Genomic DNA, 57,671 nt, shown 5'->3' with positions numbered 1-57,671 from the left:
CGCACCGCACACCGCGGAGTGCCTCGTCGACGCCGAGTGGTCGCACCCGTACAGCCGCGAGGAGGCCGTGTACCCGGTCCGCTCGCTGGTGCGCGGCAAGTACTGGCCGCCGGTCCGCCGCGTCGACCAGGCCTACGGCGACCGCAACCTGGTCTGCGCCTGCCCGCCGATCGAGGCCTTCGCCTGATCCGCGCCTGACGCCCGCCGACGATCCGTCGCGAACCGTCGTGTCCGCTCCCTCGACACGACCGCTCGCGACGGATCGTCCGCTCGGCGTCGGCGTCGGCGTCGGCGGGGAGTCAGGGCGTCGGAGCGACCGTCGGCGTCGCGGCCGGCGTCGGCGCCGCGAAGAGCTCCGGCCAGAGGGCCACCGCCAGCGGGTAGCCCACGAACGACACGATGTCGATGATCGAGTGGGCGATCACCAGCGGCAGCGTGCGCCCGAAGCGCTGGTAGAAGAGCCCGAAGACCACGCCCATGATCACGTTGCCGATGAACGGCCCGATGCCCTGGTACAGGTGGTAGCTGCCCCGCAGCAGCGCGCTCGCGAACAGGATCTTCCAGCGACCCCAGCCGAGGTCGCCCAGGCGCGCGAAGAGGTAGCCGATCATGATGACCTCCTCCTGCACCCCCGCCCGGATCGCCGAGAGCACCAGCACGGGCACCGTCCACCAGTAGGCGTCCAGCGGCGAGGCGACCACCGCGACCGTGATCCCGAGCGCCCGGCCGAGCGCGTAGAGCCCGATCCCGGGAGCGCCGATCGCCACCGCGAGCACGACTCCCGTGCCGAGGTCCGGGAGCGGCCGGCGCCGGTCGAGCCCGAGCCGCCCGAGCGGACGCGGACCGCCCTGCCAGAGCAGGAAGACGCAGAGCAGCACCGGCACCAGGTCGAAGAACAGCGCGAGCAGCTGGTAGATCAGGTCGAAGGCGGGCCGGTCGCTGAGTGCCCCGTTGATCGTCGTCGACTGCTGTCCGAGCGCGACCGACCGGGTGAGCTTGTTGGTGATCGACACCACGGAGTAGACCGCCGACGCGCCGAGCGAGAGCCCGAGCACCAGGAGGACCTCGGCCCCGATCCGCCGCCGGGACTGGGTGGACGCTGGGGGAGCGGTGGACACGCGGGAGCTCCTTCCTGGATTCGCTACCGTGCGTGGAACGACACGCAGACGCACGTTTCGTGCACATCCGCGCAAGGATTCCACCTCCCGGTTACCGCTGTGTAACGGTTTCCCCATCGTTTTGTGGCGATAGGCAGTCGATACATAGTCTCGTCGGAGGCACTCGCGCGGTGGCCACCAGTCTCGCGCGCCGACGTCGTCGCCACGCGCACGGCACTCCACGCGTCAGGGAAACCACTTCTCGCGCGCCCCCACACCACTGGAGGAATTGTGAAAATCAGACGTTTCGGCCTCGGAGCTCTGGCGCTCGTCGCCGCGAGCACCCTGGTCCTGGCCGGCTGCAGCAGCTCGGGCGACACCGGCGGGGGTGACGCGGGAGGCGACTCCGGCGCGATCATCACCACCAACGGCTCCGAGCCGCAGAACCCGCTGATCCCGACCAACACCAACGAGGTGGGCGGCGGCAAGATCCTCGACGAGATCTTCGCCGGCCTCGTCTACTACGACGCCGAGGGTGCGCCGCAGAACGACGTCGCCGAGTCGATCGAGTCGGACGACGCGCAGAACTACACCATCACGATCAAGCCGGACCTCACCTTCACGAACGGCGACCCGGTCACGGCGAGCTCGTTCGTCGACGCCTGGAACTACGGCGCGAAGCTCTCGAACAACCAGCTGAACAGCTACTTCTTCGAGGACATCCAGGGCTTCAGCTACGACGAGGACTCCGAGCTCACCGGCCTCGCCGTCGTCGATGACACGACGTTCACCGTCGCGCTCAGCGAGCCCAAGTCGGACTTCCCGCTGCGCCTGGGCTACTCGGCCTACTACCCGCTGCCCGCCGCCGCGTTCGAGGACATGGACGCCTTCGGTCAGAACCCGATCGGCAACGGCCCGTACATGCTCGCGGGCGATGACGCGTGGCAGCACAACGTGCAGATCGACCTCGTCGTGAACCCCGACTACACCGGCGGCCGCACCCCGGTCAACGGCGGCCTCACGGTCACCTTCTACGCCACGCAGGACGCGGCGTACTCCGACCTCCAGGGCGGCAACCTCGACGTCCTCGACGCCATCCCGGACTCGGCCTACGGCACCTACGAGAGCGACCTGGGCGACCGTGCGGTCAACCAGCCCGCCGCCGTGTTCCAGTCCTTCACCATCCCGGACCGCCTCGCGCACTTCGGCGGTGAGGAGGGCCAGCTGCGACGCCAGGCCATCTCGATGTCGATCGACCGCGCGCAGATCACCGACGTCATCTTCGAGGGCACCCGCACCCCCGCCTCCGACTTCACCTCCCCGGTGATCGACGGCTGGAGCGACTCCCTCGAGGGCGCCGAGGTGCTCGAGTTCAACGCCGACGAGGCGAAGGCGCTCTGGGCTCAGGCCGACGCCATCAGCCCCTGGGACGGCACATTCAAGATCGCCTACAACGCCGACGGCGGCCACCAGGGCTGGGTCGACGCCGTGTCGAACTCGATCAAGAACACGCTCGGGATCGACGCCGAGGGCGAGGCCTACCCGACCTTCGCCGAGGCGCGCACCAAGATCACGGACCGCACCATCGAGACCGCGTTCCGCACCGGATGGCAGGCCGACTACCCGGGTCTGTACAACTTCCTGGGCCCGCTGTACGCGACCAACGCCTCGTCGAACGACGGCGACTACTCGAGCGCCGAGTTCGACCAGCTCCTCGCGGAGGGCGCTGTCGACACCGACCTCGACTCGGCCAACGAGAAGTTCCAGCAGGCGCAGGAGGTCCTCCTGAAGGACCTGCCCGCCATCCCGCTGTGGTACTCCAACGTGACCGGCGGCTACGGCGAGACCGTGTCGAACGTCCAGTTCGGCTGGAACTCGGTGCCGCTCTACTACGAGATCACCAAGAACTAAGCTGCTAGAAACCGGGGCGCTTCGCCCGTGCGGTCGACTTCGGTCTTCGGTACGGGCGAAGCGCCCTGTTTCGGTCCGAATCGAATGAGGTCTCCCACCATGCGACACCGGAATCGGCAGGGCTGAGATGCTCGCCTACATCGTCCGACGCATTCTCCAAGCCGTCCCCGTGCTCATCGGCACGACGTTCCTCATCTACTTCATGGTCTTCGCCATGCCGGGGAACCCGCTCCTCTCGCTCTTCGGCGACAAGACGCCGAACCCGGCGCTCCTGGCCCGCCTCGAGGAGCAGTACCACCTGAACGACCCGTTCTTCGTCCAGTACCTCTACTACCTGGGCGGCGTCGTCCGCGGCGACTTCGGGATCTCGTTCTCGGGTCAGTCCGTCAACGACATCCTCGCCCGCACCTTCCCGGTGACGCTGACCCTCGCGATGATGGCGATCATCATCGAGATCGTGCTCGCGCTGACCATCGGCCTCATCAGCGGCCTGCGCAAGGGCTCGTTCTTCGACGCCAGCGCGCTGGTCGTCAGCCTGCTGCTGGTCTCGGTGCCGATCTTCGTGCTCTGCTTCATCGCGCAGACGTTCTTCGCCGTGCAGCTCGGCTGGTTCCCGCCCACGGTCGGCGGCCAGGCGACGTTCGAGCGGCTGCTGCTGCCGGCCATCGTGCTCGCGCTGTTCGTGGTGGCCTCGGCGATCCGCCTCACCCGCGGCTCCGTCATCGAGACCGCCGGCTCCGATTTCGTGCGCACCGCCTACGGCAAGGGGCTCTCGCGACGACGCGTCATCCCCGTGCACATCCTGCGCAACTCGCTGATCCCCGTCACGACCCAGTTCGGCGCCGACTTCGGCCTGCTGATCGTCGGCGCGACGGTGACCGAGGGCATCTTCAACGTTCCCGGCGTCGGGAACACGCTCTACCAGGCGATCATCCGCGGCGAGCGACCGACCGTCGTCTCCTTCGTCACGGTCATGGTGCTGTTCTACCTCGTGGTGAACATCCTGGTCGACCTGCTCTACGCCGTACTCGACCCGAGGATCCGCTATGCCAAATGAGTTCTCCGGCGGCGCGCAGAAGGCCCGCCGCATCGACCACTTCGTCGCCCCGCTCGAGGAGACGCCGATCGCCACGATCGACGCCGTCTCGCTCGACGACAAGCCCAGCAACCTCTGGACCGACGCCTGGCAGGACCTGCGCAAGCGCCCGATGTTCTGGATCTCGGGGGCGCTGATCCTGCTGATCATCGCCGTCGCGCTGATCCCGTCGCTGTTCACCTCCGTCGACCCCCGCGCCTGCGACCTCGGTCTCAGCAACCAGGGTCCCGGCGACGGCAGCGTCCTGGGCTACACGAAGCAGGGCTGCGACGTGTACTCCCGGATCATCCACGGCACGTCGACCTCGCTCTCCGTCGGCCTCATCGTGATCCTGATCACGACGCTCACCGGCGTCGTCGGCGGTGCGCTGGCCGGCTTCTTCGGCGGCTGGGTCGACACCGTGATCATGCGCGCGGGCGACATCTTCTTCTCGATCCCCTACATCCTCGCCGCGGTCGTCATCATGTCGGTCTTCTCGGCGCACCGGAACGTGTTCGTCATCGCCCTGGCGATCGGCGCGTTCGCGTGGCCCACCACCGCCCGCGTCCTGCGGTCGGAGGTCCTCCGGGTGAAGCAGTCCGACTTCGTCGGCGCCGCGACGGCCACCGGCCTGTCGAGGATGGCGATCCTGTTCCGCCACGTGCTGCCCAACTCCATCGCCCCCGTGATCGTCGTCACGACGATCTCGCTCGGCGCGGCCATCACCGCGGAGGCGACGCTGTCGTTCCTCGGCGTCGGCCTGCCGGGCTCGGTGATGTCGTGGGGCAACGACATCAGCCAGGCGCAGCGCGACCTGCGGACCAACCCGCAGACGCTGATCTACCCGTCCGCCGCGCTGACCATCACCGTGCTGAGCTTCATCCTGATGGGTGAGGCTCTGCGCGACGCGCTCGACCCGAAGGCGAGGGCCCTCCGATGACGAACACGACTCCCACCACGCCGAGGGGCCCGCTGCTCGAGGTCACCGACCTCGAGGTGGGCTTCCAGACCGGCAGCGGACTGGTCAAGGCCCTGCGCGGCGTCAGCCTGACGATCGAGCACGGCCAGACCGTCGCGATCGTCGGCGAGTCCGGATCGGGCAAGTCGACGACCGCCGCGGCGATCATCGGCCTGCTCCCCGGCAGCGGCAAGGTCACCGCGGGCTCCGTGCTGTTCGACGGCAAGGACCTGGCGAAGGCGACCAGGACCGAGCTCGAGGACATCCGCGGCCGGCGCATCGGCTACGTGCCGCAGGACCCGATGTCCAACCTGAACCCGGTCTGGTCGATCGGCTTCCAGGTCGAGGAGACGATCAAGGCCAACGGCCTCGCCTCCGGCCGCAAGGAGGTCCGCGCGAAGGCGATCGAGGTCCTGCAGAACGCCGGACTCGCCGATGCCGAGAAGCGGCTCAAGCAGTTCCCGCACCAGTTCTCGGGCGGCATGCGCCAGCGCGTGCTGATCGGCATCGGCCTGGCCGCGTCGCCGCAGCTGCTCATCGCGGACGAGCCGACCTCGGCGCTCGACGTGACCGTGCAGCGGCGCATCCTCGACCACCTCGAGACCCTGACGAAGACCGACGGCACCGCGCTGCTCTTCATCACGCACGACCTGGGCCTCGCCGCCGAGCGCGCCGAGAAGCTCATCGTCATGTACAAGGGCCGCATCGTCGAGTCCGGCGCCTCGGTGGAGGTGCTGCAGAACCCGCAGCACCCCTACACGCAGCGCCTGATCGCGGCGGCACCGAGCCTCGCCTCGCGGCGCATCCAGTCGACGGCCGGCAGCGCCACGGAGTCGGTGCCCGGCGAGTCCGCGGCCGTCCGCGAGGTCGACCTGGTCGGCGCGGCCGGCGCCCACCACAGCGGCGCGACCACCACCGCGCGGCCGATGATCGAGCTCGACGGCCTCACCAAGGTCTTCAAGATCCGCCGCGGCGGGCTGAAGGCCGAGGACTTCACCGCCGTCGACGACGTGTCGTTCGCGATCCCCAAGGGCACCACCACGGCGCTCGTGGGGGAGTCGGGCTCGGGCAAGTCGACGATCGCCCGCCTCGTGCTGGGGCTCGAGACGGCGACCAGCGGTGCGATCACGATCGACGGCCGTCGCACCGAGAAGCTCAAGGGCAAGGAGATGCTGGCACTGCGCCGCTCGATGCAGCCGGTGTTCCAGGACCCGTACGGCTCGCTCGATCCGCTGCACAACATCGGCAACACCATCTCGGAGCCGCTGCGCGTGCACAAGGTCGGCGACCGCACCTCGCAGCGCGAGCGGGTCTTCGAGCTGCTCGACCAGGTGTCGCTGCCGCGCGTGATCGCGGGACGCTACCCGAACGAGCTCTCCGGTGGCCAGCGCCAGCGCGTGGCGATCGCCCGCGCACTCGCGCTCAAGCCCGAGATCGTGGTGCTCGACGAGGCGGTGTCGGCCCTGGACGTGCTCGTCCAGGCGCAGATCCTCCGCCTCCTCGCCGATCTGCAGGCCGAGCTCGGGCTCACCTACCTGTTCATCACGCACGACCTGGCGGTGGTCCGCGTGATCGCCGACGACGTCTGCGTGATGCAGAAGGGCCGGATCGTCGAGCACGCCTCGACCGACACCGTGTTCGAGTCGCCGGAGCAGGAGTACACCCGCGAGCTGCTCGCCGCCATCCCGGGCGCCGGCATCGAGTTCGCGGTCTGATCCGCTGAGGACACCCCGCTGAGGGCCCCGTTCCGGAGCCGGCGACACCCGATGTTCATCGGGCCGCCGACCGGAAACGGGGCCCTCCGTCGTCGCGGCGCGCGCCTGCGGTACGATGGAGGGTCCCCCTTACTGCACGAGAACACGAGACGAGTCCGTTCACATGGCAAGTGCCACCCGCTCCGACCTGCGCAACGTCGCGATCGTCGCCCACGTCGACCATGGCAAGACCACCCTGGTGGACGCCATGCTCAAGCAGACGAACTCCTTCGACGCGCACGCCCACGTGGACGAGCGCGCGATGGACTCGAACGAGCTCGAGCGCGAGAAGGGCATCACGATCCTCGCGAAGAACACCGCTGTGTCCTACAGCGGCAAGCACGCGGTCGACGGTCCCATCACCATCAACGTGATCGACACCCCCGGCCACGCCGACTTCGGCGGCGAGGTCGAGCGCGGCCTGTCCATGGTCGACGGCGTCTGCCTCCTCGTCGACGCGTCCGAGGGCCCGCTCCCGCAGACCCGCTTCGTGCTCCGCAAGGCGCTCGAGGCGAAGCTCCCCGTCATCCTCCTGGTCAACAAGACCGACCGTCCCGATGCCCGCATCGACGAGGTCGTCGCCGAGAGCCAGGACCTCCTCCTCGGCCTCGCCTCCGACATGGCGGACGACGTCCCGGACCTCGACCTCGACGCGATCCTCGACGTCCCCGTCGTCTACGCCTCCGGCAAGGCCGGCCGCGCCTCCGCGAACAAGCCGGAGGACGGCACGCTCCCCGACGCCGAGGACCTCGAGCCGCTGTTCGAGGCGATCCTCAAGCACATCCCGGCGCCGACCTTCGACGACGAGGCGCCCCTCCAGGCCCACGTCACCAACCTCGACGCGTCGCCGTTCCTCGGCCGCCTCGCCCTCCTCCGCGTCTTCAACGGCACGATCAAGAAGGGCCAGACCGTCGCCTGGGTCCACCACGACGGCTCGCACACCAACGCGCGCATCACCGAGCTGCTGATCACCAAGGCACTCGACCGCTACCCGGCCGAGACCGCCGGCCCCGGCGACATCGTCGCGATCGCGGGCTTCCCCGAGATCACCATCGGCGAGACCATCGCCGACCCGGAGGACATCCGCCCGCTGCCGGCCATCACGGTCGACGACCCGGCGATCTCGATGACCATCGGCACCAACACCTCGCCGCTGGTCGGCAAGGTCAAGGGTCACAAGCTCACCGCGCGCATGGTGAAGGACCGCCTCGACCGCGAGCTCATCGGAAACGTGTCGCTCAAGGTCCTCGACATCGGCCGTCCCGACTCGTGGGAGGTCCAGGGCCGCGGCGAGCTTGCGCTGGCCATCCTCGTCGAGCAGATGCGCCGCGAGGGCTTCGAGCTCACGGTCGGCAAGCCCCAGGTGGTCACCCGCCAGGTCGACGGCAAGGTGCACGAGCCCTTCGAGCACCTCACCATCGATGCTCCGGAGGAGTACCTCGGCGCGATCACGCAGCTCCTCGCCGCCCGCAAGGGCCGCATGGAGAACATGGCGAACCACGGCACCGGCTGGGTCCGCATGGAGTTCATCGTCCCCTCGCGCGGCCTGATCGGCTTCCGCACCGAGTTCCTCACCACCACCCGCGGCACCGGCATCGCGAACGCGATCCTGCACGGCTACGAGCAGTGGGCGGGCGCCATCGTCACCCGCAACAACGGCTCGATCGTCGCCGACCGCACCGGCGTCGTGACGCCGTTCGCGATCATCGCGCTCCAGGAGCGGATGACCTTCTTCGTGAACCCCACCGAGGAGGTCTACGAGGGCATGGTCATCGGCGAGAACTCGCGCAACGACGACATGGACGTGAACATCACCAAGGAGAAGAAGCTGACCAACATGCGTCAGTCCACCTCCGACACGTTCGAGTCGATGACGCCCTCGCGCCAGCTGACGCTCGAGGAGTGCCTCGAGTTCGCCCGCGAGGACGAGTGCGTCGAGGTCACCCCCGAGATCGTGCGCATCCGCAAGGTCGAGCTGGACGCGAACGCCCGCGCCCGCGCGACCAGCCGCCTCAAGAAGCAGGCCTGATCCCCGGGCGCCAGTGAGGCGCCCGCCACGACGCACGACCGGCCGGAGCCCCGCTCCGCCGGTCGTTCGTCGTTCCGGCCCTTCATGCTGGTTGAGCAGCCGCGGAACGCGGCGTATCGAGACCGAGGTCCTGCAGAGCGTTGGTCTCGATACGCCCTCTCCGAGGGCTACTCGACCAGCATGAAGCGCAGCGCCGTCGCAGACGGCTCGGCCGGCGTGGAGTGCAGCGCCCTCGCATGCTGGTCGGTCGGCCCAGCGCGGGGCCCGCTTCATGCTGATCGAGCAGCCGCGGAGCGGCGCATCGAGACCCGTCGTCAGCCCGCCGGCGTCGGCGTGGGCGTCGCGCCCTCCGCCTCCAGCGTCGCGGTGATGAACGCGACGAACGCGTCGGCGTCGTCCGGCTTGCCGGTGTACTGCTCGCCGTTGACGAGCACGGTCGGCGTCGAGCTCAGCTTCGCGACCGAGGAGTTCGCCAGCGCTCCGCTCGTCGCCCGCTTCGTGGCCGCCGCCACCCAGGGCCGGAACTCGCCGCTCGTGATGCACGCCAGCACGTCGTCGTCGGTCACTCCGGCCTCGGTCACCAGCGCCCGCAGCTCGTCGTCGCTCAGCCCGGTCGTCCCCTCGGCCGGCTGCTTCGCGAACAGCGCCTCGTGCACCGCGAGGAACCGGTCCGGATCCTCGTCCGCGACGCAGGCCGCGGCGTTCGCCGCGCGGCTCGAGTACTCCGATCCCGCCGAGGAGGAGTCCAGGATCGCGACCGGATGGATCTCGAGCGTGATCGCCCCCTGCGTCAGCCACGACTGCAGGTTCGCCGCGTTCGCCGTCTCGAACTGCCCGCAGTACGGGCACAGGTAGTCGACGTACAGGTCGACCGTGACGACGCCGCCGGCACGCGTCGCCGCCTCGTCGGTCGGGACCGGCTCCTCGCCCGCCTCGAGGGGAGCGGTCGTCACCGGCGTGACCGCCGACTCCGCCCCCGCGAGCACGATCCCGTCGCTCAGCATGTTCGCCGGCCCGGTGCTCGCGATCTCCTGCTGCGACCACATGTTCCACGCCACGAGCGCCACGACGGCGAGCACGCCGACCGCCGCACCGCTCTGGCCGAGCACCCGGTTCCGCCGCTTCCGACGCCGCTCCTGCTCGCGCCGCTCCCGCGCCTCGAGGCGGGCGAGCTCCTGTCGCTCGCGCTTGGTCGGCTGGTTCTTCGCACTGTTCCCGGACATCGCCGTCGAGGCTAGGGAGCCGACCTTGCCGCGCTCGGAGAGGCAGCCGCCGACGAGCTGTGCCGGTATGGAGATCCCCTCAGGAACGCCGAGGGCTCAGGCGAACAGCCCCGAGCCGACGAAGTCGCCCTCGTCGCGCACCCCCGGCGGGACCGCGAAGACCGCCGAGCCGACGTGCTTGATGTACTCGTTCAGCGCGTCGCCGGCGAGGTTCTTCTGGATCGCGATGAACTGCTCCGGCGACCGCTGGAACGAGAGGAAGAACAGCCCCGCGTTCAGCCGCCCGAGCTCGTCGTTGCCGTCGACGAAGTTGTAGCCGCGGCGCAGCAGCCGGACCCCGTTGTTCACGGTCGGGTGCGCGAGCCGCACGTGCGACTGCTCGTCGACGAGGGGAGCGCCGGTCGCGCCGGCCGCCGCGAAGTCGGGCTCGGTGAACTCGCCGCCGCCCGAGAGCGGCGCACCGGAGCCCTTGCTCCGGCCGATCACGCGCTCCTGCTCGCCGAGCTGGCTGCGGTCCCAGGTCTCGATGATCATCCGGATCTTGCGCGCCACGAGGTAGCTGCCGCCCGCGAGCCAGGCCGGCCCGTCGGCGTCCTGCACCCAGACGTGCTCCTGCACGGCGTCCGGCTCCTCCGACTTGACGTTGGCCGTGCCGTCCTTGAAGCCGAAGAGGTTCCGCGGAGTCGCCTGCGCCGTCGAGGTGGAGGAGGTGCGGCCGAAGCCGAGCTGCGACCAGCGCAGCGAGGCGCGCCCGAAGGCGATCCGGCTGAGGTTCCGGATGGCGTGCACCGCGACCTGCGGGTCGTCCGCGCAGGCCTGGATGCAGAGGTCGCCGCCGCCCGCGGACGGCACCAGCGCGTCGCCTCGGAAGCGGGGGAGCGCCGCGAGCTCGGCCGGTCGCCGGTCGGCGAGGCCGAAGCGGTCGGCGCCCGACTCGTCGGTGAAGAGCGTCGGTCCGAAGCCGAAGGTGAGCGTCAGCGAGGACGCGTCGAGACCGAGCGCCTCGCCCGTGTCGTCGGGCGGAGCCGTGTCCGGTCCGCCGACCGCACCCTCCTCGCTGACGTCGAGCCCCTGGGTGAGGCGAGCGGCCGCGAGCGTCCAGTCCTGCAGCAGCTCGATCAGGTCGTCGCGCGTGACGCTGGAGGCCAGGTCGAACGCCGCGAAGTGCAGCCGGTCCTGCGCGGCCGTCGTGATGCCGGCCTGATTCGCGCCGAAGAACGGCACGACGCGGGTCGCCGCGGAGGAGGCGGTCGCGCTGGTCGCCGAGGTGACGGCGACCGTCCCGCCGATGCCCGCGGCCAGTCCTGCGGTGCCCGCCGAGACGAGCCCGAGCAGCCCGCGCCGCGAGAGGCGGCGGGGCTGCTCGTCGGGCCGGCCCGACTCGTCGGCGGCGCCGACGGTGTTCTGCTCGGGCTCCACTACTCCGCGGGCTCCTCGACGCCGAGCACCGTGTGCGTGAGCTGGGAGAGCGGCTCGGACAGAGCGTTCACCTGGTCGGAGAGCTCCTTCTTCTGCTCGGCGGTGACGCTCGAGTAGGCGACGAAGCCGGAGTCGATCGAGCCGTACTGCGCGAGCATCGCGTCGAGCTCGGCGAAGCGCCGGCCGATGTCCGCGGTCAGCGCCGCGCCGTCCTCGCCGGTGGCGGTCGCGATCGGCTCGACGTTGCCGAAGGCCACCTCCGCGCCCTGCACGTTGGCGGCGAAGTCGGTCAGGTCGGTGCCCGACCACCAGTCCTCCTCACCGGTGATCTTGCCGGCGGCGACCTCGTCGAGCAGGCCGATCGCGCCGTTCGAGATGTCGCCGACCGAGACGGTGAAGTCGGGCGCGGCGACGAGGTCGTAGAGGTCCTGCACGTCGGAGACGAGACCGTCGGCGAACGCGGTCCGCTGCTCCGGGGTGGACGGCGCCCAGTCGAGCCAGGCGCTCGTGCCGTCGGAGTTCAGCGCGTCGGCGGCGGGGACCCAGAGGTCCTTCTCGATGCGGTGGAAGCCGGTCCAGTCCAGGCCCTCGGCGACGGCGTCGACCTCGCGGTAGTCGATCTTCGGGTCGAGGTCGCCGAAGGCCTCGGCGGTCGGCTCGATGCGCTCGTAGAAGACGCGGGTCGCGGCGAAGAGGCTGCGGGCCTTCTCGTCGTCACCGGCCGCGTAGGCGTCGGCGAAGGCCGTCACGGCGGGCAGCAGCTCGCCGGACTGCGACTGCACGTAGGAGACGTAGTTGGTGACGGCGGCCTCGGTCGCGGCCTGCTCGTCGGCCGACTGCTCGGTCGCCTCGCCGGTCACGGTGAACTCGGCGAGCCCGACGGGCGCGCCGACCTGCTGGAACTTGCAGGCCGTGTAGTAGGTGCCGGGCTCGAGCTGGGCGACGTAGGAGACGCTCTGCCCGGGGGTCACGTTCTCCTTCTCGCCGACGATGCGCAGCTTGTCCTCGGCGAGGATCTCGAACTCGTTGACGTCCGAGCCGGTGTTCTCGAGCGCGAAGGTCACCGCACCCGCCTCGGCCGTCGCGGCGGACACCGCGCAGGCGCCGTCGTCGATCGCGACCTCGAGGGCCGCGGCGGAGGAGGCGGCCGGGGTGTTCGGCACGCAGCCGGCGAGGAGCAGGGCGAGAGCGCCGGCACCGGCGAGGCCGGTGGCGACGCGGGGGAGGCGGGGTCGAGTGCGCGAGGGCATGGTTCTCCTGGTGGTGGGAGGTCGTTCCGGCGGCGCCGGAGCGGGATCAGACGGAGGTGGCGACGGGCGCGGCGACCGGGGCCGCGCTGCCCCGTCGCGGCCGGCGGGAGCGGACCTGGCGGACGAACAGGGACCCGACCACGACGAGGTAGAGCAGCCAGGCGGAGAACTGCAGCGCCGTCGGCTCGGGGGTGTAGTTGAAGAGGCCGCCGAGGATCGCGGCGACCGTGGCGGGCAGGATCGGGCCCAGATCGAACAGCGGGGTGCCCCAGCCGGGCAGCAGCGCCGCCTCCTGCAGGTCGCCGACGCCGTAGAGCAGCACGCCGGCCGCGACCACGATGAGGAACCCGCCCGTCCACGTGAAGAAGCGGCCGAGGTCGATCCGGACGAAGCCGCGGAAGATCAGGTAGGAGGCGACGACCGCGCTGAGGATGCCGAGGAAGGCGCCGATCGTGCCGACCCAGGCGTCCGAGCCGGAGGAGGCGCTGCTCGAGGACACGCTCGCCCAGACGAACAGCGCGGTCTCGATCCCCTCGCGCCCGACGCTGACGAAGCCGAGCACGACGATCCCGAGGGCGGAGCCGCTGACCGCGTCGTCGAGCTTGGACTCCAGCTCGCCCTTCAGGCTGCGAGCGTTCGCGCCCATCCAGAAGATCATCCAGGTGACGAGTCCGACGGCCAGCAGCGAGAGGCCGCCGCCGAGCAGCTCCTGCGCGGTGAAGCTGAGCCCGTAGGGGCCCCAGGTCAGGATCGCGCCGGTGACGAGGGAGAGGACGACCGCGGCGGCGATGCCGGTCCAGAGCCGGGGGAGGACGTCGCGCCGCTGCAGCTTCGTCAGGTAGGCGACGAGGATGCCGACGACGAGTCCGGCTTCGAGGCCTTCGCGGAGGCCGATGAGGTAGTTTGCGAGCACGTGTGTTCTCTTCGTCGTCAGCGCGGGAGGACGGGGCGGTTCCCGCCCCCGGACCGCATCCTCAGGTAAGCCTTGCCTAACCCGAGGACGACTGTAGTGGCCGTCCGCTCGGCTGTCCAGACATGACGCCGCGCGCCCGATGTGCGGGCGCCGGGCGGCCGGTCCGGGGCGCTCCGGGCGAGGTCCCGCGGCGCACGAGAGCACACGACGGACGAGAGGCGGAGAGTGGACGCGAGTCGAGACGGCGCAGGCGAGCGGGTCGTGGCGGTGCACGCCCATCCCGACGACGAGACGATCACGATGGGCGGAACGCTCGCGAGACTCGTCGCGGACGGTGCCGCGGTCACCGTCGTCACCGCGACCCGCGGCGAGTGCGGCGAGGTCATCCCGACCGATCTCGCGCACCTCGAGGGCTCGGACGAGCTCGCCGCGCACCGCACCACCGAGCTGGTCGTCGCCCTCACCGCGCTCGGAGTCGCCGACCACCGCTTCCTCGGCGACCCCGCCGCCCGCGCGGCCGGCCTCGCCCCGCGGATCTACCGCGACTCCGGCATGCAGTGGGGCCCCGGACGCGTCCCGGTCCCGCTCGAGCCGGCGGACCCGCGCTCCTTCACCTCCGCACCCGAGGAGGAGGCGATCGCCGACCTCGTCGCCGTGCTCCTGCAGACCGGTGCGACCCTCGTCCTCTCCTACGACGCCGGCGGCGGCTACGGGCACCCCGACCACATCCGCGCCGCCCTGATCGCCTCGACGGCGGCCGAGCGACTCGGACTGCGCTGCCTCGCCGTGCTGCCCGAGTCCGCCCCGGCGGAGCCCGGCGACGTCGCGATCGAGCTGGACGAGGACGACTACGCCCGCAAGCGCGCCGCCCTCGAGGCGCACCGCACCCAGCTCGTGGTCGACGGCGACGAGCTCCGTCTCTCCAGCGGGCCGCCGTTCGCGATCGGCCGCTTCGAGCGCTTCCGCCCCGAGGGGGCGCCGGTCCCGCCCGAGCCGGTCGCCGAGGAGCGGCCCGACCCGGTCACCCGCATCGTCTCGGGCGTGCTCTCCGTCGTCACCGGGGCGGTGGTCGGCGCGATCACGACCGTCGCGCACCAGAGCACGGTGAGCGTCGGCGAGGCGGTGATCCCGGTCGGCCTGGCCGTCTCGCTCGCGGCGGTGCTGCTGCTCCTGCTCGGTCTGCGTCTCGTGATGGTCGACCGCTTCGTCGCCTTCTGCACCGCGATGGGCCTGCTCGGCGCGATCGGGCTGCTCGCGCTGCGCAGCACCGGCGGCTCGGTCCTCGTGCCCGCCAACGGGCTCGGCGTCGTCTGGACCTTCGCGCCCGCGCTGATCGCCCTCGTGGTGATCGCCTGGCCCCGGGTCCGCACGCCGGCCGCTCCTGCTCCGGTGGAGCCCGCGGCCGACAGCACCGCCCCGCCGCTCCCCGTACGATAGAGACCACTGTTCGAAGGGACGTCCACGACCGTGACCTACGTGATCGCACTTCCGTGCGTCGATGTCAAAGACCGCGCCTGCATCGACGAATGCCCGGTCGACTGCATCTACGAAGGCGAGCGCTCGCTCTACATCCACCCCGACGAGTGCGTCGACTGCGGGGCGTGCGAGCCGGTGTGCCCCGTCGAGGCCATCTACTACGAGGACGACCTCCCCGAGGAGTGGTCCGACTACTACAAGGCCAACGTCGAGTTCTTCGACGAGATCGGCTCCCCGGGCGGAGCCGCGAAGGTCGGAGTGATCGCGAAGGACCACCCGGTCATCGCCGTCCTCCCGCCGCAGAGCCACTGAGCGCGCGTCCGTGGCACTCGGACCGCTGCCGGACTACCCCTGGGACCTGATGGGTCCCGCCACCCGGGTGGCCTCGGCCCACCCCGGCGGCATCGTCGACCTCTCGATCGGCTCGCCGGTCGACCCGACGCCCGCGCCGATCCGCCAGGCGCTCGCGCGGGCGACGGATGCGCACGCGTACCCGACCACGGTCGGCACCCCGGCGCTGCGCGAGGCGATCGCCGCCTGGTACGCCCGTCGGCGCGGCGTCCCGGGTCTGGGCCTCGACGAGGTCCTGCCCACGATCGGCTCGAAGGAGCTCGTCGCCTGGCTGCCGTTCCTGCTCGGCCTGGGCGAGGGCGACGTCGTCGTCCATCCGCGTGCCGCCTACCCGACCTACGCGATGGGCGCCGCGATCGCCGGCGCCTCGGTGCTCGCCTCCGACGACCCCGGCGAGTGGCCGGCCGAGACGCGGCTGGTGTGGCTGAACTCGCCGGGCAACCCCGACGGCGCCGTGCTCGACGTGGACGCGCTGCGGCGCGCGGTCGAGCGGGCGCGCGAGCTGGGCGCTGTCGTGGCGGGAGACGAGTGCTACGCCGAGCTCGGCTGGGACGGCCGCTGGGCCGCCGAGCCGATCCCGAGCGTCCTCGACCCCCGGGTGGCCGGCGAGGACCGCCGGGGCGTGCTCGGCGTCTACTCCCTCAGCAAGCAGTCCAACCTGGCCGGCTACCGCGCCGCCTTCATCGCGGGCGACCGCGAGCTGATCGCGCGGCTCGTGACCGTGCGCAAGCACGCCGGGATGATCGTCCCCGCGCCGCTCCAGGAGGCGATGGTCGTCGCGCTCGGCGACGACGGCCACGTGGCGGAGCAGAAGGAGCGCTACCGCGCCCGCCGCGACCTCTTGCGCCCGGCGCTCGAGGCCGCCGGCTTCCGGGTCGACCGCAGCGAGGCGGGCCTCTACCTCTGGGCGACGGAGGGCCGGCCGGCCTGGGAGTCGATCGACCGCCTCGCCCGCCGGGGGATCCTCGCGGGCCCCGGCGTCTTCTACGGCGACCACTTCACCGAGCACGTCCGGCTCTCGCTGACCGCGACCGACGAGCGCATCGCGGCGGCCGCCGAGCGGCTCGCGTACGGGCTCTGACCCGCCGCGCGCCCCGATCCTGAAGCATCTCCACAACGGACGGGGACGAGCACTGGGCGATGTCACAGTGCCCCCGCTTTGCCCATAGGCTGTATGCGGTTCGGTCAGCGTCGCCACAAACGGCCCTGGGTCCGGCCAGTTCCAGCCCCCGGCGCCGCCCGCTCCGCGCGAGCGCACCCGGGTGCGACCGATGACCTGGGAGGCGTTGTGACCGAATCCGGCACGCAGAGCGACGGAACCGCGACGGTGGAGACACCCGAGCCCGCCACGGAGAGTGCGCCGGCCGCGGCCGAGGTCCTGCCCGAGAAGGTGACGCTCACGTTCGGCGAGCGCACTGCGGAGTTCCCGGTGCTGCGCAGCGTCGACGGCTCCTCGAGCATCGACTTCTCCACGCTCTCCAAGCAGACCGGTCTGATGTCGCTCGACTACGGCTTCGTCAACACGGCCGCCACCAAGTCGAGCATCACCTACATCGACGGCGACCAGGGGATCCTGCGCTACCGCGGGTACCCGATCGAGGAGGTCGCGACCAATGCGACGTACCTCGAGGTGGCCTGGCTGCTGATCTACGGCGAGCTGCCCACCGCGGACGAGCTCGCCGGCTTCGACGAGCGCATCCGCCGGCACACGCTGCTGCACGAGGACCTCAAGCGCTTCTTCGACGCCCTGCCGCACAGCGCGCACCCGATGTCGGTGCTCGCCGCCGGCGTGTCGGCCCTGTCGACCTACTACGAGGACAGCTCGAACCCGAAGGACCCGGAGGCGGTCGAGCTCACCACCATCCGCCTCCTGGCGAAGCTGCCGGTGATGGCGGCGTACGCCCACAAGAAGGCGATCGGCCAGGCGTTCCTCTACCCGGACAACTCGCTGAGCTTCGTCGACAACTTCCTCCGGCTGAACTTCGGCACCATGGCCGAGCCGTTCGAGGTCGACCCGGTGCTCTCCAAGGCGCTCGACCGGCTGCTGATCCTGCACGAGGACCACGAGCAGAACGCGTCGACCTCCACGGTCCGCCTGGTCGGCTCGACCGAGGCCAACCTCTACGCGTCCGTCTCGGCCGGCATCAACGCCCTCTTCGGCCCGCTGCACGGCGGCGCGAACGAGGCCGTGCTCACGATGCTCGGCCGGATCCGCGAGTCCGGCGAGAGCGTCCAGACCTTCGTCGAGCGGGTGAAGAACAAGGAGGAGGGCGTCCGCCTGATGGGCTTCGGCCACCGGGTGTACAAGAACTACGATCCGCGCGCCAAGCTGGTCAAGGAGAGCGCGTCCGAGGTGCTGCAGGCGCTGGGCGTCAAGGACCCGCTGCTCGACATCGCGATGGAGCTCGAGGCGCTCGCGCTGGAGGACGACTACTTCAAGGAGCGCCGCCTCTACCCGAACGTCGACTTCTACACCGGCGTCATCTACAAGGCCATGGGCTTCCCGACGCGGATGTTCACCGTCCTCTTCGCCATCGGCCGCCTGCCCGGCTGGATCGCGCACTGGCGCGAGATGAACACCGACAAGCAGACCAAGATCGGCCGCCCCCAGCAGCTCTACACGGGCGCCCCCGAGCGCCACTGGCCGACCGACCGCTGACCCGGCCCGAGGAGCCCGTACCGCGGGCCCGCACTGCCCCGCTGTGCGGGCTCTCCGCTGGTCGAGCAGCCCGCTTGCGGGCGCATCGAGACCCGGCGTCCGTCGGCGGGTGGGTCTCGATACGCCGCGTCCCGCGGCTACTCGAGCGGCATGTGCGTCGCCCGCGCGTCAGGCGTGCAGCGCCGTGTTCAGCTCGATGCCGGCGCCGGTGCGGGGGAGCACCTCGACCGCGCCGGTGAGCGAGTTGCGGCGGAAGAGCAGGTTCGGCACCCCCGACAGCTCGACGGCCTTGACCGTCTGCGGCTGCCCGTCGGCGCGCGGGGCGCCGCCGACCACGACGACCTTCGTCCCCGCCGTGACGTAGAGCCCGGCCTCGACGACGGTGTCGTCGCCGATCGAGATGCCGATGCCCGAGTTCGCGCCGAGCAGAGCGCGAGCTCCGATCGACACGCGCTGCACGCCGCCGCCCGAGAGCGTACCCATGATGGAGGCGCCGCCGCCGATGTCCGAGCCGTCGCCGACGACGACGCCCTGAGAGATCCGGCCCTCGACCATCGAGCTGCCGAGCGTCCCCGCGTTGAAGTTGACGAAGCCCTCGTGCATGACCGTCGTCCCCGGAGCGAGGTGCGCACCCAGGCGCACTCGCGAGGTGTCCGCGATGCGCACCTTCGCCGGGGTGACGTAGTCGGTCAGCCGCGGGAACTTGTCGATCCCCGCCGCCTGGATCCCGTGGCGCCGCAGCGACGGCCGCAGCCGCGTGAACGAGTCCGGAGCGACCGGCCCCGCGTTCGTCCACACGACGTTCGGCAGGTGCGCGAAGATCCCGTCGAGGTTCACCGTGTTCGGCTGCACCAGCAGGTGCGAGAGCAGGTGCAGCCGCAGGTACGCGTCCGACGTCGACGCCGGCGCGGTCCGCAGGTCGATCTGCAGCGTCACCACGTCGATCCGCACCTCGCGCCGCGCGTCCTCGCCCGCGAGCGCCTCGAACTCGGCCGGCACGATCCACGGATCGCGACCCGCAGGGATCGAGCCGAGGCGCGGCTCGGGGAACCAGGTGTCGAGGACGGTGCCGTCCGAGGCGATCGTCGCCAGCCCGTAGCCCCAGGCGGAGGCGGGCGCGGGCACGGCGGAGTCAGCGGTGTTCTGGAGGCTCATGTCGCCCAGGGTAGCGCGCACGATCCGGCCGGTACCCTGGGCGCATGGCCGTTCCGACCTCCGCCCCGGCGCCCGTCGCGCCCCTCGATCTGCGCTCCGATCCGATCGCCCTGACGCGGGTGATCTGCGACGTCCCCTCCGTCTCCGGAGACGAGCTGGCGCTGGCCGACGCGGTGCAGCTGGCCCTCGAGCAGTACCCACACCTGGAGGTCCTGCGCGACGGCCACACCGTCGTCGCCCGGACGAATCTCGGCCGCGAGCAGCGCGTCGTCATCGCCGGCCACCTCGACACGGTCCCGATCAACGAGAACCTGCCCGTGCGCGAGGAGACGATCGACGGCGTCGAGCACCTCGTCGGCCGCGGCACCACCGACATGAAGGCGGGCGTCGCGGTGCAGCTCGTCCTCGCCGCCGAGCTCGTCGATCCGGTCGTCGACATCACCTGGATCTGGTACGACAACGAGGAGGTCGCCTCCGACCTCAACGGACTCGGCCGTCTCTCCCGCCACCGCCCGGACGTCTTCGCCGCCGACTTCGCCGTGCTCGGCGAGCCGACCCGGGGCGAGGTCGAGGGCGGCTGCAACGGCACCCTCCGCGTCGACGTGATCACCCGCGGCCTCCGCGCGCACTCCGCCCGCAGCTGGGTCGGCGAGAACGCGATCCACGCCGCCGCGCCGATCCTGGACCGGCTGGCCGCCTACGAGCCGCGCGAGGTGGAGGTCGAGGGTCTCGTCTACCGCGAGGGCGTCAACGCGGTCCGCATCAGCGGGGGAGTGGCGGGCAACGTGATCCCCGATCTCTGCACCGTGCACGTCAACTACCGCTTCGCGCCGAGCCGCACCGGCGAGGAGGCGGTCGCGCACCTGCGCGAGCTGTTCGAGGGCTTCGAGGTCGAGGTCGTCGACCTGGCCGAGGGCGCGCGCCCCGGGCTGGACGCCCCGCTCGCGCAGGCCTTCATCGCCGCCGTCGGCGCGGAGGCGAAGCCCAAGTACGGCTGGACCGACGTCGCCCGATTCTCGGCCATGGGCATCCCGGCGGTGAACTACGGCCCCGGTGATCCGCTGAAGGCCCACGCCGACGACGAGCACGTCGCCGTGCACGAGATCACCGCGTGCACCGACGGCCTCCGCCGCTGGCTGAGCGCCTCCGCGTGAGCGCCGTCCTGAGCGGCCGGCTGCCGGTCCGCCGCCGCGCGCAGCTGCGCCTCGTCCCCTGGTGGGCCCGCGTCCTCGCGGTCTTCGTCCTCACCCGCATCGTGACGACCGTGATCATGCTCCAGTTCGCCGCGAACCAGCAGGCGAACTCCTGGACCGGCCCGTCGCCCGCCTACGTCGACTTCGCGACGATGTGGGACGGCCGCTGGTACGAGATCATCGCGACCGCCGGCTATCCGACGGAGCTGCCCGTCACCGACGCAGGCGAGATCGGCGAGAACGCCTGGGCGTTCATGCCGCTCTACCCCGTCGTCGTGCGCCTGCTGATGGTGCTCACCGGCCTCGGCTGGGCCACCGCCGGCGTCGTCGTCTCGGTGATCTGCGCGGCGGTCGCCTGCCTCGTGCTCTACCGGTTGATGCGGCACTCGCTGAGCGAGTCGCAGTCCCTCGTCGCCGTCCTCTTCTTCTGCGTGGCGCCGACCTCGCCGATGCTGCAGATCGCCTACGCCGAGTCGATGGCGATGATGCTCACCGCGATCGTCCTGCTCCTGCTGGTCCGGCGCCGGTTCGCCTGGGTCTTCCCGGTGGTGCTCGTGCTCGGTCTGACGCGGCCGAGCGGGCTGGCGTTCGCCGCGGCGATGGGCCTCTACGTCGTCTACCGGTTCGTCCGGCGCGCGAAGGAGCCGTTCCCGCGGACCGACGCCGTGCCCGCCGTCGCGCTCACGGTCTGGGGCCTGGTCGTCGGCTTCCTCTGGCCCGCGGTGGCGTGGGCGGTCACCGGCTCGCCGACGGCCTACACCGACACCGAGCTGGCCTGGCGCTCCTCCTACATCGGCTACCAGGAGCTCTTCCCCTTCACCTCGTGGTTCCAGGGCGGCGCGTGGTGGGGCGGCTGGTGGTTCGGCGCGCCGATGCTCGGCATCGCGCTGGTCGTCGTCCTGGTGCTGCTGTTCGTCGGCATCCTGGCCTCGCCGTGGACGCGGCGGCTCGACCTGTTCAGCCGCGCGTGGGTCGCCGGCTACGGCGTCTACCTCTTCGCCTTCTTCTTCCCGCAGTCGAGCACGTTCCGCCTGCTGGGCCCGATGTTCCCCCTCGTCGGGGCGCTCGCGGTGCCGCGCTCGCCCCTCTTCCGGAGCGCGCTGGTCGTCGTCTCGATCGCCGGTCAGATCGGCTGGATCACCATCGGCTGGGCCGTCGACGGCTACGACTGGACGCCGCCGTGATCGACGCCGCGTTTCCGAGGAAGGCGTCCGATTTCGTCCCTGGCGCGGATGCACGATAATAGACGGATACGTCACGAAAGGGGAACTCTATGGCGGCCATGAAGCCGAGGACCGGAGACGGACCGATGGAGGCTGTTAAGGAGGGGCGACTCATCGTCGTGCGCGTTCCGCTCGAAGGCGGCGGACGCCTCGTCGTCTCGGTCAACGATGCAGAGGCGAAAGAACTCCACGACGCACTCGCGTCGGTGGTGACTCCAGCCTGACCCACCAGCACCGTCGAGAACGCCCGCCGCATCCGATGCGGCGGGCGTTCCCTCGTTCCCGGGGCCGGTGCCACGCGGCCGGCGGTGCGGCTAGGCGCGGCGCTTGTTCGCCTGGAGCAGCCCGTCGCCGATCGGCGACAGCACGCTGACCACGGCCGGCGAGCCGCAGACTTCGGCGACCAGCGTCCGGAAGGCGGAGGCGATCTCGTCGCGCTGAGCGGGATTGGAGACGCGGCCGCGCCAGAGGGCGTGCGGCACGAGCACGGTGCCGCCGGGGCGCACCAGGCGCAACGCGTGCTCGACGTTCTCGATGACCTGCAGCGGATCGCCGTCGACGAAGACGATGTCGTAGGAGTTCTCGTTCATCCGGGGGAGCACCTCGAGGGCGCGGCCGGGGATGAGGCGCAGGCGGTTGGGCGAGATGCCGGCCTCGTGGAACTGGGCCCGGGCGTGCTGCTGGTGCACCGCCTCCGAGTCGATCGAGGTGAGCATGGCCTCGGGGGCGCCGTCGAGGAGCCAGAGTCCGCTGACGCCGGTGCCGGTGCCGATCTCGATGATCGACGTGGCCCGGGCGGCGGCCGCGACGAGGGCGGATTGCGCGCCGATCGAGGGCGCGATCGCGTCGATGCCCAGCTCGACGGCGAGCCGGCGGGCGGAGGCGATGGCCTCGGGCTCGACGACCGCGTCCTCGGCGTACTTCCAGTTGGCATCCTTGTCGGACACGGGCGGGCTCCTCTGGTGGTGGTCGCGGCGGGCGGATCGCGCCTGCGCATCGCCAGGGTACGGGGGTGCGCGGGGTCGTCGGCGCAGGCGCGGCGGGTTAGTGTTGTCCCGTGTTCGGTTTGACGTTCGACAAGCTCCTCATCATCGGAGTCATCGCCGTCTTCGTGCTGGGCCCTGACCGCCTCCCCTACTACGCCTCGCAGCTCGCTGCGCTGGTGCGGAAGGTCCGCGGATTCGCCACGCAGGCGCGCGAGCGCGTGAAGGACGAGATGGGCGACGAGTTCGACGAGGTCGACTGGCGCAAGCTCGATCCGCGGCAGTACGACCCGCGGCGCATCATCCGCGACGCCCTGCTCGAGGACGAGCCGGCCCCCACGGTGAAGCCGCCCTCCGCGGTCTCCGCTCCGGTCACGGCCGGCGGCGGCGCCTCCACCGCGGACAGCTACTACACGACGATGAAGCGCTCGGCGGGCGCCGGCGAGCTCTCGACGGTGGCGCCCCCGCCCATCGACCTCGAAGCCACCTGACCCGCCCCCGAACCGGGCAGCGCGCGGAGCGGTCGCTGCATGCTGGTCGAGGATGCCGCGGAGCGGGCGTATCGAGACCCACCACCGCCCGAGCATGCGGCGGAAGGCTCAGCCGACCGACATCGGCAGCCGGCGGCCCGTCAGCCCGCGCGGGCGCGACGCGAGCGTCCGTGCCAGCTCCGTGATCGCGACGGCGGCCGGATCCTCCGGGTCGCCGATGACGACCGGCAGCCCGTCGTCGCCGCCCGAGCGCAGCGCCACGCTGATCGGCAGCGTGGCGAGCAGTGGCACGTCGTCGCCGCTCGCGCTGAGCCGGCGGGCCACCTCGGCGCCGCCACCGCTGCCGAAGAGCTCGAGCACGGACCCGTCGGACTGCGGCAGCCCGGACATGTTCTCGACGACGCCGATGATGCGCTGGCCGGACTGACGGGCGAGCGCACCGCTGCGCTCCGCCACATCGGCGGCGGCCGGCTGCGGCGTCGTCACGATCAGCACCTCCGCGTGCGGCAGGAGCTGGCCGATCGAGATCGCGACGTCGCCCGTGCCCGGCGGCAGGTCGAGCAGCAGCACGTCCAGGTCGCCGAAGTACACGTCGGTGAGGAACTGCGAGATCGTGCGGTGCAGCATCGGACCGCGCCAGGAGACGGCTGCGCCCCGGGTGTCGCCCTCGAGGAACATCCCGATCGAGATCACCTTCACGCCGTGCGCCACCGGCGGCAGCATGAGCTCGCCGACCCGAGTGGGCCCCGCGACCCGGCCGTCGTGCATCAGGCCGAGCAGTCCCGGGATCGAGAAGCCGTGCACGTCCGCGTCGACCAGCCCGACCGCGAGCCCGCGCCGAGCGAGGGCCACCGCCAGGTTCGCGGTCACGGTCGACTTGCCGACGCCGCCCTTGCCGCTGGTCACTGCATAGACCTGGGTCAGCGAGTCCGGACCGAACGGCATCTCGCGCCGCCCGCCCCTCAGCCGCTCCGTCAGCGCCGTGCGCTGAGCCGGCGTCATCACGCCGACGTCGACCTGCACGGAGCCGACACCCGCCGCCGACTCCGCGGCCGCGCGCACATCGCGCTCGATCGCGGACGCCGCAGGGCAGCCGACGATCGTCAGGCGGATGGCCACGGTCACCGCGCCGTTCTCGCCGACGGTCACCGAGTCGACCATGTCGAGCTCGGTGATGGGCTTCCGGATCTCGGGGTCGATGACGCGAGCGAGCGCCGCGAGCACGGCGCTCTCGAGGGCGGCGGGATCGACCGGGCCGGTCGTCCCGGCGTCAGGCATCGCGCCGCTCGCTCGCGATCGACTCCGCCCGGTCCTTCTCGAGCTCCTCGACGAGGCTGCGCAGCTCGGAGCGGATGAAGTCCTTGCTCGCCATGTCCCGGATCGCCAGGCGGAGCGCGACGACCTCACGGGCCAGGTACTCGGTGTCCGCGAGGTTGCGCTCGGCGCGCTGACGGTCCTGCTCTATCTGCACGCGGTCGCGGTCGTCCTGGCGGTTCTGCGCGAGCAGCAGGAGCGGTGCCGCGTAGGAGGCCTGCAGCGAGAGGATCAGCGTGAGCACGGTGAAGCCGAGGGCCTGGGAGTCGAAGCGCGACTCCTCCGGGCCGTAGGTGTTGAACAGCAGCCAGAAGACGCAGAAGATCGTCATGCCGACGAGGAACCACGGCGTGCCCATGCCGCGGGCGAACGACTCGGTCAGGCGGCCGAAGCGGTCGCTGCTCTGCCGGTTGCGCCGGGGGAGCACCCGCGTGCGCAGGCCCTTGGGGGCGTCGAGCCGTCGATCCTGCTTGGTGTCCCTAGCCACGCGCACCCCTCCGTCCTCGTCGTCCTGCCTTGAACCTGCCCGCCGCCGCCACCGGCGCGGCGATCGGTATGCCCTGGGTCGTCGTGCTCAGCGGCACGCGCGGTTCGTCGTCGCCGTCGTGGCTGCGCCAGTCGTCGGGGAGGAGGTAGTCGAGCACGTCGTCGATCGTCACGACGCCGACCAGGCGGTGCGACTCGTCGACGACCGGCACCGAGACGAGGTTGTAGCTCGCGAGGATGCGGGCGACCTCGGCCGCTGAGGTGTCGGGCGTGATCGGGTCGAGGCTCTGATCGAGCAGGGTGCCGAGGCGCTCGTGCGGCGGGTAGCGGAGCATCCGCTGGAAGTGCACCATGCCGAGGAAGCGGCCGGTCGGCGGCTCGTACGGCGGCAGGGTCACGCAGACCGCGGCGCCGAGTGCGGGGGCCAGCTCGTGCCGGCGGATCATCGCGAGGCCCTCGGCCACGGTCGCCTCGGACGAGACGATGATCGGCTCGGTGGTCATCAGTCCACCGGCCGACTCGGGCGCGTAGGAGAGGAGCATGCGGACGTCGTCCGCCTCCTCCGGCTCCATCAGACCGAGCAGCGCCTCGCCGCGCTCGTCGGAGAGCTGCGCGATCAGGTCGGCCGCGTCGTCGGGCTGCATCTGGTCGAGGACGTCGGCGGCACGGTCGTCGTCGAGGCGGCCGAGGATCTCGACCTGCTCGCTCTCGGGCATCTCCTCGAGGACGTCGGCGAGCCGGTCGTCGGAGAGCTCGCCCGCGACCTCGAGCATCCGCTGCTGCGGCAGGTCGAGGAGGGTGCTGGCGAGGTCGGCGGGCTTGAGCTCGGCGAGGCTCGCCACGTACTGCTCGGCGGACTGCGCCTCGGTGGACACGCTCTCGCGCACCTCGCGCCAGCCGGCGAACGTCGTCGCGCCCTTGGCGAAGGGGGAGGGGCTGGTCTTCGGGCGCCGGACGAAGAGCTGCGCGAGCTCCCACTCGCCCGGGCCGACCTCCTCGATCGCGACGTCCTCGACGATCGCGTCGCCGGAGCAGTCGACGAAGGTCATCCTCCGGCCGAGCAGCTCGGCGATCACGCGGACCTCGCCGCCGCGCTGCTCGAAGCGGCGCACGTTGATCAGACCGGTCGTGATGATCTGCCCGCTGCCGATGCTGGTGACCCGCCCGATCGACACGAACACCCGGCGCCGGCCGGGGATCTCGACCACCAGGCCGACGACGCGCGGAGCGTCGTTCTGACGGGGGACGAGGAGGACGTCGCGGACCTTGCCGACGCGATCGCCCGCCGGGTCGAAGACGCTGCAACCGGCCAAGCGCGCTACGAAGACTCTGGCGGAACTCACGGCTACCAACCTAGACCCGGCCGCCCTCGCGGAAGCCGAGCGCGGAGCCTCCGTGCTCTCGGCCCGCGCACGGGAAGCTCTCGATCCGCACCCAGAAGGCTCCAAGTCGGCTGTGACAGCCTGAACGGGTGACTCAGCAGATGCCCATGAACAACCGCCGGGGCGCCGCCTCCCCGACGATCCCGCGCGGCGAGATCCTCGCCACCTTCGACACCTACGAGAAAGCGCAGAAGGCCGTCGACGTCCTCGCGCGGGCCGACTTCCCGGTCAAGCAGCTGGCCATCCTCGGCAACGATCTGAAGAGCGTCGAGCGCGTCACCGGCAAGCTCACCTGGGGCCGGGTCGCCCTGGCCGGCGCCGCGTCCGGCGCCTGGCTCGGTGTCTTCCTCGGTCTGCTGCTCATCATCTTCTCGCCGACGACCGAGTTCTCCTTCCTGATCGCAGCCGTCCTGCTCGGCGCCGGCTTCGGCATGCTCTTCGGTCTGGCCTCCTACGCGGTCAACCGCCGCCGACGCGACTTCACCTCGACGATGCAGGTCATCGCGACGAGCTACTCGGTCCTCGTCGATCCGGAGGTGGTCAACCGCGCGCGCAACCTCCTCGACGGCACCCCCGCGGAGTCCGAGGCGCCGGTCTGGTCGCCGCCGCCCGCGAACGCCGAGCCCGTGCCGATCCGTCCCGAGGACGAGCGGCGCTGATCTCCTCGAAGGCCCCCGGAGCAGTCCGGGGGCCTTCGTCGCGCCGGGGGGAGTGCGACGCGGTGTCAGCGGGCCGCGGAGCCGACCGGCGGCAGGACGATGTCGACGGCGAGCCCGTGCGGCTCCCGATTGGACAGCGCGACGGTGCCGCCGCCGGAGAGCACCGTCGTGTGCACCAGGGCGAGGCCGAGTCCGCTGCCGCCCGAGGCGATGGTGCGCGAGTCGTCCGGGCGGGAGAACCGGTCGAAGGCGACGGGGATGAACTCCGCCGGCATGCCGGGGCCGTCGTCGGACACGGTCAGCAGCAGCCGGCCGTCCTTCTGCGCGAGCGCCGCGACGATCGTCCCGCCGCGGCCGATCGCCTGGATCGCGTTGCGGACGAGGTTGTCGATCACCCGGCCGAAGTCCTGGGTGGCGACCGCGTAGAGCCGAGCGGGCTCGCGCTCGTCGATCTCGTAGTCGATCTCGACGTCCGACTCGGCCGCGAGCAGCCGGGTGCGGTCGACCGCGCCGACCAGCTCGTCGACCAGCTCGGCGAAGGGCGACGCGGGACGGGCCGACCGGCTCTCGATCCGGGAGATGTCCAGCAGTGCGGAGGCGAGGCGGACCAGGCGGTCGACGCTCTTCTGCGCGTCGAGGATCACGCGGTCGACGGCGACCGGGTCCTCCACGCGGTGGTGCGCGATCTCGAGCTGGGCCGAGAGCGCCGCGAGCGGCGTCCGCAGCTCGTGGCTGGCGTCCGAGACCATCTGCTTCTCCCGCGCCAGGGAGGCCGTCTGCTTGGCGAGGAACGCGTTGAGCGTCTCGGCGAGCTCGTCGATCTCGTCGCGGGTGCCGACGACCGGCAGCTGATCGCCGGGAGTGGGGTCGGCGGCGATCTGGTCGGCGCGCGCGCGCATCCGCCGGACGGGAGCGAGGGCCGCTCCGGTGAGGATCCAGGAGGCGAGTCCGAAGGTGACGACGAGGAAGATCGCGGCGTAGACGAGCACGTGCGCGAAGTCGTCGAGCACGAGCTGCGAGGCCGCCTGATCGCGTGCGGTGGCGACGCTCCAGGTGCCGTCCTCGCCGTCCACGGCGGCGATGCGAACCAGGTAGCGCGTGGTCGCGGTGGCGACCTCGGTGTAGCGGGGAACCGCGTCGGCCGCGCGATCGCGCAGCTCCGCCTGCACGGAGCGGCGCACCTCCGTCGGCATGGTCGTCGCGTCGACCGCGCCGTCCGGGGTGATCGCGAGGTAGAGCTGCCCGGTGGACGAGTCACGGACGCGCGGGACGTCGCCGGCCGCGATGTCGCGGCGGATCTCGTCCTCGATCGAGACCAGGATCGTCCGCTCGCTGCGCTCGACGATGCCGGTGACGACCTGGTAGAAGAGCATCGCGGCGAGGGCGAAGAGCACGGTCGCCACAGCGACCGAGCCGATCGTGATTCTGGCGCGGATCGACAGAGCACCCGAGCGCCGCCTCGCGGCGCGCGCCGCGGCGAGCGGGCTCGAGGCGGCCACGCGGCTACTCGACCGGGCGGAGGAAGTAGCCCTTGCCGCGCACCGTCACGATGCTGACGCCGGTGTCCTCGGCGGGCAGCTTCTTGCGGAGGTAGCTCACGTACTGGTCGACGATGTTGTTGTCGACGATCTCGCCGCCGCCCCAGATCTCGGAGAGGATGCGCTGGCGGGTGACCACCGAGCCGACCGGGGAGATCAGCAGCTTGAGGAGCTCGAGCTCCTTCGGGCTCACGTGGATGCGCGTGTTGTCGGCGGTGCGGCGGATGCTCGACCCGTCCACGGTGATGCGCCCGACCTCGATCGACGTCGACATCAGCGAGGGGCTGCGCCGCAGCAGCGCCCGCAGCCGCGCGTTGAGCTCGGTGAACGCGAACGGCTTCGTCAGGTAGTCGTCGGCGCCGGCGTCCAGGCCGAACACCCGGTCCTCGACGGAGTCGCGCGCGGTCAGCAGCAGGATCGGCGTGGAGCGGCCGAGCTCGCGGATGCGCCGGCAGATCTCGAAGCCCGACATCGCGGGGAGCATCACATCGACGATGGCGGCCGAGAACTCGGCGTTGCTGAACGCGACGAGTGCGTCGATGCCGTTCGTCGTCAGCTCGGCTTCGTAGCCGGCGTCTTCTAGGCCGCCCACGAGCGCTTCGCCCATGGCTGGATCGTCTTCGACGACAAGGATCTTCACGCGCTCACCCTACGACGCCGCTCTCAGGAACGCCGTGTGCGCCGAGCGCGTTTCGGCTCGGGAACCCCTGTCGATCGGAGTCCGCCTCTGCGGACGTGGCGCCCCTGGAACGGGACAGCGTGTCCCCAGAGACTCCGAACCGGAACGGAATTGGGTGATAGTGCCTGTTTCACGGCCCATCCGGTACCAATCCGAGCTGCACGGGGGTACGAATAGGACACGACGTCTCCCGGCGAGCGTCCGCGCACCCGAAGCGCGGTCTGGATTCCTGCCCGGTTGCTCGCGACGTCAACGAAAAGGCGGTTCTCGTGACCCCGAAACGCTTGGCTGAACGTCTTCGATCGTTCGTGCCCCGACGTCGTCGACCCCTCTGCGCAGCATGCGGACTCGTCCCCCGGCGCGCACTCGACCCCTACTGCTCCGAGCGCTGCGCTCAGGACGACGACTGAGTCGCTCGGCTGCTCGTCCTCCGGTCGTGTTCTGGACCGCGGATGCAGCCGAGCACGACGGGCGATCCCCGCCCGCGGAACGACGATTCCCGACACGCGAGGCGGTGCCCGACGACCCGGTAGCCCGGGTCGGCGGGTCCCGAGACGTCCGTGAGGACTCGCCACACCTTCGGCGGCTCTGCTCCGGGCGCGCTCCTCGGTTAGCCTCTCGCTCAGTCGACCGGGGGGATCAACGTGAGGCGTCTCGAAGTGCTGTCATCGGCCTGGCGGAGCACGACGGTGCGGGTCGTGACCGTCGTCGCCGCGCTCGCCGTCACCGGGACGCTGCTCGTGTTCCTCCTGCCGGACGACCGGGCGGCCGTCGAGATCCCGGCGAGTGCGACGTTCTCGCCGACCACGGCGACACCGGTGCCCACGCCGGATCCGATCGCGCTGCCGGCGCAGCCCCGCGTGCTCGTCTTCGGCGACTCCTACACCGCGGGCTTCGGTGCAACCAAACCGGAGACGGACGGCTTCGCGCGCGTCCTGCCCCGCTACCTCCCCGGCTGGGACATCGCGGTCGAGGGAGTCGGGTCGACGGGCTACCTCAAGGCGGGCAACGACGGCCAGGGCACCTTCCTGCAGCGCATCGAGAGGCTGAGCTACGGGGACGAGTTCCAGCTGGTGATCCTCCAGGGCGGGTCGAACGACCAGAACGTCGAGAACGCCGGGCTGCCCGATGCGGTCGACGCCACCGTGACGGCGCTGCGGGACCGGTTCCCGTCGGCGCAGCTCGTCATGCTCGGCCCCGTGTCGGTCTCGACGAACTCGAACGCCAACAAGCGCTACGTCAACGCCGTGCTCCAGGAGTACGCGCGCGACCACCGCATCGCATTCATCAGCCCGCTCTACGAGCGCTGGTTCCCCACGACGTCGCAGGCCGAGTGGGTCAACATCGAGGTCGGCCACCCGAACACGGCGGGCTACGACCACATGGCACAGGAGCTGGCTGCCGATCTGGGGGAGATCGTCGTCGCCCGGTGAGTCGGCTCGGAGCGCCGGTAGCGCGGAGGTGCGGAGCGGCCGGGAGCCTTGGCGGGTCTCTTGATCGAGGCGGGGACGGACCATAGGATCCGTCGAGACACCTCCCGAGCGACCTGTGGAACCCGAATCCCGCAGCCTCACGGCGGTCGCGGTGTCGTACCCGAAGGCTCACCATGACGACCCTGATCCGCTCCTTCCTGCGCGCCCGCCGCTGCGACGCCTGCCGCCGTCGCCCGTCGCGCGTCGCCGATCCGTACTGCTCGCGGGACTGCGCGAACGACGACGACTGACCCACCGCTCTCGCGCGCGGGCGACGCCCTCGGATCCCGCGGTACCGGACCGCGGTACCGCTCCGAGGGCGTCGGTCGGCGTGCGTGCAGCTCCGGTGCGGCGCTCGAGGCCGTCGCCGAGCGCAGGAGCTCTGCTCGAGCGTTGGTGCCGGAGTCGATAGCGCCGTGCCGGAGCTCGCGCCACGCGTCGGTCTGCTCGATGCAGCCGGATCGGCGTGATTGAGGCAGCCGGATCGCCGTGAAGAGTGCCCCCAGAAGGATTCGAACCTTCGCCCCTGCCTCCGGAGGGCAGTGCTCTATCCCCTGAGCTATGGGGGCCAGGAGTGCCTGTCAACATTAGCACCCGGGGTGAGCGTCGCCGGACGCCCTGACGGGTCACTCGGCCGTGCCACGATGGGGGCATGCTGCGCACCGTCTCCGCCTCGCTGGGCCTGCGACTGAACGGGCCGACCGACCTGATCTTCCTCGTGGCGGCGACGCCGACGGGGGATGCGTTCGAGGACTCCTTCACCGTCACTCTCGACGGCGAGCCCGTCCCGGTCCGCGAGTTCCCGGCGCGGCACGGTGCTCGCGTGCACCGGGTGGCGGCGAACGCCGGCGCGATGCAGGTGGAGTACCGCGCCCGCGTCTCGGGACGCGGTGCACCGGACGAGCCGAGCGAGCTGGAGCTGGTCGAATACCTGCGGCCGAGCCGCTACGCGGAGACCGACGCGCTCGGCGGGATCGCGCGACGCGAGTTCGGCCGGGCCAGGGGCTTCGAGGCGCTCGTCGCCGTCGAGGAGTGGGTGCACAGCCACCTCTCCTATGTCTACGGCTCCACGGTCGCGACCGGGGGAGCGGCGCAGGTGATCGAGAGCGGTCAGGGCGTCTGCCGCGACTTCGCGCACACGGTCGTCGGGCTGCTGCGCGCGCTCGACGTGCCGGCGCGGGTGACCGCCGTCTACGCTCCGGGGCTCGAGCCGCGCGACTTCCACGCGGTGTCGGAGGCGTGGGTCGACGGAGCGTGGCACGTGGTCGACGCGACCCGGCTGGCTCCGCGGCCGTCGATGCTCCGGATCTCCTCCGGCCGCGACACCGCCGACACGGCGTTCCTCAGCAGCTACCTCACCGACCTGCGGCTGGAGACGATGAGCGTCGAGGCGACCGGCGACGAGGTCGTCGAGGACGATCACGTCTCGCCGGTGCGCCTGGGCTGAGCGGGCCCGCCCGGTCGGCGCCGGTCAGCCCGCCAGGGCGTCGAGCGCCGCGCGCACGAGCGGCTCGGGATCGCCGGGCTCGACGAAGGACGCGCTCGACGCCTCGATCCAGTAGTCGCCGATGAAGGCGTCGGCCACGCCGCGGCCGTTCGCGATCTCGTAGTAGCCCTCGATCTCCGGCGGTCTGCCGTAGGTGGGGACCGCGGCACTGGTGGTGAAGTACTCGTTCTTGAGGGCCTCGATGATCGCCGGGTCGAGCTGCGCGACGGCGATCTGGAAGTCGGCGCCGTCCGGGCCGGACCAGCCACACACCTGTCCCTGGTAGCCGGCGATCTCGGTGGAGACCGCGGTCGGCTCGACGGCGTCGCTCGGGGTGAAGCCGGACCAGAGTCCGGTGAGCGCGGAGGCGGGGACCAGGTCGTCGCAGGCGACCTCGACGGGGGTGCCGGTGACGGCCTCGCTCGCGCTCGGCGCCGGCTCCGCGGCCGGTGCGCAGCCGGTGAGGGCGCCGACGGCGACGAGCAGGGCGAGGGCGGCGGGTCGGCGCATGCGCTGCACCCTAGCAATCGCCGCGGGTGGGGCGGCTGCTCGATCAGCAGGGGAGGCGGGGCGATCGGCAGGAAGGAGGGGGTGGCGGGGCGGCCGGTAGAATCGTGCCCCGTGACTCCCGAACAGCTCGCCGCCTCCCTGCACGCCCTCGTCCTCGACGCCGTGCAGCGACGAGGGAGCGACGCCGAGGTCGCGCTGGGCGACGTCGTGCTCGAGCGGCCCAAGAACCGTGACCACGGCGACTGGGCCTCGAACATCGCGATGAAGATCGCCAAGAAGGTCGGCGCGAACCCGCGCGAGCTCGCGACCGAGCTCGCCGAGGGCCTGGGCGCCGTCGACGGCGTCGCCTCGGTGGAGGTCGCCGGCCCCGGGTTCCTCAACGTGCGGCTCGACGCGGCGGCGGCGGGTGCGCTCGCCGGCGCGATCGTCGACGCGGGCGAGGCCTACGGCACCGGCTCCGTCTACTCCGGTCTGAAGATGAACCTCGAGTTCGTCTCGGCCAACCCCACCGGCCCCATCCACATCGGCGGCACCCGCTGGGCGGCCGTCGGCGACAGCCTCGCCCGCGTGCTGATCGCGCAGGGCGCCGAGGTGACCCGCGAGTACTACTTCAACGACCACGGGGCGCAGATCGACCGCTTCACCCGGAGCGTCCTCGCCGCCTACCGCGGTGAGCCGACGCCCGAGGACGGCTACGGCGGCGCCTACATCGCCGACATCGCCGACCGCGTCGTGGCCGCCTACCCGGGCGACCTGTCGGTCCTCCCCGAGGCCGAGCTGAACGAGACCTTCCGCTCCATCGGCGTCGACCTGATGTTCGGCGAGATCAAGCAGAGCCTGCACGAGTTCGGCGTCGACTTCGACGTCTACTTCCACGAGAACTCGCTGCACGAGTCGCGCGCCGTCGAGCGCGCGATCGAGCGCCTCCGCGAGCTCGGCCACATCTTCGAGGCCGACGGAGCCACCTGGCTGCGCACCACGGACTTCGGCGACGACCGCGACCGCGTCATCATCAAGAGCGACGGCGAGGCCGCCTACATCGCGGGTGATCTCGCCTACTACCTCGACAAGCGCGAGCGCGGCTTCGACCGGGCGATCATCATGCTCGGCGCGGACCACCACGGCTACATCGGCCGGATGATGGCGATGTGCGCGGCCTTCGGCGACACCCCGGGCGTCAACCTCGAGATCCTGATCGGCCAGCTCGTCAATCTGCTCCGCGACGGCCAGGCGGTCCGGATGTCCAAGCGCGCCGGCACCGTCGTGACGATGGAGGACCTGGTCGAGGCCGTCGGCGTCGACGCCGCGCGCTACTCGCTCGTGCGCTCCTCCGCCGACTCCTCGCTCGACATCGACCTCGACCTGCTCACCAAGCGCAGCAACGACAACCCCGTCTACTACGTGCAGTACGCGCACGCCCGCACCCGCCAGGTCGCGGCCAAGGCGGAGGCGTCGGGCGTGCCGCGCGAGCCGTTCGCGCCCGAGACGCTCGTGCACCCGAGCGAGTCGGCGCTGCTGGGCGGGCTGCAGGAGTTCCCTCGGATCGTCGCCCTGGCCGCGGAGCTGCGCGAGCCGCACCGCGTGGCCCGCTACCTCGAGGAGATCGCCGGCCTCTACCACCGCTGGTACGACAACTGCCGCGTGGTCCCGCAGGGCGAGGACCCGATCGAGGCCGTGCACTCGACCCGCCTGCGCCTCAACGACGCGACCGCGCAGGTCCTGCGCAACGGGCTCACGATGCTCGGCGTGACCGCTCCGGACCGGATGTGACCGCCGCCGATGCCGGTGCGCCGCACCGCGGCCGCCGGATCGCGCTCGTCGCGGTGATCCTGATCGTGCTGCTGGCCGTGGCCGCCGTCGTCGGCGACGTGCTCGCCCGGCGCGCCGTCGCCGACACCGCGGCGTCGAGCATCCGGGAGGCGCTCTCGCTCCCCGCGGACCACCCCGTCGACGTCGAGGTCGCCGGCTGGGCGGTCCTGCCGCAGCTGATCGGCGGGTCGCTCGACCGGCTCGACATCCGCAGCGAGGACGTCGCGTTCGGCGACCTGAACGGCGACCTCGACGCGACGCTCGAGGGCGTCCCGGCGAGCGGCAGCGGACCGATCGACGCCGGACAGGCGACGGTGGCGCTCGACCCGGATTCGGTGAGCACTCTCGTGGCCGCCCGGAGCGAGGTGCCGATCGACGGTGTGACGCTCGACCCGCCGCTGGTGCGCGTGAACACCTCGGTGGACGTGCTCGGGCTCACGCTCGCCGCGGGGGTCGGCATCGAGCTGGGCGCGGCCGACGGCGCGATCGAGCTGACTCCGTCCGAGGTGACGGCGGGCGGCACGACGATCAGCGCCGCCGATGTCGAGGACCGCTTCGGCGCCGTCGCCGAGGGGCTGCTCGCCGCGCGCTCCGTCTGCATCGCCGACGCGGTGCCGCGAGGGCTCGCGCTCACCGACGTCGACGTGACGGCCGACTCGCTGAACGCCTCCTTCGACTTCTCTCCGACGCTCCTCAGCGACCCGGCGCAGCAGGAGACCGGCGTCTGCTCCTGACCCGAGACGGCTGAGGCGCGACCGACCGGTAGGATCGGAGCCCTGTGCCCGCGTGTCCCGCGGGCCGAACGCCGGCAGTGCGCGCACCGACAGCACTGTCATCGACAGCACTTCCAAGGATCTTGCTGGCTTCAGGGGTCAATCCGGACTCGCTCGCCACGCAGTGACGCTCCCACTCTCTCCTGTGAGGTCTCACCCGTGGCACACGCCGACGCACCCGTCCGCGCCCCCCGTCATCCGCTCGCCCCGGAGTGGCTCCACCGGCCCGACGACGCAAACGGGCTCGCCGACGGCGTCTGGTCCGGCGGCACCGTCCGCGCCGCGGACGGCGGCCTCGAGGTCGCCGGTGTCGCGGCGGCGGAGCTCGCCGCGCGCTTCGGCACGCCGCTCTACGTGGTCGACGAGGACGACGCCCGCCGCCGCGCGGTCGCGACCCGGGAGGCATTCGAGCGCGAGCTCGGCCGGATCGGCACCGGCGTCACCGTCTACTACGCGGGCAAGGCGTTCCTCTCCTCCGAGGTCGCGCGCTGGATGCGCGCCGAGGGCCTGAACATCGACACCTGCAGCGGGGGAGAGCTCGCGGTCGCGCTCGCGGCCGGCGTCGAGCCCGAGCGCATGGGCCTGCACGGCAACAACAAGTCGCTCGCCGAGATCGACCGGGCGGTCGAGGTCGGCATCGGGGCGATCGTCATGGACAGCGTGCTCGAGATCGACCGCGTCGCCGCCGCGGCCGAGCGCCACGGGCGAGTCCAGCCGGTCCGGCTCCGGGTGAACAGCGGCGTGCACGCGCACACCCACAGCTTCCTCGCGACCGCGCACGAGGACCAGAAGTTCGGCATCACGCTGGAGGACTGCCCGGCCGCCGTCGCGCGCATCCGCTCGCACGCGAGCCTGCGCTTCCTCGGCCTGCACTGCCACATCGGCTCGCAGATCTTCGGCTCGGCCGGCTTCGCCGAGTCGGCGTCGCGCCTGCTCGCCGTGCACGCGGCGCTCCTCGCCGACGGCCCCGTCCCGCAGCTCAATCTCGGCGGCGGCTTCGGCATCGCCTACACGAGCGCCGACGACCCGACCCCGATCGACGAGATCGCCGCGGCGATCGCGGACGCCGTCGGCGAGCAGTGCGCGACGCGCGGCATCCCGGTCCCGCACATCGCCATCGAGCCCGGCCGCTCGCTGATCGGCCCCGCCGGCCTGACCCTCTACGAGGTCGGCACCATCAAGGACGTCGCCGTCGGTGCGGACGGGGTGCGCCGCTACGTCAGCGTCGACGGCGGGATGAGCGACAACGCCCGCCCCGCCCTCTACGGCGCCGACTACACGGCGCGGATCGCGAACCGCGTCTCCGACGCCGAGCCCGCCCTCGTGCGCGTGGCCGGCAAGCACTGCGAGTCTGGCGACATCGTCGTCCACGACGACTTCCTCCCCGCCGACGTCCAACCGGGCGACCTGCTGGCCGTCGCCGCGACCGGCGCCTACTGCTGGTCGCTGTCGAGCAACTACAACTACCTGGGTCGCCCCCCTGTCGTCGCTGTGCGGGACGGAGTCGCGCGCGTGATCGTGCACGGCGAGACCGAGGACGACCTCCTCCGCCGCGATGCCGGCATCGAACGAAAGGCCATCCTCCGATGATCGAGTACCGCAGCCTCCGCGTCGCCCTGCTGGGCGCCGGGTCCGTCGGTGCCCAGGTCGCGCGCCTCCTGCTCGACCACGGCGACGAGCTCGCCCAGCGCGTGGGGGCGCCGCTGGAGCTCGCCGGCGTGGCCGTCCGGGACCTCGACGCGCCGCGCACCGCGGACATCCCGAAGGAGTACTTCACGACCGACGCCGAGGCGCTCATCCTCGGCGCCGACATCGTCGTCGAGCTGATCGGCGGGCTGGAGCCGGCGCGCAGCTACATCCTCAAGGCGATCTCCTCGGGCGCCGACGTGATCACCGCCAACAAGGCGCTGCTCGCCGCGCACGGCAACGAGCTGTTCGAAGCGGCCGACCAGGTGGGCGCCCAGCTCAACTACGAGGCCGCGGTGGCCGGGGCGATCCCGATCATCCGCCCGCTGCGCGACAGCCTCGCCGGAGACCGCGTGCACCGGATCCTCGGCATCGTCAACGGCACCACGAACTTCATCCTCGACCGGATGGACACCGAGCACTCCACCCTCGAGGAGGCGCTCGCCCTCGCCACCGAGCTGGGCTACGCCGAGGCCGACCCGACCGCCGACATCGAGGGCTACGACGCCGCGCAGAAGGCGGCGATCCTCGCCCGGCTCGCCTTCCACACCGACGTCCCGGTCTCGCTGGTGCACCGCGAGGGCATCACCGGCGTCACGCCGGAGCAGGTCGAGCAGGCCCGCGCCTCCGGCTACGTGATCAAGCTGCTCGCCATCTGCGAGCGCCTCGTCGACGCGAAGACGGGGGAGGAGGGCGTCTCGGCACGCGTCTACCCCGCACTCGTGCACCGCTCGCACCCCCTCGCCGCCGTGCACGGCGCCAACAACGCCGTCTTCGTCGAGGCGGAGGCCGCCGGCAGCCTGATGTTCTACGGCGCGGGCGCCGGCGGCGTCGAGACCGCCTCGGCCGTGCTGGGCGACGTCGTCTCGGCCGCCCGCCGCCACGTCGTCGGCGGGCCCGGTCTCGTCACCAGCGCGAGCTCCGGACTCCCGGTGCTGCCGATCGGTCACGTGACCACCCGCTACCAGGTGACGCTCGAGGTGCTCGACCGGCCCGGCGTGCTCGCCCAGATCGCCGGCGTCTTCGCCGAGCACGGCGTCTCCGTCGAGACGCTCGTGCAGACGCCGCCCGTGCTCGACCCGCTGGCCGAGGCCGGTGCGGAGCGGCGCGAGCCGACCGCTACCCTGGTCATCGGCACGCACGCCGCGGCAGAGTCCGATCTGGCGGCCACCGTCACCGCTCTCCAATCCCACGGGTTCGTCGGCGCCGTGACGTCCGTTCTACGAGTTGAAGGAGCCTGAGATGGCCAAGCAGTGGCGCGGAGTCCTGCACGAGTACGCGGACCGCCTGGATGTCACCGAGGCGACCCCCGTCATCACGCTCGGCGAGGGCGGCACCCCGCTCATCCCGGCGGCGGCTCTCTCGGCCCGCACGGGCGCGAAGGTCTGGGTCAAGTACGAGGGCATGAACCCGACCGGCTCCTTCAAGGACCGCGGCATGACCATGGCGATCTCGAAGGCCGTCGAGCACGGCGCGAAGGCCGTCATCTGCGCCTCGACCGGCAACACCTCCGCCTCGGCCGCGGCCTACGCGACGCACGCCGGCATCACCGCCGCGGTGCTCGTCCCCGAGGGCAAGATCGCGCTCGGCAAGCTCAGCCAGGCGATCGCGCACAACGCGCAGCTCTTGCAGGTGCAGGGCAACTTCGACGACTGCCTCGACATCGCTCGCGACCTCGCGAAGAACTACCCGGTGCACCTGGTCAACTCGGTGAACCCCGACCGCATCGCCGGTCAGAAGACCGCCGCCTTCGAGGTCGTCGAGGTCCTCGGCGACGCGCCGGACTTCCACATCGTCCCGGTCGGCAACGCCGGCAACTACACCGCCTACTTCCGCGGCTACTCCGAGGAGCTCGAGCGCGGCGAGTCGACGAAGCTGCCGCGCATGTTCGGCTTCCAGGCCGAGGGCTCCGCGCCGATCGTCCACGGCGCTCCGGTCCGCCACCCCGAGACCATCGCCAGTGCGATCCGGATCGGCAACCCCGCCTCGTGGGAGCTCGCGCTCAACGCGCGCAGCGTGAGCGACGGCTACTTCGGCGCCATCAGCGACGCGAAGATCCTCGAGGCGTACCGCATCCTCGCGGGCGAGGTCGGCGTCTTCGTCGAGCCCGCCTCCGCGATCAGCGTCGCCGGCCTGCTCGAGCGCGCCGAGGCGGGGGCGATCCCCAAGGACGCGACCGTCGTGCTGACCGTCACCGGCCACGGCCTGAAGGACCCGCAGTGGGCCCTGCGCACCGCGGACGGCGAGGACATCACTCCGACCGTCGTGCCCGTGGACACCGCCGCGATCGCTGACGTGCTGGGGCTGGCCGGCGCATGACCTCGGCGGTTCCCGTCGGCCGCACCGTGCACGTCAAGGTCCCGGCGACCTCGGCGAACCTCGGCCCCGGGTTCGACACGCTCGGCCTCGCGCTCTCGTCCTACGACGAGCTCGACGTCGTCGCCGTCGCGGCGACGGGCGCCCGGGTCGCGGTGCACGGCGTGGGCGAGGGCGAGGTGCCGACCGACGAGACGAACCTCGTCGTGCAGGCCATCGCCTACACCTTCGCCGACCAGCGGCAGGAGATGCCGGGCATCGACGTGACCGCGCGCAACATCATCCCGCACGGCCGCGGAATGGGCTCCTCGGGAGCCGCGATCGTCTCCGGGATCATGGCGGCCAAGGGGCTGCTCGACGGCATCGTCGAGCTCGACTCCGACGATCTGCTCCGCATCGCGACCGAGATGGAGGGGCACCCCGACAACGTCGCGCCGGCGCTCTTCGGCGGTCTCACCATCGCCTGGGTCGAGCCCGGCGCCGAGGGCGGACCCGAGGCGCCGCTGCGGCCGCGCTCCAAGAAGCTGATGGTGCACCGCGGCGTCTCGCCGGTCGTCTTCGTGCCCGAGCACACCATGTCGACCCGACTGGCGCGCTCGCTGCAGCCGATCAGCGTGCCGCACGAGGACGCCGTCTTCAACGTCTCGCGCTCGTCGCTGCTGATCGCGGCCCTCATCCAGAGCCCCGAGCTGCTGTTCGCGGCGACCGAGGACAAGCTGCACCAGAACTACCGCGCGGCCGCGATGCCGCAGACCTCCGAGCTGATCGCGCTGCTGCGATCGCACGGCTACGCGGCCGTCGTCTCCGGCGCCGGACCGAGCGTCCTGGTGCTGTGCAGCGACCCCGCGCAGCGCCTCGCCGCCGCGGATCTGGTCGCGAAGGAGGCGCAAACTCCCTGGCGCGCCCACATGCTGGCCGTCGACTTCAAGGGTGCTACAGTGGGGATCGCATCCAGAGGAGCCGCGTAACGAGCGGAATCTGTCCGACGGATCGTCCCGATAATCACGGCCATCACATCGTGTGAAGGGCGCCCCTGCTTCTCGTGCAGACCAGCGCCTGGTCGCTCGTGCCCTCTCTGCGCTTCCCAGGCAGGTCGAGCCGGCGACCGAGAGCATCGCGTGGATCAGAACTCGCGATGGACCCGCACGGCTGATGTGCTCTCCCGGTGAGCGATCGCTCCCGGGGGGAAGGAACCCCTCTCCAGTGACAGATGTCAACACCCGCGGCACCGCCGCGGACAACGCCGATCTCGCCGGCCTCCGCGTCGCCGAGCTGCAGGCTCTCGCGACGAGCCTCGGCATCGGCGGAGCCTCCAAGCTCCGCAAGGGCGAGCTCGTCTCGGCCATCTCGGACCTCCGCGCCGGCGCGGACTCCGAGGTCGCCGCCGAGCCCGCTGCTCCCGCCGAGGAGCAGGCTCCCGCCGAGCCCTCGATCGCCGAGCAGGCCTTCGCCGAGCCGGCCGAGGCCGAGCCCGTCGTCGACGGCACCAGCGTCGAGGCCGAGCCCGCCGATGTGGCCGAGCAGAGCGCCCCGGTGCTCGAAGCCCCCGCCGAGGTGCCCGCGCCCGCCGAGAGCACGGAGGCGGACACCGCCGACGTCCTCGAGCAGGCCGCCGCCACGGTCGAGGAGCCCGCGCCCGTCGCCGCCGAGGCGGCTCCGGTCGAGCTCGAGCTCCCCGTCGCCGCCGAGCCGGTCGCCGAGCCCGCCGAGCGCACGCCGCGTCGCCGCGGCTCGCGTCGCGCCTCCAGCGGCACGGTCGCCGCCGGCGAGCACGTCAACATCCCGGCCGGCAGCGGTGTCGAGTCGCTCATCCCCGAGCTCCCGCCCGTCCTCGAGCAGGCCCCCGACGCCGAGCAGGCGCCGCGACCGGTCATCGAGATCGAGCTGCCCAACGGCCCGGAGTCGGACGACTCCTCCCGCGAGGGCGGCCAGCGCGAGCGTCGCGGACGCCGTCGCAGCCGCGGCGGCAGCGCCGAGCAGAGCGAGCAGCCCGAGACGACCGAGGCCGTCGAGTCCTCCACCGAGGACGCCGGCGACGATGCGGACTCCGGCGACCGCCATGACGACCAGCATGGCTCCGGCGAGCAGCAGAACGGCGGCGACCAGCAGGGCACCGGCCGCGGCCGCAACCGCCGCAACCGCAACCGCCGCGGCGAGGACCGCCAGTCGAACGACGGCCAGCAGAACGGCCAGGGCGGCAGCGCTCAGGGCGGCAACGGCCAGAACGGCGGCGCGCAGAACGGCAACGGCCAGAACGGCGGCGGCCAGAACACCGCCGCGCAGAACGGCAACGGCCAGGCGCCGTCGAACCAGGGCGGCCAGAACCAGGGCGGCAACGGCCAGAACGCGCAGGGCCCCTCGCAGAACGGCCAGCAGGCCGACGGCGAGGACGGCCGCCGCAGCCGCTACCGCGACCGCAAGCGCCGCGGGGGAGCGGCCGGCGACGACTTCGAGCCCGAGATCAGCGAGGACGACGTCCTCATCCCGGTCGCCGGCATCCTCGACGTCCTCGACAACTACGCCTTCGTGCGCACCACGGGCTACCTGCCCGGTGTCAGCGACGTCTACGTCTCGCTCGGCCAGGTCAAGAAGTACAACCTGCGCAAGGGCGACGCGGTCGTCGGCGCCATCCGCCAGCCCCGCGAGGGCGAGGGCGGCGGACGCCAGAAGTACAACGCGATCGTCCGCGTCGACTCGATCAACGGCCAGACCGTCGAGGAGGCCGCCGCGCGCGTCGAGTTCCACGACCTCACGCCGCTGTACCCGACCGAGCGCCTGCGCCTCGAGACGGAGCCGGGCAAGCTGACCCAGCGGATCATCGACCTCGTCGCCCCGATCGGCAAGGGCCAGCGCGGCCTGATCGTCGCGCCGCCCAAGGCCGGCAAGACGATCGTCCTGCAGCAGATCGCGAACGCGATCGTGCAGAACAACCCCGAGGTCCACCTCATGGTCGTGCTCGTCGACGAGCGCCCCGAGGAGGTCACCGACATGCAGCGCACCGTGCGCGGCGAGGTCGTCGCCTCCACGTTCGACCGCCCCGCGGAGGACCACACCACGGTCGCCGAGCTGGCCATCGAGCGCGCCAAGCGCCTCGTCGAGTTGGGCCACGACGTCGTCGTGCTGCTCGACTCGATCACCCGCCTCGGCCGCGCCTACAACGTGACCGCCGCTCCCTCGGGCCGCGTGCTCTCGGGTGGCGTCGACGCGTCGGCGCTGTACCCGCCGAAGAAGTTCTTCGGCGCGGCGCGCAACATCGAGAACGGCGGCTCGCTCACCATCCTCGCGACGGCGCTCATCGAGACCGGCTCGAAGATGGACGAGGTGATCTTCGAGGAGTTCAAGGGCACCGGCAACATGGAGCTCCGCCTCTCGCGTCACCTCGCCGACAAGCGGATCTTCCCCGCCGTCGACGTGAACGCGTCGGGCACCCGCCGCGAGGAGATGCTCCTCAGCTCGGACGAGGTCAAGATCACCTGGAAGCTGCGCCGCGCCCTCGCCGGTCTCGACCAGCAGCAGGCGCTCGAGATCATCCTGTCCCGCCTCAAGGAGACGTCGTCGAACGTCGAGTTCCTGATGCAGGTCTCGAAGTCCGCCGTCGGCCCGACCATCGCGAACCACGGCAACGGCCACCACTAGCTGCCCCGACGTCCGCGGTCGCCCCTCACCGGGGCGGCCGCGGACGTTTTCGCGTCCCAAGGCACCTGCGGTGCGGCTCCGCAGTCGAGAAGCCCGTGCAGCGGGCCGCCCTGTTCTTCATACAGCCCGCGAAGCGGGCCGCTCATGCTGGTCGAGCAGCCCGCGCAGCGGGCGTATCGAGACCCGCCCCGCCGCGCACGTCGGTCTCGATACGGCGCCTGCCGCACCTACTCGACCGGCGAGTACTGCCCACCACCCCAGACGATCCCCGGAAACCAGGAACCCCATGTTCGAATCCGTCAGCGTCCTCTTCGCCGAGCACGAGGACCTCCAGACGCAGCTGTCCGACCCCGCCCTGCACGCGGACGCCGCGCGCGCGAAGAAGGTCAACCGCCGCTACGCCGAGCTGAGCCAGATCAAGGCGGCCCACGCCGCCTGGATCCAGGCGGGCGAGGACCTCGAGGCCGCCCGCGAGCTCGCCCGCGAGGACGACGCCTTCGCCGAGGAGGTCCCGGAGCTCGAGGAGTCCCTCCGCGTCGCGCAGGAGAAGCTGCGCCGCCTGCTCATCCCGCGCGACCCCGACGACGGACGCGACGTGATCATGGAGATCAAGGGCGGCGAGGGCGGCGCCGAGAGCGCGCTGTTCGCGGCGGACCTGCTCCGGATGTACCTGCACTACGCGGAGGCGAAGGGCTGGAAGACCGAGATCCTCGATCGCGACGAGTCCGACCTCGGCGGCTACAAGAACGTCCAGGTCGCCATCAAGAGCAACGCGACCGACCCGTCGCAGGGCGTCTGGGCGCACCTGAAGTACGAGGGCGGCGTGCACCGCGTGCAGCGCGTCCCCGTGACGGAGTCGCAGGGCCGCATCCACACCTCGACCACCGGCGTGCTCGTCTTCCCCGAGGTCGACGCCCCCGAGGAGGTCGCGATCAGCCAGAACGATCTCAAGATCGACGTCTACCGCTCCTCGGGCCCCGGCGGCCAGTCGGTCAACACCACCGACTCCGCGGTCCGGATCACCCACCTCCCGACCGGCATCGTCGTCTCGATGCAGAACGAGAAGAGCCAGCTGCAGAACCGCGAGGCCGGCATGCGCGTCCTGCGCGCCCGCATCCTCGCCCGCCAGCAGGAGGAGATCGCCGCCGCCGCCTCCGACGCGCGCAAGACGCAGATCCGCACGATGGACCGCTCCGAGCGCATCCGCACCTACAACTTCCCCGAGAACCGCATCGCCGACCACCGCACCGGCTACAAGGCCTACAACCTCGACGGCGTGATGAACGGAGCGCTCGACCCCGTCGTCGAGAGCGCGATCCAGTTCGACGAGGAGGCCCGCCTGGCCGACATCGGCTCCGACGAGTCGTGAGCACGGTGACGATCGACCTCGACGCGCGCGCTCTCCTCGCGGACGCCGTCGCCCGGCTGACCGCGGCGCGCGTCCCCACCCCGGACGTCGACGCCGAGCTGCTGCTCGGCCACCTGCTCGGCCTCGGCCGCGGGTCGCTGCAGGCACGGCTGATCACCGGTCTCGCGCTCGACGAGGCGACCCGGGACGCCTTCGACCACGCCGTCGAGCGCCGGGCCTCGCGCGAGCCGCTTCAGCACATCACCGGCGTCGCGCCGTTCCGCTCGCTCGAGCTCGCGGTCGGCCCCGGCGTCTTCGTGCCGCGACCCGAGACGGAGGGAGTCGCGCAGCTCGCCATCGACGCCCTCCGCGCCGTGGCCGACGAGTCGCCGATCGCCGTCGACCTCGGCACCGGCAGCGGGGCGCTGGCGCTCGCGCTCGCGCACGAGGTCCCGCACGCGCGGGTCGTCGGCGTCGAGAACTCCGTCGACGCCTTCCTCTGGGCGCGCGGCAACCGCGACCGCCTGGGCCTCGAGAACGCCCGGATCGTCTTCGTCGACCTCGCGGATGCGCTGCCCGAGCTCGACGGCACGGTGTCCGTCGTCGTCTCCAACCCGCCGTACATCCCGTCGGCGGCGATCCCGCGCGACATCGAGGTGCAGCGCTACGACCCGCCGGCCGCGCTCTACGGCGGCGAGGACGGGCTCGACGTCGTGCGCGCGCTGTCGCGCACCGCGCTGCGGCTGCTGCGGGCCGGGGGAGTGCTCGTGATCGAGCACGGCGAGCTGCAGGGGGCGGAGATCCGCGCGCTGCTGACGGCCGACGGCTGGCGCGGGGCGACGACGCAGCGGGATCTGACCGGGCGCGATCGGTCGACGGTGGCGGTGCGCTGAGGCAGAAGGGGCCCCGTACCTTTCGGTTCGTGGGCGTTGTGAGGCCGTCACACCGCGTGATCCTTTCCGTCAGCGGCGGGAGCGGCGGACCTCGGTGATCAGCTGCGCGACCGCCCGTGACGCGGCCGGCGCCCCGCGGAGGAGGCGCTGGAGCCGTACCCGCGTGCGCCCTGCCGCTGTGTCCGTCGTCGAGGGGCGCATGCGCAGCAGATCTGCGCGCTGCGGCCAGACCGCGTGGCGGATCGTGACGATCCGGCGCCAGCCTCGCTGCCGCCGGATGATGCTGGTCCACATGTAGCCGGTGCTCGCTCCTGCCGCCACGCGCCGGGTCCACTCCATCAGCGCGGCGGCCTCCGCCGGGTCCGCGACGGGAGGCGCCGGTGTCGCCGAGATCGCGTCGAGCGCGCGGAGCACCTCGGCTAGCGTGTGCTCGGCCCCCGTACGGCGGGCGAGCGCTGCCAGATCGGCGCGCTGCTCAGCGTCGAGTGCGGCGTGCTCGAGGAGGTACGCCAGCTCGCGTGCGTGCCGGGCGTTGTCCGAGCGGCTCCTGAGCGCGTGCAGGCCCAGGACGAGCAGGCTACCGGCCCGGTCGGGGATGCTGCAGTCGCGCCCAGCGGCGGGCATCGTCACCCGTCGGCGCCACAGCTCGTCGAAGACGACGTCGCCCGGCGCGATGAAGCCGGGGAAGAAGCGGTGGACGTCGATGTCGCAGGGCCAGCGGGGATGGATGAGGGTGCGCGAGTGCTCGGTGTAGCGCGCACCGGCGAAGGTGCTGCGGCGTTGACTCCAGCCGTTCGCTTCGAGGAGTGCGCAGAACGACTCGAAGGCCGCCGGGTCGACCATGACGTCGACGTCGGAGGAGACGTGCCCATCCCGCAGCCCGAGGAACTGCAGCCCCGGCCCCTTGATGAAGAGGGCGCGCTGCGAGTGCTCCTCCGCGACCCAGGAGAGCCAGCCGTGCAGCAGGAGGACGGCGCTGGGCAGGTCGAGACTTCGAGCGCCGGTCATTCTTGGTCACCTGCACTCTGATCCGCGGCGAGGACGAGACCACGATCGCGGAGGGAGAGAACGAATTCCTCGACCGGGAGGGCTATCTCGGAGACGTCTGTCGAATAGAGTGCCGCCATCTTCTCGATGAGCGCCGCTAATGTGATCCCCTGAGAGGAGGCACAGATCTCGTCCCAGATGTCCAGTCCCGAGCCGGAGATCTCCACGGCATCCTCGAGCGGTTCGCGCAGTGGCACGAGAAAAGCCCTCTCGGCTCTTTCGACGCTCACCGCGGCTGAAGCTGTCCACTTACCATTCACGGAGAACTCGGTCTTCCCTTCACCCCTCGAAGGAGCCGATACGGATGAGAGCGGCCATCGACTGGCGGAGCTCTCGCGCGGGCCTCGGACGGCGGGCGGAGAGAGCGGCGGCGGCGCTCGACCCCGAACTTAGCAGGATCACGCGGCTTGACCACCTGTCGGGGGGTGCCGAAGGAATGCAGACGGCTCCGTTCGGCCGGGCGACGATCCCTCCATTTGAGCGCCTCCGAACGGGGGACACGAACTGAGAGAATATCGCTTCAGAGCGCCGTGAGGGCCATCTCTGGAAGGTAGAGTTCGAAACTCCGCGGGCAATGCCGACCGCTTCTCATACATCTATCCGAGTATCGATCTGGCCTTTCTAAGGTCTTATCGCGAAGGGATCCATGAAAGCGCTCGTCACTGGTGCGGCCGGCTTCATCGGCTCGACGATCAGCCGCCGCCTCCTGGCCGACGGCTGGGATGTCGTCGGTGTGGACGCGTTCACCGACTATTACGACGTCTCATTGAAGCGAGCCAATGCCGCGAAGAACGTCGCGGCCGGACTGACGCTCGTGGAGGCAGATCTGACGACGGTCGAGCTCGGTCCGTTGCTCGACGGCGTCGACGTCGTCTTCCATCAGGCAGGCCAGCCGGGCGTGCGCGGCTCCTGGAAGGAGGGCTTCGCTCCCTATCTGTCCCGGAACATCGGCGCGACGCAGCGGCTTCTCGAAGCGCTCCGCGACCACGATCGCCTGCAGCGCTTCGTCTACGCCTCCTCCTCGTCGATCTACGGCGACGCGGAATGCTTCCCTACCTCGGAGGCGACGCCCCCCTCGCCGGTCAGCCCCTACGGGGTTACCAAGCTCGCCGCCGAGCACCTCACCAGCCTCTACGGAACCAATTTCGGTCTGCCGACCACGTCGTTGCGCTACTTCACCGTGTACGGACCGCGCCAGCGTCCCGATATGGCGTTCACCCGCTTCGTCCGCTCCGCCGTGCTCGGCGACCCGATCGAGATCTACGGGACCGGCGAGCAGATCCGCGATTTCACCTTCGTCGAGGACATCGTCGAGGCCAACGTCCTGGCGGCGACGACCCCGACAGCTCCCGGCTCGGTCTACAACGTCGCGGGCGGGACGAGCGCCTCGGTGAACGAGGTGCTGCACTTCCTCGGCGAGCTGCACGGGGCGCCGCTGAACGTGTCGTACACCGACAAGGCGCTCGGAGACGTCGTGCGCACGGGCGGCGGGACCGACCGCATCGCGACCGAGCTCGGCTGGGCCCCGAAGGTCGACCTGAAGGAGGGACTCGCGCGCCACCTCGACTGGGCGTGCGAGACCTTCGGAGGGCGCGCGTGACGCTCACCGAAGACGAGCTGCGCACGCTGCCCCGGACGATCCGCACTCGCGCGGATCTCCGGGCGTTCGTGCTGGCCGACCAGATGGCGCACGGGGTGGCCGCCTGGCGGTTCGACTCGCGGTGGCGCCACCCGGTCGTGCACTACCAGCGGCTGCTCCGCCAGGTCGAGTTCCTTCGCGCGCAGAAGGGCGCCGCCGCTCGCGTCGCCCGCTTCATCGCACGGTTCCGCCTGCAGCGCGCCGGGCTGCGCACCGGGATCTCGATCGGCCCCGGCGTCTTCGGCCCGGGCCTCTCGATCGCGCACTACGGCACGCTCGTCGTGAACTCGCGGGCGCGAGTCGGGGCGTTCTGCCGAATCCACCCCACTGTCACGATCGGCATCGCGCAGGGCGGCGTGCCGACTATCGGCGACTTCGTCTACATCGGCCCGGGCGCGGTGATCTACGGGGCTATCACGATCGGCAACGGCGCGGTGGTCGGCGCGAACGCGGTGGTCAACCGCGACGTCGCGGCCGGCGTCACGGTCGCCGGCGCCCCCGCACGGGTGGTCGCGACCCGCGACTCCACCTCGCTGATGCCGGCGGCCTTCGCCCGCGTCGAGAGCGCGAAGCGATGAAGGTCGTCCTCCTCGTCCCCCGGTTCTCCGGCGGCGGGGCCGAGTTCGTCGCCCGGCAGTGGGCGCTGCACCTCGCCGCGAGCGGGGACACGGTTGTGGTCGCCGCGACGAAGCTCACCGGCGACGACGACATCCCGGCCGAGCTGCGGCTGGTCGCTCTCGACGGTCGCGGGACCGCGCGGAAGCTGCTGCAGCTGCGCCGGCTGCTCCGCACCGAGAAGCCGGACGCCGTGCTCGCGCTGATGCCGTACTGGAACCTTCTCGCGCTCTTCGCGACGCGACTGCTGCCCGGCCGCCCGCGCGTGCTGATCAGCGGCCGCAACATGGCCGTCCACCTCCGTCGCACCTTCGGCCCCGCCTACGCGGCGAAGCAGCTGCTGGCGCGTCTGGCGTACCGGTGGGCCGACGAGTTCGTCGCTATCTCGCATCCGGTCGCCGCCGAGGCGATCGCGCTCTACGGCCTGCCGCCCGCCTCCGTCTCCGTCGTGCTCAATCCGTCGCTGAAGACGGAGTCGGCCGCGGCCGTCGCGCCGCGGCACGACGACGGTCCCCTCGCGCTGGTCGCACCGGCGCGGCTGGTCGCGCAGAAGCGCCCGCAGCTGGTCGTCGAGACCGCGGTGGCCTGCCGCGAGCTGCACGGCCGCGAGGTGGTCGCGCACTTCTACGGCGTCGGGCCGCTGACGGAGCAGGTCCGCGCGCTCGCCGCGAAGCGCGGGGTCCCCGCCGTCTTCCATGGCTGGGTCTCCTCCTGGTCCGCCGATTTGCCCGCGAACGCCGTCGTCCTCCTCCCGTCGCTGTCCGAGGGCTTCGGCAACGTGCTCGTCGAGGCGGCCCGCGTGGGTGTGCCGAGCGTCGCCTCCTCGCAGGCGCTCGGCGTGGCCGACGCCATCGTCCCGCGGCTGACCGGAGTCCTCGTCGCCGGCGAGTCGGCCGCCGACTTCGCCGCCGGCGTGATCGAGGCCGCCGGCATGACCGTCGCCGGACACGAGTCGTGGCTGAGCTCGTTCACTCGCGCGTCGAGCGGCGCGGCTCTCCGCAGCCGCCTGGAGGCCGTGGTGATGCAGAAGTGAGCGAGCGAGGTGCCGGACGCACCGTCCTGAGCGCGTCGACCGGCACGCTCGTCGCACGCGTGCTCGGGTTCCTCCGCAACATCGCTCTGGCCGCGGCGCTCGGGACGGGCCTGGTCTCGGACTCCTACAACCTGGCCAACCAGGTGCCGAACCAGATCTTTCTGCTGCTGGGCGGGGGAGTGATCGCCGCGGTGTTCCTGCCGCAGCTCGCCACGCTGCGGGTGCGGTCGGAGCACGACGCGGACCGCTACGGCACGGTGCTGCTGGTCTGCTCGGCGGCGTTCGGCGTGGTCGTCAGCGGACTGCTGCTGGCGTTCTCCGGCCCGCTGATCTCTGTCCTCGGCGGCGGCAGCTGGGGATTCTCGCAGCGCGAGCTCACCCTCGCCTTCTTCCTCTGGTGCACGCCGCAGGTCGCTGCTGCGTCGGTCTTCACGGTCGCGTCGCAGCTGATGAACGCCCGAGGCCGCTTCACCTCGGTCAGCTGGCTGCCGGCGGTCTCGAGCGTGGGGGTGATCGCCGGGGCGATCGTCGTGATCGCCGCCGGTGACGTGAGCGCCGATTCTCCCGGCTCGGTCTCGCTCGTCGCCATCACCGTGCTGGGCGCGGCGACACTCGGCGGGACCGTCCTGCAGAGCGTCGTGCTCTGCGTCCTCCTCGGCCGCGCCGGCTTCCGGCCGAGCTGGGGGACGAGCGGGCTGCGCGGACTCGGACTCCGCCTCGCCGCTCGCACCGGTCTGCTCGCCGTCGCCTCGGCGGTCTGCTACCAGATCTCGAATCTGCTCACGGCGGCCTGGGCGGCTCAGGCCGGCGCGACAGCGGCCGACGCCGGTGCGGTCGGCTTCGGCTACTCGGCGCTCTTCTACGCGCAGGCGATCGTCTCGGTGGTGCAGGGCGTGGCGGTGTCGAGCCTCGCCTCGGTTCTGCTCCAGCGACTGTCCCGGCACTTCGCCGCGTCGAACGACGAGGAGGCCTTCAGCGAGCTGAGCGAGGCGCTGCTGCGGCTGGCCTCGTTCATCCTGCCGGTCGCCGGTCTGCTCGTCGCCGTCGGCCCCGGTTTGAGCGAGCTGATGTTCGCCCGCGGCGAGACGTCGACCGATTCCGCGCGGATCATCGGCGTGGTCCTGGCGGTCTTCGCCTCCAGCCTGCTGCCGTTCGCCTGGCACGTCCTGCTCATCCGCCCCTTCTACGCGAAGCACGACGGGATCCGCCCGCTCTACAGCGCCTTCGTCATCAACACGATCTGGGCCGGGACCGGTCTGGTGGGGCTCCTGGTCCTGCCTCCGCAGGGAGTGATCCTGGGCCTCGCCACCGGCTTCGCCCTGTCTTACTGGATCGACCTGCCGATCAAGCTGCGCTGGCTGCGGCTGCGCCTCGGCTTCCGCGTCGAGCCGGCCGTCAGCCGCGGCGTCGGACGCGGTGCGGTCGTCTCCTCGTCGCTGGCGGTCGTGATCGGAGCGCCGGGCTGGGTGCTGCTGTTCGTGCTCGACCCGCCGACCCTCGCCGTCCTCGGCGTCGTGGCCCTCCAGAGCCTCGTCTTCGTCGGCGCCTACGTGCTCCTGACCCGTCGCTCGTCGATCTCCCCCGTCGACCTCGTGCGCTGGTTGAAGAAATGACACCCCAGAGAAGGAACCCCCAGATGAGCACTCGCCTGATCGTCGAGCAGTTCGACCCGGTGCGCCCCAAGCCCGGCGGTATCGACACCTGCATCCGCGGCCTCGTCAAGTTCGCTCCCGACACCGAGATCATCCGCATCGCGGGTGTCGACGCGATCGGCGACAAGGTGCTCGGCGAGTGGAAGCAGTACGAGATCGGCGGTCGCCGCTTCGACTTCATGCCGGTTGTACGCCTCGACCACGCGGACTTGACTCGGCGTATCCCGCACTCGGTCCGCCTGGCCCGCGGGCTGAAGAAGTTCCTGCCGACCGCCGAGGTCGACACGGTGCAGACCCACCGTGTCAACGTCGGTGCCGTCGCGCTCCGGCACTTCCGTGGAACCCCGCACGTGCAGTTCATGCACAGCAGCGGCGACGCGAATCTCAAGCAGGGCAGCGTCTCGTTCTTCCGGCGGGCGCGCGGGCTCTACCGCTTCCTCGAGCGGCGGGTCGTGAGGCAGTCGCGCGCCGTCGTCATCTTCAGCAGCGGTGGTGCGGAGCGGCTGCGCCGGCAGTCCGCCTCCGTGCACTTCTCGCCGACCTGGTTCGACCCGACCGAGTTCTACCCGAGCGCGAGCGAGAGCAGCGAGAAGGTGAACGTGCTCTGGGCCTGCCGGATTGAGCCGGCGAAGAATCCCGAACTCGCGATCGCAGCCTTCGCTCTGCTCGACGAGCGCTTCCGCCTGACGGTGGCGGGCAGCGGCACGCTCGAGGGCCGCATGCGCGACGCCGCCGCCGCCGCCGGGATCGCGCACCGCGTCGACTTCCGGGGCGCCGTGCCCAAGGGCGAGGTCGGCGCGCTGATGCGTGAGCACGACCTGCTGCTGATGAGCTCTCGGTTCGAGGGCTTCTCACGCTCGATCGTCGAAGCGCTGGCCACCGGTCTCCCGGTGGCGACCACTCCCGGTGGCGATCCGAACGCGCTCATCGTCGAGGGAGTGAACGGCGCACGCGCCTCTCGCGACGATCCTGCGGAACTCGCCACGGCGGTGGAGCGCGCCAGCGCAGCGTCCGCAGCGGTCGCCCGCGCTTCCGTGGAGGAGCTCAACGCCCCCCTCATCGTCGACACGATCCTGAGCAAGTAGAAGAGGTGAGTATGAAGATCTTCGTTCCCGTGGTCGGGCAGTACGAGAACATCGGCGACATCGTCCTGCGGCGTGAGCTCGTCGAGTGGCTGAGCGGTATGGGGGAGATGCACGCGTACGTCGGTGCCTCGCCCGCCTCCTACGACGAGGCGCTCGACCTCCCCGCCGACGTGATCACCTACCGGAGCGTCGGCGGCTGGGCACGCGAGCTCGGCTCCTGCCTCCGCCGCGGCGAGTGCGTCGCCTACATCTACAAGCCGGGTGAGATTCAGCTCACCTGGCGCGGTCTGAAGGAGCACATCGGTCTGCTCCCGCTGGTCGTCGCCACTCGCCTGCGTGGGGGCCTGGTCATCAGGGTCGGAGCGGGGTCCCGCAATTTCGACCGCTGGCCGACGGCAGTGTTCCGCTCAACCCTCGCACTCAGCCACTACACGATGTGGCGTGACGTCCGCACGGCCGACCGGCTGGGCCACGGCGGCGTCATGCCGGACCTCGGCTTCGGCCAGGTGGGATCCGAGCACGCCGCGTCGACCGAGCGCACGCGCTTGACGGTGACGATGCGCGGCGACCGGGTGCCGCCCTCCCGGCAGTGGCGGCAGGCGATCGCCCGCATCGCCGAGGAGCGCGGGCTCCGACTGACCGTGGTTACCCAGGTGGAGCGTGACGAACCGCTGATGGCGGAGCTCGCCGGAGAATGGGACGCCGACTACGTCGCGTGGGGCTCCCGCTCGCACAAGGTGCAGGAGGCGGCGGTCCGCCGCGCGTTCGCGGAGTCGGCTCTTGTCGTCAGCGATCGCCTGCACGCGCTGATCGTCGCTGTCGCTGAAGGGGCTGCCGTCGCCTCGATGGCGGATACGCCGACGGACAAGATCGAGCGCCACTTCGCCGCGGCGGGCATCCCGATCGTCGTCTTCGATGCCAAGGGCCGCTCGACGGACGCCATCGCAGACGCTCTGCGCAGCGTCGACACCGACGCCTCGCAGCAGAGCGCTTTGCAGGGTGCGGTCGATCAGCTCGCCGTCGTCCGAACCGCTGTCCGCACTCTCCTGGAGGCCCGAGCATGATCGATCTCGCCGACGCGTTCCAGATGGATCGACCCCCGCGCCTCCTCCTCGCGGCATCGACAGGCGGTCACCTCGAACAGCTGTGGCGACTCTCCCGGGGTTCGTCGATCGACAGCGCCTCTGAGTGGGTGACCTTCGACTCACCTCAGGCCGACGGGCTGCTCGCGGGAGAGCCGCACCACTACATCCCGGAGATCCTCCAGCGCGACTTCCGGGGGGTGCTCGGCGCCCTTCCGCGTTTCCGCCGGATCCTCGCGGGCGGTGGTTTCGACGGCGTGGTGAGCACCGGTGCGGCGATCGCAGCGCCGGCGTTCCTCGCTGCGCGCTCCCTTCGGATTCCCACCCACTACATCGAGAGCGTCTCGCGCGTCGACGGTCCGTCGATGACCGGCCGCCTGGTCTCTCGGACTCGCCTGGCACGCACCGTATGGACGCAGCACGAGCACTGGTCCGACGCGAGGTGGGCGTACCGCGGTTCGGTTCTCGACTCCTTCGAGTCGTACACCGCGCGCGAGAGAGTCGCGGACCCGAGCGTCTTCGTGACCCTCGGCACGATCAAGAAGTATCCGTTCCCGCGGCCGGTCGCGGCGCTGTCTTCTCTCGTCGGTGAACGCTCGATCTGGCAGCTCGGTGTCACGCCGCCCGTACAGGGTCTCTCGGGCGAGGTGGTCGATTTCTTCTCGAGTGCACGCTTCGACCGGTCGGCGAGAGACGCCGACGTGGTCGTCAGTCATGCGGGTGTCGGCAGCGTCCTGCGATTACTCGAGCTTGGCATCTACCCGGTTCTGGTCATCCGGCGGTCCCGGAACGGTGAGCACATCGACGACCACCAGGCGCAGATCGCACGGCTCCTCGCCGAACGCGACCTGGCGCTGGTTCGGGAGGCCGACGAAGTGAGCCTCACCGACCTCGCGCTGGCGAGCTCGCGCAGGGTGCGACCATTCACCAGCAGCCTCGGCGTCGAGTCGAACGACGTGCTGGCATGACCCTCGTCGCACTCGGATTCGTCGGCATCGTCGGCGCGATCGTCCTGATGTTCATGCCGCGTCGACTCATGCCCGCCCTCGCTCTCGCGGTGCTCGTCGTCCTGCCCGTCGGCTACATGGATCTACCCAGGCTCGTCGGCCGCTACTTCTCGCCCGCGGTGATCATTCTCGCTGTCTGGATGATCAGGACCGCGCTCGGCAAGCGAGATGCTCTTGCTCGACCAGTGCGCGTCGGCACGCTGCTGTGGATCCCGGTCCTCGGGGCCCTCGCCGTCTCGGTGGGGCTCGGCCTGGACCCGTTCCTGTCGGTTGCGTGGGTGCTCGTGGCTCTTGTCTGCGTGATTCTGCCCTACCTCTACGGACGAACACGTCGCGACGAGACCTGGGCTTCGACGCAGAAGGCATATCTCTGGATCGGCGTCTTCGTCGGTGCGCTTGCCGTGCTCGACTTCGTCGCGGGCTTCAACCCGTGGTCGTCGCTCTTCTCCTACGACGTCACCGAGAAGGTCTGGTCGGTGTTCCGCACTCGCACGAGCCTGGGCCATCCGCTCGTGACGTCCACTGTTGCGACCGTCTGTGCGATGATCGCTCTCTTCGGCTCGGACAAGAACCGGTGGCTCCGCATCGCCGCCCTTGCCGGATCCGGTGCAGCGGTCATTCTCGCCGTCTCGCGAACCGGAGTTCTCGCCATCGCCATCGGTCTCGCGCTGGGCTGCCTCGTTCTCCTCTTCGGCGCCTCTCCCTCCAAGCGCACCCGGAGGATCACAGCGTTCTTCCTCATGATCTCCGCGCTCGGATTCCTCGGCGTCGTGACGAACTCTCCTTTGCTCGACCAGCGAAATGAGTCGTCGGGTGGGGTGAAGTCCACGGATTACCGAGAGCAGTCCACGGAAGTGGCCCTCGGCTTGATCGACGACAACTGGTTGATAGGGCTGGGTCCGAGTAATTCCGCAGCGGAGTTCTCCTCGATCTTCGACGGCCCGCTCGAGAACTCGGTCTTCCAGCTTCTGCTCTCACTCGGTGTGCCGCTCGCAGCCCTCGGGCTGGCGGCGATCGTGGTCATTGTGCTCCGGGTCTCGAAGCGCGGGGATGCTGGAGTCGCGGCTGGGATAGTCGCGTTCTCGGTCAGTCTCTCGGGCTTCAGTGCCATCGACGTCAACCCCGCCCTCCTCGCATTCCTGGCGCCGCTGATGTTCCGAGCAGGTCAGATCATCGGCGATCCATGGCGGGGCGCGGCGTCCGAGACACCTGACGAGTTGTCGGCCACTCCCGCAGGGCCTTCTCGCGGAACGCGTGTGTCTCGCCGATGATCCTGGCGGGGTTCCCGCCGACGATGGCGCCGGAGGGGACCGACTTCGTGACCACAGCGCCTGCGGCGACGATACACTCCGCCCCGATGGAGACACCCGGCATCACGATGGACCTGGCGCCGATGAAGGAGTCGTCGCCGATGGTGATGGGGGAGACGCGGTACCTCCGCCCCCGCTCATCGTTGGCGAGCCAGCCGGCGCCGTCGTGGGTGATGAAGAGGACCTCGCTGCTGACGGTAACGCGGTCACCGATGCTCAGCAGGTCGTACTCCGACCGGACCTGGCAGGAGATGATCCGGCAGCCGTCGCCGACCTGGACACCGAGCGCACGGGCAGCGGCCGAGCGGCCCAGGGCGCGGGAGAGGATCCGCCACCGCCACTGCGGCGGGAGGCGCTTCGTAAGGCTGGAGAGAAGAGGCATCGCTGGTCCTTTTCGGTCGGGAGAAGTAGCTGAATTCTAGTCGATAAGGTTGCACACAAATAGTCGTCACGGCCTCTCGGGAAAAGGTTGAGTGGCGTCATCGGCGTTCTCGATAGAAGTCCCGCTATCGTGGCGGATCATTCTTCTCCGCTGCATCCCGACGCGGCGTCCGACCCTTGTTCGACATTCTCTGCGGCTGTGCGATCGAGTCGTCCGGTCGTCCGCCGGTAACGTGGAGACCGTTCGCGGCCCTCCGGCATGGAGTGCGATCACCGCGCTCGAGCGCGATCACCGCGCTCGACCTGCAGCGCATCGAGAAGGGAGGGCGTGTGCCCGGCATCAGAAGAACGAACCGGTTCCGGCACCTGCTGACGGTCGTCGCCCTCGGAACAATGCTCGCGATCCTCGCCGCGTGCACACCGCGGCCGGAGCCGACCCCCTCGGACGGCCCGGCTCCGTCCACCGCTCCGGTGCCGCTGCAGTCGGCGGACACCGGGCTCTCGACCTACCTCGACGGTGCCTCCTACCTGCGCGGTGTGAATCTGTACACGCTCCAGCAGCAGCGGACGATCACGACCTCGCGAGTCGAGCCCGACAATCAGGCGACGTACGACTACCTCGCCGGCCGGGGAGTCTCGATCATCCGCCTCGCCGTGCCGTGGCAGCGACTGCAGCCCTGGAAACCGGGTGACGACGTCCGCGCGGCGCTGGACGCCCCCGTCGATCCCGCGTACCTGGATCTCCTCGAGGAGCAGGTCGAGCGCGCGGGAACGGCAGGGATCCGTCTCGTCCTGGACCTGCACAACAGCTGCGCCTTTCCCTGGGGCACCGGACCGCGGCCGAGGGGCACGATCTACTGCGGTGGCGACCTGACGACCGACGACGTGCTCAAGGTCTGGCGGGCGATCTCGGACCGCTTCAAGGATGACGAGCGCGTCGCCGCCTACAACCTGGTCAACGAGCCGCGCGGGAGCCTGACCGGGGCGTCCAGCTACTTCGAGTACATGCAGGCGGTCGTCGACGACCTCCGGGAGCGGGGCGACTCGCACGCGATCTGGATCGACTCCATCCTCCTGTCGAGCTTCGCCGAGGATGCGCCTGACGGCCCGCCGATCAACGATCCGCAGAACGCGATCGTCTACTCCCAGCACTTCTACCTGCACGACGGCACGCGCAAGAGCCTCCTCACGCGGATCACGTCCTTCGCGAAGTGGTGCTCCGGGTTCGGCGTGCACTGCACGATCGGCGAGCTCGGCTGGCAGTCCGAGTCCGGCGCCGAGGACCGCGAGAGCTTCGAGCTCGCCTATCGCATCGCGGATCGCTACCATCTCGACGTCACCTACTTCGCCGCGACGAGCGTCGAGGATCCGAAGGGGCTCATCGCCTACTCGGCGAAGCCGGGGAGCTCGACGATCTCGGTCCGGCATTCTCAGGCATCGGTCATCGAGGCGCACCCCTCCGGCTGACGGGCGCGCTCCTCCTCGGTGCACCGCCGACCGCTGCGACGCTCAGTTCTGGCAGGCCAGGTTCGACACCCCCACCGCGCCCGGATCGTTGTCGCAGCCGACGATGTTGCCGTGCACGTCGACGGTCATCCGTGCAAAGTACCCGCTCGGTGTCGTCCCGAAGGTGTTGCCGAACACTTCGTTGTCCCAGCCGAAGGCGTTCTCCG

At 71.0% G+C, this 57,671-nt stretch carries 52 protein-coding genes and 1 tRNA gene (2 of these 53 cut by a window edge); 35 read left to right on the top strand and 18 right to left on the bottom strand.

Annotated features, from left to right (window positions below; genetic code table 11):
- Positions 1-187: the final stretch of an aminomethyl-transferring glycine dehydrogenase gene (gene gcvP, locus HRK28_RS02870; protein WP_160088288.1), read on the top strand. The gene continues 2,699 nt to the left of window position 1, outside the view; the window shows 187 of its 2,886 coding nt (coding positions 2,700-2,886); the start codon falls outside the window, past its left edge; the stop codon is at positions 185-187.
- Positions 188-299: 112 nt separating this feature from the next.
- Here the strand turns inward: gcvP and HRK28_RS02865 are convergent, their stop codons facing one another.
- Positions 300-1,118, bottom strand: a complete 819-nt coding sequence (locus tag HRK28_RS02865) for a CPBP family intramembrane glutamic endopeptidase (RefSeq protein WP_244231809.1) — start codon at positions 1,116-1,118, stop codon at positions 300-302.
- 270 nt (positions 1,119-1,388) lie between these two features.
- On the opposite strand from HRK28_RS02865, the gene HRK28_RS02860 reads away from it, so the two are divergent.
- The 5 genes from HRK28_RS02860 (at position 1,389) to typA (ending at position 8,824) form a co-directional block, all read left to right on the top strand.
- Positions 1,389-3,008: an ABC transporter substrate-binding protein gene (locus HRK28_RS02860; protein WP_160088292.1), complete on the top strand. Its 1,620-nt coding sequence runs from the start codon at positions 1,389-1,391 to the stop codon at positions 3,006-3,008.
- Positions 3,009-3,135: 127 nt separating this feature from the next.
- Entirely contained in the window at positions 3,136-4,065 is a 930-nt protein-coding gene (locus tag HRK28_RS02855) for an ABC transporter permease (protein WP_159985443.1), read from the top strand.
- On the top strand, positions 4,055-5,023 hold the full coding sequence (locus tag HRK28_RS02850; RefSeq protein ID WP_160088294.1) for an ABC transporter permease: 969 nt from the start codon (positions 4,055-4,057) through the stop codon (positions 5,021-5,023). Before HRK28_RS02855 ends, HRK28_RS02850 begins: the two co-directional genes overlap by 11 nt.
- Entirely contained in the window at positions 5,020-6,756 is a 1,737-nt protein-coding gene (locus HRK28_RS02845; RefSeq protein ID WP_173250361.1) for an ABC transporter ATP-binding protein, read from the top strand. The genes HRK28_RS02850 and HRK28_RS02845 overlap by 4 nt, the downstream gene beginning before the upstream one ends.
- Positions 6,757-6,919: 163 nt before the next feature.
- Positions 6,920-8,824 carry a translational GTPase TypA gene (gene typA / locus HRK28_RS02840; RefSeq protein WP_127886161.1) on the top strand — a complete coding sequence of 635 codons (1,905 nt, stop codon included), beginning with the start codon at positions 6,920-6,922 and terminating at the stop codon, positions 8,822-8,824.
- 314 nt (positions 8,825-9,138) lie between these two features.
- On the opposite strand, the gene HRK28_RS02835 is transcribed toward typA, so the two are convergent.
- From HRK28_RS02835 to efeU, 4 genes are all read right to left on the bottom strand, one after another.
- Entirely contained in the window at positions 9,139-10,047 is a 909-nt protein-coding gene (locus HRK28_RS02835) for a thioredoxin domain-containing protein (protein WP_173250360.1), read from the bottom strand.
- Positions 10,048-10,143: 96 nt separating this feature from the next.
- The gene (efeB, locus tag HRK28_RS02830; protein WP_160088302.1) at positions 10,144-11,466 is read right to left on the bottom strand and encodes an iron uptake transporter deferrochelatase/peroxidase subunit; all 1,323 of its coding nucleotides are present in this window, start codon (positions 11,464-11,466) and stop codon (positions 10,144-10,146) included.
- Positions 11,466-12,716 (bottom strand): iron uptake system protein EfeO, encoded by a 1,251-nt coding sequence (efeO, locus tag HRK28_RS02825; RefSeq protein ID WP_173250359.1) that lies wholly within the window; start codon positions 12,714-12,716, stop codon positions 11,466-11,468. Before efeO ends, efeB begins: the two co-directional genes overlap by 1 nt.
- Positions 12,717-12,762: 46 nt before the next feature.
- Entirely contained in the window at positions 12,763-13,629 is an 867-nt protein-coding gene (gene efeU / locus HRK28_RS02820; protein WP_173250358.1) for an iron uptake transporter permease EfeU, read from the bottom strand.
- 225 nt (positions 13,630-13,854) lie between these two features.
- Here efeU and HRK28_RS02815 point away from each other — a divergent pair, with 225 nt between their 5' ends.
- From HRK28_RS02815 to HRK28_RS02800, 4 genes are all read left to right on the top strand, one after another.
- Positions 13,855-15,066 carry a PIG-L family deacetylase gene (locus HRK28_RS02815; RefSeq protein ID WP_173250357.1) on the top strand — a complete coding sequence of 404 codons (1,212 nt, stop codon included), beginning with the start codon at positions 13,855-13,857 and terminating at the stop codon, positions 15,064-15,066.
- A 30-nt stretch (positions 15,067-15,096) separates the two neighbouring features.
- Positions 15,097-15,417: a ferredoxin gene (gene fdxA, locus HRK28_RS02810; protein ID WP_085475430.1), complete on the top strand. Its 321-nt coding sequence runs from the start codon at positions 15,097-15,099 to the stop codon at positions 15,415-15,417.
- A gap of 10 nt (positions 15,418-15,427) precedes the next feature.
- Positions 15,428-16,537 carry a succinyldiaminopimelate transaminase gene (dapC, locus tag HRK28_RS02805; RefSeq protein ID WP_173250356.1) on the top strand — a complete coding sequence of 370 codons (1,110 nt, stop codon included), beginning with the start codon at positions 15,428-15,430 and terminating at the stop codon, positions 16,535-16,537.
- Between the two features lie 297 nt (positions 16,538-16,834).
- Complete coding sequence (locus tag HRK28_RS02800) at positions 16,835-18,115, top strand: citrate synthase (protein ID WP_160091274.1); 1,281 nt, start codon at positions 16,835-16,837, stop codon at positions 18,113-18,115.
- A 168-nt stretch (positions 18,116-18,283) separates the two neighbouring features.
- On the opposite strand, the gene dapD is transcribed toward HRK28_RS02800, so the two are convergent.
- A complete protein-coding gene (gene dapD / locus HRK28_RS02795; protein WP_160088314.1) occupies positions 18,284-19,270 on the bottom strand; it encodes a 2,3,4,5-tetrahydropyridine-2,6-dicarboxylate N-succinyltransferase in 987 nt (328 codons plus the stop codon).
- A gap of 44 nt (positions 19,271-19,314) precedes the next feature.
- Between dapD and dapE the strand changes: the two genes are divergently transcribed.
- The 3 genes from dapE (at position 19,315) to HRK28_RS02780 (ending at position 21,910) form a co-directional block, all read left to right on the top strand.
- A complete protein-coding gene (gene dapE, locus HRK28_RS02790; RefSeq protein WP_160088316.1) occupies positions 19,315-20,424 on the top strand; it encodes a succinyl-diaminopimelate desuccinylase in 1,110 nt (369 codons plus the stop codon).
- The gene (locus HRK28_RS02785; RefSeq protein WP_367948327.1) at positions 20,421-21,647 is read left to right on the top strand and encodes a hypothetical protein; all 1,227 of its coding nucleotides are present in this window, start codon (positions 20,421-20,423) and stop codon (positions 21,645-21,647) included. The genes dapE and HRK28_RS02785 overlap by 4 nt, the downstream gene beginning before the upstream one ends.
- A gap of 89 nt (positions 21,648-21,736) precedes the next feature.
- A complete protein-coding gene (locus tag HRK28_RS02780; RefSeq protein ID WP_077221916.1) occupies positions 21,737-21,910 on the top strand; it encodes a DUF3117 domain-containing protein in 174 nt (57 codons plus the stop codon).
- A 90-nt stretch (positions 21,911-22,000) separates the two neighbouring features.
- Here HRK28_RS02780 and HRK28_RS02775 read toward each other — a convergent pair whose 3' ends face one another.
- Positions 22,001-22,633, bottom strand: coding sequence for a class I SAM-dependent methyltransferase (locus tag HRK28_RS02775; RefSeq protein ID WP_173250355.1), 633 nt, complete (start codon positions 22,631-22,633; stop codon positions 22,001-22,003).
- A 110-nt stretch (positions 22,634-22,743) separates the two neighbouring features.
- On the opposite strand from HRK28_RS02775, the gene HRK28_RS02770 reads away from it, so the two are divergent.
- Complete coding sequence (locus HRK28_RS02770) at positions 22,744-23,160, top strand: Sec-independent protein translocase TatB (RefSeq protein WP_123445460.1); 417 nt, start codon at positions 22,744-22,746, stop codon at positions 23,158-23,160.
- A gap of 108 nt (positions 23,161-23,268) precedes the next feature.
- Here HRK28_RS02770 and HRK28_RS02765 read toward each other — a convergent pair whose 3' ends face one another.
- The 3 genes from HRK28_RS02765 to HRK28_RS02755 are packed head-to-tail and all read right to left on the bottom strand — an operon-like array spanning position 23,269 to position 26,303.
- Positions 23,269-24,438: an Mrp/NBP35 family ATP-binding protein gene (locus tag HRK28_RS02765; protein WP_173250354.1), complete on the bottom strand. Its 1,170-nt coding sequence runs from the start codon at positions 24,436-24,438 to the stop codon at positions 23,269-23,271.
- Complete coding sequence (locus HRK28_RS02760; protein ID WP_123445981.1) at positions 24,431-24,961, bottom strand: DUF1003 domain-containing protein; 531 nt, start codon at positions 24,959-24,961, stop codon at positions 24,431-24,433. The genes HRK28_RS02765 and HRK28_RS02760 overlap by 8 nt, the downstream gene beginning before the upstream one ends.
- Positions 24,954-26,303 (bottom strand): CBS domain-containing protein, encoded by a 1,350-nt coding sequence (locus HRK28_RS02755; RefSeq protein ID WP_173250353.1) that lies wholly within the window; start codon positions 26,301-26,303, stop codon positions 24,954-24,956. Before HRK28_RS02755 ends, HRK28_RS02760 begins: the two co-directional genes overlap by 8 nt.
- A gap of 128 nt (positions 26,304-26,431) precedes the next feature.
- On the opposite strand from HRK28_RS02755, the gene HRK28_RS02750 reads away from it, so the two are divergent.
- Positions 26,432-27,001: a general stress protein gene (locus tag HRK28_RS02750; RefSeq protein ID WP_244231811.1), complete on the top strand. Its 570-nt coding sequence runs from the start codon at positions 26,432-26,434 to the stop codon at positions 26,999-27,001.
- A 65-nt stretch (positions 27,002-27,066) separates the two neighbouring features.
- On the opposite strand, the gene HRK28_RS19925 is transcribed toward HRK28_RS02750, so the two are convergent.
- Entirely contained in the window at positions 27,067-28,500 is a 1,434-nt protein-coding gene (locus HRK28_RS19925; RefSeq protein WP_160088332.1) for a cell wall metabolism sensor histidine kinase WalK, read from the bottom strand.
- A gap of 4 nt (positions 28,501-28,504) precedes the next feature.
- Positions 28,505-29,179 (bottom strand): response regulator transcription factor, encoded by a 675-nt coding sequence (locus tag HRK28_RS20705; protein WP_260300519.1) that lies wholly within the window; start codon positions 29,177-29,179, stop codon positions 28,505-28,507.
- A 737-nt stretch (positions 29,180-29,916) separates the two neighbouring features.
- Between HRK28_RS20705 and HRK28_RS02735 the strand changes: the two genes are divergently transcribed.
- Positions 29,917-30,651, top strand: a complete 735-nt coding sequence (locus HRK28_RS02735; protein ID WP_173250352.1) for an SGNH/GDSL hydrolase family protein — start codon at positions 29,917-29,919, stop codon at positions 30,649-30,651.
- Positions 30,652-31,187: 536 nt separating this feature from the next.
- On the opposite strand, the gene HRK28_RS02730 is transcribed toward HRK28_RS02735, so the two are convergent.
- Positions 31,188-31,259, bottom strand: a tRNA-Arg gene (locus tag HRK28_RS02730).
- An 83-nt stretch (positions 31,260-31,342) separates the two neighbouring features.
- Between HRK28_RS02730 and HRK28_RS02725 the strand changes: the two genes are divergently transcribed.
- Entirely contained in the window at positions 31,343-32,137 is a 795-nt protein-coding gene (locus HRK28_RS02725; protein ID WP_173250351.1) for a transglutaminase family protein, read from the top strand.
- Positions 32,138-32,161: 24 nt separating this feature from the next.
- Here the strand turns inward: HRK28_RS02725 and HRK28_RS02720 are convergent, their stop codons facing one another.
- Complete coding sequence (locus tag HRK28_RS02720; RefSeq protein WP_173250350.1) at positions 32,162-32,686, bottom strand: hypothetical protein; 525 nt, start codon at positions 32,684-32,686, stop codon at positions 32,162-32,164.
- 111 nt (positions 32,687-32,797) lie between these two features.
- On the opposite strand from HRK28_RS02720, the gene argS reads away from it, so the two are divergent.
- The 9 genes from argS (at position 32,798) to prmC (ending at position 45,147) form a co-directional block, all read left to right on the top strand.
- Entirely contained in the window at positions 32,798-34,456 is a 1,659-nt protein-coding gene (gene argS / locus HRK28_RS02715) for an arginine--tRNA ligase (protein ID WP_173250349.1), read from the top strand.
- The gene (locus HRK28_RS02710; RefSeq protein WP_173250348.1) at positions 34,453-35,229 is read left to right on the top strand and encodes a DUF2993 domain-containing protein; all 777 of its coding nucleotides are present in this window, start codon (positions 34,453-34,455) and stop codon (positions 35,227-35,229) included. The genes argS and HRK28_RS02710 overlap by 4 nt, the downstream gene beginning before the upstream one ends.
- A 198-nt stretch (positions 35,230-35,427) precedes the next feature.
- Positions 35,428-36,858 (top strand): diaminopimelate decarboxylase, encoded by a 1,431-nt coding sequence (gene lysA, locus HRK28_RS02705; protein ID WP_173250347.1) that lies wholly within the window; start codon positions 35,428-35,430, stop codon positions 36,856-36,858.
- On the top strand, positions 36,855-38,195 hold the full coding sequence (locus HRK28_RS02700; protein ID WP_160088349.1) for a homoserine dehydrogenase: 1,341 nt from the start codon (positions 36,855-36,857) through the stop codon (positions 38,193-38,195). The genes lysA and HRK28_RS02700 overlap by 4 nt, the downstream gene beginning before the upstream one ends.
- A gap of 1 nt (position 38,196) precedes the next feature.
- The gene (gene thrC / locus HRK28_RS02695) at positions 38,197-39,273 is read left to right on the top strand and encodes a threonine synthase (RefSeq protein ID WP_160088351.1); all 1,077 of its coding nucleotides are present in this window, start codon (positions 38,197-38,199) and stop codon (positions 39,271-39,273) included.
- Positions 39,270-40,238 (top strand): homoserine kinase, encoded by a 969-nt coding sequence (gene thrB, locus HRK28_RS02690; protein ID WP_173250346.1) that lies wholly within the window; start codon positions 39,270-39,272, stop codon positions 40,236-40,238. The genes thrC and thrB overlap by 4 nt, the downstream gene beginning before the upstream one ends.
- A 235-nt stretch (positions 40,239-40,473) precedes the next feature.
- Positions 40,474-42,906, top strand: a complete 2,433-nt coding sequence (gene rho, locus HRK28_RS02685) for a transcription termination factor Rho (RefSeq protein WP_367948326.1) — start codon at positions 40,474-40,476, stop codon at positions 42,904-42,906.
- Positions 42,907-43,192: 286 nt separating this feature from the next.
- Positions 43,193-44,275 (top strand): peptide chain release factor 1, encoded by a 1,083-nt coding sequence (prfA, locus tag HRK28_RS19920; RefSeq protein ID WP_160088357.1) that lies wholly within the window; start codon positions 43,193-43,195, stop codon positions 44,273-44,275.
- 5 nt (positions 44,276-44,280) lie between these two features.
- Positions 44,281-45,147, top strand: coding sequence for a peptide chain release factor N(5)-glutamine methyltransferase (gene prmC / locus HRK28_RS19915; RefSeq protein ID WP_367948362.1), 867 nt, complete (start codon positions 44,281-44,283; stop codon positions 45,145-45,147).
- Between the two features lie 69 nt (positions 45,148-45,216).
- On the opposite strand, the gene HRK28_RS02675 is transcribed toward prmC, so the two are convergent.
- Both HRK28_RS02675 and HRK28_RS19910 read right to left on the bottom strand, forming a co-directional pair.
- Entirely contained in the window at positions 45,217-46,155 is a 939-nt protein-coding gene (locus HRK28_RS02675) for a nucleotidyltransferase family protein (protein ID WP_173250344.1), read from the bottom strand.
- A complete protein-coding gene (locus tag HRK28_RS19910) occupies positions 46,152-46,454 on the bottom strand; it encodes a PqqD family protein (protein ID WP_173250343.1) in 303 nt (100 codons plus the stop codon). Before HRK28_RS19910 ends, HRK28_RS02675 begins: the two co-directional genes overlap by 4 nt.
- A 386-nt stretch (positions 46,455-46,840) precedes the next feature.
- Between HRK28_RS19910 and HRK28_RS02665 the strand changes: the two genes are divergently transcribed.
- From HRK28_RS02665 to HRK28_RS02630, 8 genes are read left to right on the top strand one after another with little or no spacing between them, the layout of a single operon-like run.
- Positions 46,841-47,794: an NAD-dependent epimerase/dehydratase family protein gene (locus HRK28_RS02665; RefSeq protein ID WP_173250342.1), complete on the top strand. Its 954-nt coding sequence runs from the start codon at positions 46,841-46,843 to the stop codon at positions 47,792-47,794.
- Positions 47,791-48,411: a serine acetyltransferase gene (locus HRK28_RS02660; RefSeq protein WP_173250341.1), complete on the top strand. Its 621-nt coding sequence runs from the start codon at positions 47,791-47,793 to the stop codon at positions 48,409-48,411. Before HRK28_RS02665 ends, HRK28_RS02660 begins: the two co-directional genes overlap by 4 nt.
- On the top strand, positions 48,408-49,481 hold the full coding sequence (locus HRK28_RS02655; protein WP_173250340.1) for a glycosyltransferase: 1,074 nt from the start codon (positions 48,408-48,410) through the stop codon (positions 49,479-49,481). Before HRK28_RS02660 ends, HRK28_RS02655 begins: the two co-directional genes overlap by 4 nt.
- Entirely contained in the window at positions 49,478-51,094 is a 1,617-nt protein-coding gene (murJ, locus tag HRK28_RS02650) for a lipid II flippase MurJ (RefSeq protein WP_173250339.1), read from the top strand. Before HRK28_RS02655 ends, murJ begins: the two co-directional genes overlap by 4 nt.
- 23 nt (positions 51,095-51,117) lie before the next feature.
- On the top strand, positions 51,118-52,218 hold the full coding sequence (locus HRK28_RS02645; protein WP_173250338.1) for a glycosyltransferase family 4 protein: 1,101 nt from the start codon (positions 51,118-51,120) through the stop codon (positions 52,216-52,218).
- A gap of 11 nt (positions 52,219-52,229) precedes the next feature.
- On the top strand, positions 52,230-53,282 hold the full coding sequence (locus HRK28_RS02640) for a polysaccharide pyruvyl transferase family protein (RefSeq protein ID WP_173250337.1): 1,053 nt from the start codon (positions 52,230-52,232) through the stop codon (positions 53,280-53,282).
- A complete protein-coding gene (locus tag HRK28_RS02635; protein WP_173250336.1) occupies positions 53,279-54,268 on the top strand; it encodes a glycosyltransferase in 990 nt (329 codons plus the stop codon). The genes HRK28_RS02640 and HRK28_RS02635 overlap by 4 nt, the downstream gene beginning before the upstream one ends.
- On the top strand, positions 54,265-55,578 hold the full coding sequence (locus HRK28_RS02630) for an O-antigen ligase (protein ID WP_173250335.1): 1,314 nt from the start codon (positions 54,265-54,267) through the stop codon (positions 55,576-55,578). Before HRK28_RS02635 ends, HRK28_RS02630 begins: the two co-directional genes overlap by 4 nt.
- On the opposite strand, the gene HRK28_RS02625 is transcribed toward HRK28_RS02630, so the two are convergent.
- Complete coding sequence (locus HRK28_RS02625; protein ID WP_173250334.1) at positions 55,478-55,999, bottom strand: acyltransferase; 522 nt, start codon at positions 55,997-55,999, stop codon at positions 55,478-55,480. The genes HRK28_RS02630 and HRK28_RS02625 overlap by 101 nt on opposite strands.
- 329 nt (positions 56,000-56,328) lie before the next feature.
- Between HRK28_RS02625 and HRK28_RS02620 the strand changes: the two genes are divergently transcribed.
- On the top strand, positions 56,329-57,465 hold the full coding sequence (locus tag HRK28_RS02620) for a cellulase family glycosylhydrolase (protein WP_173250333.1): 1,137 nt from the start codon (positions 56,329-56,331) through the stop codon (positions 57,463-57,465).
- Between the two features lie 42 nt (positions 57,466-57,507).
- Here HRK28_RS02620 and HRK28_RS02615 read toward each other — a convergent pair whose 3' ends face one another.
- Positions 57,508-57,671 carry the final stretch of a fibronectin type III domain-containing protein gene (locus HRK28_RS02615; RefSeq protein WP_217274380.1) on the bottom strand. It continues 4,168 nt past the right edge of the window, so the window shows 164 of its 4,332 coding nt (coding positions 4,169-4,332); its start codon lies beyond the right edge, outside the window; its stop codon occupies positions 57,508-57,510.

Origin of the sequence: Rathayibacter sp. VKM Ac-2835, from assembly GCF_013266705.1 — a bacterium.
Classification (GTDB): Bacteria; Actinomycetota; Actinomycetes; order Actinomycetales; family Microbacteriaceae; genus Rathayibacter.
The sequence above is the reverse complement of the archived record's forward strand: the minus strand, read 5'-3'. Positions and strand labels throughout refer to the sequence as shown.

Excerpts from the sequence above, each read along its gene's own strand:
- HRK28_RS02855 (WP_159985443.1), top strand. The coding sequence starts at position 3,136 with ATGCTCGCCTACATCGTCCGACGCATTCTCCAAGCCGTCCCCGTGCTC.
- HRK28_RS02850 (WP_160088294.1), top strand. The coding sequence starts at position 4,055 with ATGCCAAATGAGTTCTCCGGCGGCGCGCAGAAGGCCCGCCGCATCGAC.
- HRK28_RS02845 (WP_173250361.1), top strand. The coding sequence starts at position 5,020 with ATGACGAACACGACTCCCACCACGCCGAGGGGCCCGCTGCTCGAGGTC.
- typA (WP_127886161.1), top strand. The coding sequence starts at position 6,920 with ATGGCAAGTGCCACCCGCTCCGACCTGCGCAACGTCGCGATCGTCGCC.
- HRK28_RS02835 (WP_173250360.1), bottom strand. The coding sequence starts at position 10,047 with ATGTCCGGGAACAGTGCGAAGAACCAGCCGACCAAGCGCGAGCGACAG.
- efeO (WP_173250359.1), bottom strand. The coding sequence starts at position 12,716 with ATGCCCTCGCGCACTCGACCCCGCCTCCCCCGCGTCGCCACCGGCCTC.
- dapD (WP_160088314.1), bottom strand. The coding sequence starts at position 19,270 with ATGAGCCTCCAGAACACCGCTGACTCCGCCGTGCCCGCGCCCGCCTCC.
- dapE (WP_160088316.1), top strand. The coding sequence starts at position 19,315 with ATGGCCGTTCCGACCTCCGCCCCGGCGCCCGTCGCGCCCCTCGATCTG.
- HRK28_RS02780 (WP_077221916.1), top strand. The coding sequence starts at position 21,737 with ATGGCGGCCATGAAGCCGAGGACCGGAGACGGACCGATGGAGGCTGTT.
- HRK28_RS02765 (WP_173250354.1), bottom strand. The coding sequence starts at position 24,438 with ATGCCTGACGCCGGGACGACCGGCCCGGTCGATCCCGCCGCCCTCGAG.
- HRK28_RS02725 (WP_173250351.1), top strand. The coding sequence starts at position 31,343 with ATGCTGCGCACCGTCTCCGCCTCGCTGGGCCTGCGACTGAACGGGCCG.
- HRK28_RS02720 (WP_173250350.1), bottom strand. The coding sequence starts at position 32,686 with ATGCGCCGACCCGCCGCCCTCGCCCTGCTCGTCGCCGTCGGCGCCCTC.
- HRK28_RS02700 (WP_160088349.1), top strand. The coding sequence starts at position 36,855 with ATGATCGAGTACCGCAGCCTCCGCGTCGCCCTGCTGGGCGCCGGGTCC.
- thrC (WP_160088351.1), top strand. The coding sequence starts at position 38,197 with ATGGCCAAGCAGTGGCGCGGAGTCCTGCACGAGTACGCGGACCGCCTG.
- thrB (WP_173250346.1), top strand. The coding sequence starts at position 39,270 with ATGACCTCGGCGGTTCCCGTCGGCCGCACCGTGCACGTCAAGGTCCCG.
- prfA (WP_160088357.1), top strand. The coding sequence starts at position 43,193 with ATGTTCGAATCCGTCAGCGTCCTCTTCGCCGAGCACGAGGACCTCCAG.
- HRK28_RS02675 (WP_173250344.1), bottom strand. The coding sequence starts at position 46,155 with ATGACCGGCGCTCGAAGTCTCGACCTGCCCAGCGCCGTCCTCCTGCTG.
- HRK28_RS02665 (WP_173250342.1), top strand. The coding sequence starts at position 46,841 with ATGAAAGCGCTCGTCACTGGTGCGGCCGGCTTCATCGGCTCGACGATC.
- HRK28_RS02655 (WP_173250340.1), top strand. The coding sequence starts at position 48,408 with ATGAAGGTCGTCCTCCTCGTCCCCCGGTTCTCCGGCGGCGGGGCCGAG.
- HRK28_RS02645 (WP_173250338.1), top strand. The coding sequence starts at position 51,118 with ATGAGCACTCGCCTGATCGTCGAGCAGTTCGACCCGGTGCGCCCCAAG.
- HRK28_RS02640 (WP_173250337.1), top strand. The coding sequence starts at position 52,230 with ATGAAGATCTTCGTTCCCGTGGTCGGGCAGTACGAGAACATCGGCGAC.
- HRK28_RS02635 (WP_173250336.1), top strand. The coding sequence starts at position 53,279 with ATGATCGATCTCGCCGACGCGTTCCAGATGGATCGACCCCCGCGCCTC.
- HRK28_RS02630 (WP_173250335.1), top strand. The coding sequence starts at position 54,265 with ATGACCCTCGTCGCACTCGGATTCGTCGGCATCGTCGGCGCGATCGTC.
- HRK28_RS02625 (WP_173250334.1), bottom strand. The coding sequence starts at position 55,999 with ATGCCTCTTCTCTCCAGCCTTACGAAGCGCCTCCCGCCGCAGTGGCGG.